General features: G+C 37.0%; 61 protein-coding genes and 1 other annotated feature (2 of these 62 cut by a window edge). Of the genes, 5 read left to right on the top strand and 56 right to left on the bottom strand.

The window, feature by feature from the left end:
* The 8 genes from dtd to MKX83_RS16870 all read right to left on the bottom strand — a co-directional run.
* Positions 1 to 200: the start of a D-aminoacyl-tRNA deacylase gene (gene dtd, locus MKX83_RS16835; RefSeq protein ID WP_095372445.1), read on the bottom strand. 241 nt of this gene lie to the left of the window's left edge; only the first 200 of its 441 coding nucleotides appear in the window; its start codon is at positions 198 to 200; the stop codon falls past the left edge of the window.
* 17 nt (positions 201 to 217) lie between these two features.
* The gene (locus tag MKX83_RS16840) at positions 218 to 2,413 is read right to left on the bottom strand and encodes a RelA/SpoT family protein (protein ID WP_095372444.1); all 2,196 of its coding nucleotides are present in this window, start codon (positions 2,411 to 2,413) and stop codon (positions 218 to 220) included.
* Positions 2,414 to 2,689: 276 nt separating this feature from the next.
* Complete coding sequence (locus MKX83_RS16845; RefSeq protein WP_095372443.1) at positions 2,690 to 3,202, bottom strand: adenine phosphoribosyltransferase; 513 nt, start codon at positions 3,200 to 3,202, stop codon at positions 2,690 to 2,692.
* 18 nt (positions 3,203 to 3,220) lie between these two features.
* Positions 3,221 to 5,560 carry a single-stranded-DNA-specific exonuclease RecJ gene (recJ, locus tag MKX83_RS16850; protein WP_341056600.1) on the bottom strand — a complete coding sequence of 780 codons (2,340 nt, stop codon included), beginning with the start codon at positions 5,558 to 5,560 and terminating at the stop codon, positions 3,221 to 3,223.
* Positions 5,561 to 5,611: 51 nt separating this feature from the next.
* On the bottom strand, positions 5,612 to 5,953 hold the full coding sequence (locus tag MKX83_RS16855; protein WP_095372441.1) for a LapA family protein: 342 nt from the start codon (positions 5,951 to 5,953) through the stop codon (positions 5,612 to 5,614).
* A gap of 11 nt (positions 5,954 to 5,964) precedes the next feature.
* Positions 5,965 to 6,864, bottom strand: a complete 900-nt coding sequence (locus tag MKX83_RS16860) for a cation diffusion facilitator family transporter (RefSeq protein WP_095372440.1) — start codon at positions 6,862 to 6,864, stop codon at positions 5,965 to 5,967.
* A 271-nt stretch (positions 6,865 to 7,135) separates the two neighbouring features.
* Entirely contained in the window at positions 7,136 to 9,403 is a 2,268-nt protein-coding gene (secDF, locus tag MKX83_RS16865; RefSeq protein WP_341056601.1) for a protein translocase subunit SecDF, read from the bottom strand.
* Between the two features lie 231 nt (positions 9,404 to 9,634).
* Entirely contained in the window at positions 9,635 to 9,922 is a 288-nt protein-coding gene (locus tag MKX83_RS16870) for a post-transcriptional regulator (protein WP_233435379.1), read from the bottom strand.
* Positions 9,923 to 10,053: 131 nt separating this feature from the next.
* Between MKX83_RS16870 and spoVB the strand changes: the two genes are divergently transcribed.
* Positions 10,054 to 11,610, top strand: a complete 1,557-nt coding sequence (gene spoVB, locus MKX83_RS16875) for a stage V sporulation protein B (protein ID WP_095372437.1) — start codon at positions 10,054 to 10,056, stop codon at positions 11,608 to 11,610.
* Between the two features lie 66 nt (positions 11,611 to 11,676).
* Here the strand turns inward: spoVB and MKX83_RS16880 are convergent, their stop codons facing one another.
* Entirely contained in the window at positions 11,677 to 12,339 is a 663-nt protein-coding gene (locus MKX83_RS16880) for a DUF421 domain-containing protein (protein ID WP_095372436.1), read from the bottom strand.
* An 88-nt stretch (positions 12,340 to 12,427) separates the two neighbouring features.
* Between MKX83_RS16880 and MKX83_RS16885 the strand changes: the two genes are divergently transcribed.
* Positions 12,428 to 12,874: a TIGR04086 family membrane protein gene (locus tag MKX83_RS16885; protein ID WP_307312773.1), complete on the top strand. Its 447-nt coding sequence runs from the start codon at positions 12,428 to 12,430 to the stop codon at positions 12,872 to 12,874.
* A 65-nt stretch (positions 12,875 to 12,939) separates the two neighbouring features.
* Here MKX83_RS16885 and yajC read toward each other — a convergent pair whose 3' ends face one another.
* The 13 genes from yajC to MKX83_RS16950 form a co-directional block, all read right to left on the bottom strand.
* A complete protein-coding gene (gene yajC / locus MKX83_RS16890; RefSeq protein ID WP_095372435.1) occupies positions 12,940 to 13,215 on the bottom strand; it encodes a preprotein translocase subunit YajC in 276 nt (91 codons plus the stop codon).
* A 26-nt stretch (positions 13,216 to 13,241) separates the two neighbouring features.
* Complete coding sequence (tgt, locus tag MKX83_RS16895) at positions 13,242 to 14,381, bottom strand: tRNA guanosine(34) transglycosylase Tgt (RefSeq protein WP_095372434.1); 1,140 nt, start codon at positions 14,379 to 14,381, stop codon at positions 13,242 to 13,244.
* Positions 14,382 to 14,411: 30 nt separating this feature from the next.
* Positions 14,412 to 15,440 carry a tRNA preQ1(34) S-adenosylmethionine ribosyltransferase-isomerase QueA gene (gene queA, locus MKX83_RS16900; RefSeq protein ID WP_307312771.1) on the bottom strand — a complete coding sequence of 343 codons (1,029 nt, stop codon included), beginning with the start codon at positions 15,438 to 15,440 and terminating at the stop codon, positions 14,412 to 14,414.
* A 28-nt stretch (positions 15,441 to 15,468) separates the two neighbouring features.
* The gene (locus tag MKX83_RS16905) at positions 15,469 to 15,651 is read right to left on the bottom strand and encodes a DUF2905 domain-containing protein (RefSeq protein WP_095373638.1); all 183 of its coding nucleotides are present in this window, start codon (positions 15,649 to 15,651) and stop codon (positions 15,469 to 15,471) included.
* Positions 15,648 to 16,664, bottom strand: a complete 1,017-nt coding sequence (ruvB, locus tag MKX83_RS16910; protein WP_095372433.1) for a Holliday junction branch migration DNA helicase RuvB — start codon at positions 16,662 to 16,664, stop codon at positions 15,648 to 15,650. Before ruvB ends, MKX83_RS16905 begins: the two co-directional genes overlap by 4 nt.
* Before the next feature lie 34 nt (positions 16,665 to 16,698).
* Positions 16,699 to 17,298 carry a Holliday junction branch migration protein RuvA gene (ruvA, locus tag MKX83_RS16915; protein WP_095372432.1) on the bottom strand — a complete coding sequence of 200 codons (600 nt, stop codon included), beginning with the start codon at positions 17,296 to 17,298 and terminating at the stop codon, positions 16,699 to 16,701.
* Positions 17,299 to 17,498: 200 nt separating this feature from the next.
* A complete protein-coding gene (gene mnhG, locus MKX83_RS16920; protein ID WP_095372431.1) occupies positions 17,499 to 17,873 on the bottom strand; it encodes a monovalent cation/H(+) antiporter subunit G in 375 nt (124 codons plus the stop codon).
* Entirely contained in the window at positions 17,851 to 18,135 is a 285-nt protein-coding gene (locus MKX83_RS16925; RefSeq protein ID WP_095372430.1) for a Na(+)/H(+) antiporter subunit F1, read from the bottom strand. The genes mnhG and MKX83_RS16925 overlap by 23 nt, the downstream gene beginning before the upstream one ends.
* Positions 18,132 to 18,611: a Na+/H+ antiporter subunit E gene (locus MKX83_RS16930; RefSeq protein WP_095372429.1), complete on the bottom strand. Its 480-nt coding sequence runs from the start codon at positions 18,609 to 18,611 to the stop codon at positions 18,132 to 18,134. Before MKX83_RS16930 ends, MKX83_RS16925 begins: the two co-directional genes overlap by 4 nt.
* A gap of 32 nt (positions 18,612 to 18,643) precedes the next feature.
* Positions 18,644 to 20,131, bottom strand: coding sequence for a Na+/H+ antiporter subunit D (locus tag MKX83_RS16935; RefSeq protein WP_095372428.1), 1,488 nt, complete (start codon positions 20,129 to 20,131; stop codon positions 18,644 to 18,646).
* On the bottom strand, positions 20,124 to 20,462 hold the full coding sequence (locus tag MKX83_RS16940) for a Na(+)/H(+) antiporter subunit C (RefSeq protein ID WP_095372427.1): 339 nt from the start codon (positions 20,460 to 20,462) through the stop codon (positions 20,124 to 20,126). Before MKX83_RS16940 ends, MKX83_RS16935 begins: the two co-directional genes overlap by 8 nt.
* Before the next feature lies 1 nt (position 20,463).
* Positions 20,464 to 20,889 (bottom strand): Na(+)/H(+) antiporter subunit B, encoded by a 426-nt coding sequence (locus MKX83_RS16945; protein WP_095372426.1) that lies wholly within the window; start codon positions 20,887 to 20,889, stop codon positions 20,464 to 20,466.
* On the bottom strand, positions 20,889 to 23,303 hold the full coding sequence (locus tag MKX83_RS16950) for a Na+/H+ antiporter subunit A (RefSeq protein WP_157733924.1): 2,415 nt from the start codon (positions 23,301 to 23,303) through the stop codon (positions 20,889 to 20,891). Before MKX83_RS16950 ends, MKX83_RS16945 begins: the two co-directional genes overlap by 1 nt.
* Before the next feature lie 294 nt (positions 23,304 to 23,597).
* On the opposite strand from MKX83_RS16950, the gene MKX83_RS16955 reads away from it, so the two are divergent.
* Complete coding sequence (locus MKX83_RS16955) at positions 23,598 to 24,287, top strand: universal stress protein (protein WP_095372425.1); 690 nt, start codon at positions 23,598 to 23,600, stop codon at positions 24,285 to 24,287.
* Between the two features lie 46 nt (positions 24,288 to 24,333).
* On the opposite strand, the gene MKX83_RS16960 is transcribed toward MKX83_RS16955, so the two are convergent.
* From MKX83_RS16960 to nadB, 8 genes are all read right to left on the bottom strand, one after another.
* The gene (locus MKX83_RS16960; protein WP_095372424.1) at positions 24,334 to 24,897 is read right to left on the bottom strand and encodes a tyrosine-type recombinase/integrase; all 564 of its coding nucleotides are present in this window, start codon (positions 24,895 to 24,897) and stop codon (positions 24,334 to 24,336) included.
* A 200-nt stretch (positions 24,898 to 25,097) separates the two neighbouring features.
* Positions 25,098 to 25,616, bottom strand: coding sequence for an intercompartmental signaling factor BofC (locus MKX83_RS16965; RefSeq protein ID WP_095372423.1), 519 nt, complete (start codon positions 25,614 to 25,616; stop codon positions 25,098 to 25,100).
* A gap of 202 nt (positions 25,617 to 25,818) precedes the next feature.
* On the bottom strand, positions 25,819 to 26,454 hold the full coding sequence (locus MKX83_RS16970; RefSeq protein ID WP_095372422.1) for a YhcN/YlaJ family sporulation lipoprotein: 636 nt from the start codon (positions 26,452 to 26,454) through the stop codon (positions 25,819 to 25,821).
* Between the two features lie 85 nt (positions 26,455 to 26,539).
* Positions 26,540 to 27,526 carry a phosphotransferase gene (locus MKX83_RS16975; RefSeq protein ID WP_095372421.1) on the bottom strand — a complete coding sequence of 329 codons (987 nt, stop codon included), beginning with the start codon at positions 27,524 to 27,526 and terminating at the stop codon, positions 26,540 to 26,542.
* A complete protein-coding gene (gene safA / locus MKX83_RS16980) occupies positions 27,501 to 29,216 on the bottom strand; it encodes a SafA/ExsA family spore coat assembly protein (protein ID WP_341056605.1) in 1,716 nt (571 codons plus the stop codon). The genes MKX83_RS16975 and safA overlap by 26 nt, the downstream gene beginning before the upstream one ends.
* A gap of 354 nt (positions 29,217 to 29,570) precedes the next feature.
* Positions 29,571 to 30,674: a quinolinate synthase NadA gene (gene nadA, locus MKX83_RS16985; RefSeq protein ID WP_322909631.1), complete on the bottom strand. Its 1,104-nt coding sequence runs from the start codon at positions 30,672 to 30,674 to the stop codon at positions 29,571 to 29,573.
* Positions 30,661 to 31,524 (bottom strand): carboxylating nicotinate-nucleotide diphosphorylase, encoded by an 864-nt coding sequence (gene nadC, locus MKX83_RS16990; RefSeq protein WP_322909632.1) that lies wholly within the window; start codon positions 31,522 to 31,524, stop codon positions 30,661 to 30,663. The genes nadA and nadC overlap by 14 nt, the downstream gene beginning before the upstream one ends.
* Positions 31,478 to 33,049 (bottom strand): L-aspartate oxidase, encoded by a 1,572-nt coding sequence (gene nadB, locus MKX83_RS16995; protein ID WP_341056606.1) that lies wholly within the window; start codon positions 33,047 to 33,049, stop codon positions 31,478 to 31,480. The genes nadC and nadB overlap by 47 nt, the downstream gene beginning before the upstream one ends.
* Before the next feature lie 213 nt (positions 33,050 to 33,262).
* On the opposite strand from nadB, the gene MKX83_RS17000 reads away from it, so the two are divergent.
* Both MKX83_RS17000 and MKX83_RS17005 read left to right on the top strand, forming a co-directional pair.
* Positions 33,263 to 34,387 (top strand): IscS subfamily cysteine desulfurase, encoded by a 1,125-nt coding sequence (locus MKX83_RS17000; RefSeq protein WP_341056608.1) that lies wholly within the window; start codon positions 33,263 to 33,265, stop codon positions 34,385 to 34,387.
* Positions 34,388 to 34,451: 64 nt separating this feature from the next.
* Complete coding sequence (locus MKX83_RS17005) at positions 34,452 to 34,997, top strand: transcription repressor NadR (protein ID WP_341056609.1); 546 nt, start codon at positions 34,452 to 34,454, stop codon at positions 34,995 to 34,997.
* A 63-nt stretch (positions 34,998 to 35,060) separates the two neighbouring features.
* On the opposite strand, the gene pheA is transcribed toward MKX83_RS17005, so the two are convergent.
* The 26 genes from pheA to MKX83_RS17135 form a co-directional block, all read right to left on the bottom strand.
* Positions 35,061 to 35,930 carry a prephenate dehydratase gene (gene pheA, locus MKX83_RS17010; protein WP_341056611.1) on the bottom strand — a complete coding sequence of 290 codons (870 nt, stop codon included), beginning with the start codon at positions 35,928 to 35,930 and terminating at the stop codon, positions 35,061 to 35,063.
* A gap of 341 nt (positions 35,931 to 36,271) precedes the next feature.
* Positions 36,272 to 36,727: an ACT domain-containing protein gene (locus tag MKX83_RS17015; protein WP_095372413.1), complete on the bottom strand. Its 456-nt coding sequence runs from the start codon at positions 36,725 to 36,727 to the stop codon at positions 36,272 to 36,274.
* Between the two features lie 25 nt (positions 36,728 to 36,752).
* Complete coding sequence (gene obgE / locus MKX83_RS17020; RefSeq protein ID WP_095372412.1) at positions 36,753 to 38,042, bottom strand: GTPase ObgE; 1,290 nt, start codon at positions 38,040 to 38,042, stop codon at positions 36,753 to 36,755.
* Between the two features lie 110 nt (positions 38,043 to 38,152).
* Positions 38,153 to 38,695 carry a sporulation initiation phosphotransferase B gene (locus MKX83_RS17025; RefSeq protein ID WP_095372411.1) on the bottom strand — a complete coding sequence of 181 codons (543 nt, stop codon included), beginning with the start codon at positions 38,693 to 38,695 and terminating at the stop codon, positions 38,153 to 38,155.
* Between the two features lie 266 nt (positions 38,696 to 38,961).
* Positions 38,962 to 39,255 carry a 50S ribosomal protein L27 gene (gene rpmA, locus MKX83_RS17030; protein WP_009333115.1) on the bottom strand — a complete coding sequence of 98 codons (294 nt, stop codon included), beginning with the start codon at positions 39,253 to 39,255 and terminating at the stop codon, positions 38,962 to 38,964.
* Between the two features lie 12 nt (positions 39,256 to 39,267).
* Positions 39,268 to 39,597: a ribosomal-processing cysteine protease Prp gene (locus MKX83_RS17035; protein ID WP_095372410.1), complete on the bottom strand. Its 330-nt coding sequence runs from the start codon at positions 39,595 to 39,597 to the stop codon at positions 39,268 to 39,270.
* Positions 39,598 to 39,609: 12 nt separating this feature from the next.
* Positions 39,610 to 39,918, bottom strand: a complete 309-nt coding sequence (rplU, locus tag MKX83_RS17040) for a 50S ribosomal protein L21 (RefSeq protein WP_095372409.1) — start codon at positions 39,916 to 39,918, stop codon at positions 39,610 to 39,612.
* Positions 39,919 to 39,931: 13 nt separating this feature from the next.
* Positions 39,932 to 40,011, bottom strand: a sequence feature (ribosomal protein L21 leader region).
* A gap of 55 nt (positions 40,012 to 40,066) precedes the next feature.
* On the bottom strand, positions 40,067 to 41,509 hold the full coding sequence (locus tag MKX83_RS17045) for an Rne/Rng family ribonuclease (protein WP_341056613.1): 1,443 nt from the start codon (positions 41,507 to 41,509) through the stop codon (positions 40,067 to 40,069).
* A gap of 17 nt (positions 41,510 to 41,526) precedes the next feature.
* On the bottom strand, positions 41,527 to 42,393 hold the full coding sequence (locus MKX83_RS17050) for a M50 family metallopeptidase (RefSeq protein ID WP_341056614.1): 867 nt from the start codon (positions 42,391 to 42,393) through the stop codon (positions 41,527 to 41,529).
* Positions 42,386 to 43,168, bottom strand: a complete 783-nt coding sequence (locus MKX83_RS17055) for a M23 family metallopeptidase (protein ID WP_307312739.1) — start codon at positions 43,166 to 43,168, stop codon at positions 42,386 to 42,388. The genes MKX83_RS17050 and MKX83_RS17055 overlap by 8 nt, the downstream gene beginning before the upstream one ends.
* Before the next feature lie 440 nt (positions 43,169 to 43,608).
* Positions 43,609 to 44,412, bottom strand: coding sequence for a septum site-determining protein MinD (gene minD, locus MKX83_RS17060; RefSeq protein ID WP_095372405.1), 804 nt, complete (start codon positions 44,410 to 44,412; stop codon positions 43,609 to 43,611).
* Between the two features lies 1 nt (position 44,413).
* Complete coding sequence (minC, locus tag MKX83_RS17065; RefSeq protein ID WP_095372404.1) at positions 44,414 to 45,091, bottom strand: septum site-determining protein MinC; 678 nt, start codon at positions 45,089 to 45,091, stop codon at positions 44,414 to 44,416.
* Between the two features lie 263 nt (positions 45,092 to 45,354).
* The gene (gene mreD / locus MKX83_RS17070; protein ID WP_095372403.1) at positions 45,355 to 45,873 is read right to left on the bottom strand and encodes a rod shape-determining protein MreD; all 519 of its coding nucleotides are present in this window, start codon (positions 45,871 to 45,873) and stop codon (positions 45,355 to 45,357) included.
* Positions 45,870 to 46,766 carry a rod shape-determining protein MreC gene (gene mreC, locus MKX83_RS17075; RefSeq protein WP_095372402.1) on the bottom strand — a complete coding sequence of 299 codons (897 nt, stop codon included), beginning with the start codon at positions 46,764 to 46,766 and terminating at the stop codon, positions 45,870 to 45,872. The genes mreD and mreC overlap by 4 nt, the downstream gene beginning before the upstream one ends.
* Positions 46,767 to 46,864: 98 nt before the next feature.
* The gene (locus MKX83_RS17080) at positions 46,865 to 47,887 is read right to left on the bottom strand and encodes a rod shape-determining protein (RefSeq protein WP_095372401.1); all 1,023 of its coding nucleotides are present in this window, start codon (positions 47,885 to 47,887) and stop codon (positions 46,865 to 46,867) included.
* A 163-nt stretch (positions 47,888 to 48,050) separates the two neighbouring features.
* Entirely contained in the window at positions 48,051 to 48,740 is a 690-nt protein-coding gene (radC, locus tag MKX83_RS17085; protein WP_341056615.1) for a RadC family protein, read from the bottom strand.
* 18 nt (positions 48,741 to 48,758) lie between these two features.
* Positions 48,759 to 49,349: a Maf family protein gene (locus MKX83_RS17090; protein ID WP_341056616.1), complete on the bottom strand. Its 591-nt coding sequence runs from the start codon at positions 49,347 to 49,349 to the stop codon at positions 48,759 to 48,761.
* Positions 49,350 to 49,596: 247 nt separating this feature from the next.
* Entirely contained in the window at positions 49,597 to 50,535 is a 939-nt protein-coding gene (locus MKX83_RS17095) for an SPOR domain-containing protein (protein ID WP_095372398.1), read from the bottom strand.
* Between the two features lie 149 nt (positions 50,536 to 50,684).
* A complete protein-coding gene (locus MKX83_RS17100) occupies positions 50,685 to 51,368 on the bottom strand; it encodes a hypothetical protein (RefSeq protein WP_095372397.1) in 684 nt (227 codons plus the stop codon).
* Positions 51,365 to 51,928, bottom strand: coding sequence for a hypothetical protein (locus MKX83_RS17105; protein ID WP_095372396.1), 564 nt, complete (start codon positions 51,926 to 51,928; stop codon positions 51,365 to 51,367). Before MKX83_RS17105 ends, MKX83_RS17100 begins: the two co-directional genes overlap by 4 nt.
* Positions 51,929 to 52,858 (bottom strand): type IV pilus biogenesis protein PilM, encoded by a 930-nt coding sequence (pilM, locus tag MKX83_RS17110; RefSeq protein ID WP_157733923.1) that lies wholly within the window; start codon positions 52,856 to 52,858, stop codon positions 51,929 to 51,931.
* Between the two features lie 22 nt (positions 52,859 to 52,880).
* Positions 52,881 to 53,624 (bottom strand): prepilin peptidase, encoded by a 744-nt coding sequence (locus tag MKX83_RS17115; protein ID WP_095372394.1) that lies wholly within the window; start codon positions 53,622 to 53,624, stop codon positions 52,881 to 52,883.
* Between the two features lie 18 nt (positions 53,625 to 53,642).
* Positions 53,643 to 54,116 carry a prepilin-type N-terminal cleavage/methylation domain-containing protein gene (locus MKX83_RS17120; RefSeq protein WP_095372393.1) on the bottom strand — a complete coding sequence of 158 codons (474 nt, stop codon included), beginning with the start codon at positions 54,114 to 54,116 and terminating at the stop codon, positions 53,643 to 53,645.
* A 108-nt stretch (positions 54,117 to 54,224) separates the two neighbouring features.
* Positions 54,225 to 55,427, bottom strand: a complete 1,203-nt coding sequence (locus MKX83_RS17125) for a type II secretion system F family protein (RefSeq protein WP_341056618.1) — start codon at positions 55,425 to 55,427, stop codon at positions 54,225 to 54,227.
* Positions 55,420 to 56,460, bottom strand: a complete 1,041-nt coding sequence (locus MKX83_RS17130) for a type IV pilus twitching motility protein PilT (RefSeq protein WP_095372391.1) — start codon at positions 56,458 to 56,460, stop codon at positions 55,420 to 55,422. Before MKX83_RS17130 ends, MKX83_RS17125 begins: the two co-directional genes overlap by 8 nt.
* Positions 56,426 to 57,671 carry the 3' portion of a GspE/PulE family protein gene (locus MKX83_RS17135; RefSeq protein ID WP_341056620.1) on the bottom strand. Its footprint extends 443 nt past the window's final position, so only the last 1,246 of its 1,689 coding nucleotides appear in the window; the start codon falls outside the window, past its right edge — the gene reads right to left on this strand; its stop codon occupies positions 56,426 to 56,428. The genes MKX83_RS17130 and MKX83_RS17135 overlap by 35 nt, the downstream gene beginning before the upstream one ends.

Genomic DNA, 57,671 nt, shown 5'->3' on the forward strand with positions numbered 1-57,671 from the left:
AGTAATGACCTATTCATTTTACCTTCTTCATCATCGAACACACGAAGATGAACGATTTTATCAGCTAAATAAGCAGCATCTTCAAACGTATCCTCATGGGTAATCCCAACAAGCAAAACAAAGCCATGCGTAATGCTACCAGTTATTTTTTCACCAACAGTCACTTTGGCTGCTTTACTTCTCTGAACAACAATTTTCAAAACTCTAGCCACTCCTTTTAATTCATAATTCGACGAACCGCATATACATCGGGTATCTGCTTAATACGCTCTACCACTTTATGCAGATGGTTTACATTATGAATAGAGATCGACATATTGATTGAAGCGGCTTTATTCTTGTCCGAACGACCTGTTACTGCAGATATATTTGTTTTCGCTTCATTTACTGCCTGAAGCACTTCATTCAATAATCCACGTCGATCATAGCCAGTAATTTCTATTTCTACATTATACTCTTTCTGATCATTTAAAGCGGTCTCCCACTCAACAGGTATAAGTCTTGCTTTCGCATCATCTGTATTAATATTCGTACAGTCCGCACGATGGACAGAGACACCTCTACCCTTCGTAATAAATCCGACAATTTCATCACCTGGTACCGGATTACAACAACGCGATAAACGAATAAGCAAGTTATCAATTCCTGATACGCGTACACCTGATTCACGTTTTTTCGCTTGAGGAAGCTGTTTCAATTCGCTTACAGCATTGGATATATCTTTTTTACCTTCAAGGTCTCTTTGCTTTCTTAACTTTTCAGTTAGGCGATTGGCTACCTGTAATGCCGTAATGCCATTGTATCCAACTGAAGCATACAAATCTTCTTCAGATGGGAAATTATATTTTTCCGATACACGATTTAGATTTTCTGCGGTCATAATCTCTTTTACTTCAAAATCCATATTACGAATCTCTTTTTCGATTAATTCGCGCCCTTTTTCAACATTTTCTTCTTTTCTTTGCTTTTTGAAGAATTGTCTAATCTTATTTTTTGCTTGTGAAGATTGAGCTAATTTAAGCCAGTCTTGACTTGGCCCATAAGAATGCTTAGAAGTTAATATTTCAACAATATCCCCTGTTTGCAACTTATAATCAAGTGTTACCATTTTACCGTTTACTTTCGCACCAATCGTTTTATTACCTATTTCTGAATGAATTCTATAGGCAAAATCTATTGGTACTGAGCCTGATGGTAGTTCAATGACATCTCCTTTAGGCGTAAAAACATAGACCATATCAGAAAACAGGTCCATCTTAAGCGATTCCATAAACTCCTCGGCACCAACCGAATCATCTTGGAAATCCAATATCTCTCTAAACCATTTTAATTTATCTTCAAATGAAGAATTTTCATCGACCTTTGTTCCTTCTTTATAAGCCCAATGAGCAGCGATACCAAATTCAGCTATTCTATGCATATCAAAGGTACGTATTTGCACCTCTAATGGATCTCCTTTAGGACCAATAACTGTTGTATGCAATGATTGATACATATTTTGCTTAGGCATCGCAATATAATCTTTAAACCTGCCTGGCATTGGTTTCCAATGCGTGTGGATAATACCGAGAACAGCATAACAATCCTTTATGCTATTTACCACAATCCTTACGGCTAGTAGATCATAAATTTCATTGAATTGTTTGTTTTGTAGAGCCATTTTTCGATAAATGCTATAAATATGTTTAGCTCTACCAGAAATCTCAGGTTCAATGGTTACGTCGTCCAGACGATCTCTCATCATCGCAATAACATCTACTAAATATTGTTCCCTCTCTGCTCTCTTCTTCTTCATCAAGTTAACAATTCGATAATATTGCTGCGGATTCAAGTATCTTAAAGCTGTATCTTCTAATTCCCACTTAATTTTAGAAATTCCTAGTCTATGAGCAAGCGGAGCAAAAATCTCTAAAGTTTCGTTCGAGATTCTTCTTTGCTTCTCAGCAGGTAAGTGTTTTAACGTCCGCATATTATGAAGTCTATCTGCAAGTTTTATTAAAATCACTCTAATATCTTGTGCCATGGCAACAAACATTTTACGATGATTTTCTGCTTGCTGTTCTTCTTTTGATTTATATTTAATCTTCCCCAGCTTTGTTACACCATCTACAAGCATAGCAACTTCTTCACTAAAATGTTCCGCGATATCCTCTAAAGTGGATTCAGTATCCTCAACAACATCATGAAGAAAGCCAGCTGCTACTGTAGCTGGGTCCATTTCCAGGTCCGCTAATATTCCCGCTACTTGAATAGGGTGAATAATGTACGGTTCACCTGATTTACGGTATTGTTCACTATGAGCAGACTTAGCGAATTCGTAAGCTCTTTTGACGAACTGGGCATGCTCTTCATTCAAATATTCTCTTGTCCTATCGATGACTTGTTCGGCGGTCAACACCTGATCGTTCGCCATGGAATCACCTTTATCCCAAATTATTTTTAATAACCATAACCATGTGTAATATCTTCTTTTCCTTATACAAAATAAATATATATCATTAAGAAAAAAGAAACGATTGTTACTATTATCGAAAAAAATAACATAGATGTAAAGAGCTAGCGTTTTATTTTTACAAAAAAACGTAGAATTTGTCGAAATTACTAATAATTAATTCCAATTTCTCCTTAATTATCCTAAAAATAACTATTAATAAAAAAAGAGAACACATATAGTGCTCTCTAGAATCTATTAATAAGTCATTAAAGTTAAAACATCATAATCCTTTAATTTCTCTTTACCATCTAAATAGCTTAACTCGATTAAGAAGGCAATACCTGCAACAACTCCACCTAGTTCTTCTACTAATTTTATTGTTGCCTCAATGGTTCCACCTGTAGCTAGAAGATCGTCCGTGATTAATACGCGTTGACCAGGCTTAATCGCATCTTTATGGATAGTTAAGACATCTTTACCATATTCCAGACCATAATCTACTTTTACCGTTTCTCTAGGTAGTTTACCTTCTTTACGAACAGGTGCAAATCCTACTCCTAAAGAATAAGCTACTGGACATCCAATTATAAATCCACGCGCTTCTGGCCCGACAACAAGGTCAATCTGTTTTTCTTTCGCATAAGTAACAATTTGGTCTGTTGCATATCTATAAGCATCACCATTATCCATTAATGTAGTAATATCTTTAAATGTGATACCTGGTTTTGGCCAATCCTCTACTATAGTAATATATTGTTTTAAATCCATCTTCTTTCCTTTGCCTCCTCAATTCACATAGGCATTCTGAAGCAGCCCATCAAACCAATCTTTTAATTGACCTGCTTTTGAATAAAGCAATTCATTTTCTAACTTCACTTGTTGTTGCTTTATGCAAAAAGCCTGTGATTCCGATAAATCTCTCTTTTGTTTTGCATCACTAAGAGAAATCATCCCATTATCTATTTTAACAAATTCTAGTTCAAAAAACACTTCAGTCATAAAATCAATATAAGAAACTTGCCAGCCTTTAAATTTAGCTACCTCTGCTTTTCTTTCTTCAAGGTTAAAAGGCCCTCTCTTAGCAATGAGCGCATAGTACCATTTAAAATGGTCACGGTTTGGAGTCGCCATAGAGAATATATCATTTGTTTGATAGAAATGACAATAAATTCTTTCTGGACTTTTCCCACGCAAAATAGCCTCTAGTCTTTCCTTTTGTGGTGGTAAATCACAAAAAACCACATGCTTACCATCTAATATAATATTTTCTGCCTCTTCGTCAGACAGAATCAACGATACATTGGGATTATAAGGTAAAAATTTTTCATGATTTTCCTTATTAAATACGATCCATTCAGAGGTTTCATGATGGACATGTGTGACAATTGTGTCTAAACGTTTAGCGCCTCTAATATCAAATAATTGCCATTCTTGTATACGTATATCTTGGATAAAGACTTGTGGCTTCTTTATATTATTCCATTCGTTAATAGAAAGTTCCCCTACAATAGCAAGACTAGCATCCATAGAAATTTGTTCTGCGTATTCTCCAAATCCAAATCCAATTCCATCCAATGTCACATCATTATCTTCTAATGTAATCTTCAGATGTGTTTTATTGGTCCCAATTCTCTTTAACAGACTGACATTCGCCTCTTTTAACATTACTTTCGGCTTAGGATTATCAATACCAAACGGTGCCAATTGTTGTATTTCAGCGATCATTTCTAAATTAACATCAGCTACCCTTAATTCAGCATCTAGATTAGTAATCGGTATAAAGTCATCTTCGTTTAACTGTTCCTTCGCAAGCTGGATAAGCCTTTGACGAAGTATGTCAACATCATCAAGTTTCAAGGTCATTCCTGCAGCCATTGGGTGACCACCAAAATGAGGAAGGATATCTCGAGATTGCGACAGATTATGAAACAGATCAAAGCCAGTTATACTCCTCGCAGATCCTTTAGCTATTCCTTGTTGTGAATCGAAACTTAGACATATAACAGGACGATAATATTTCTCTACTAGCCTTGAAGCCACAATTCCAACAACCCCAGGGTTCCAACCTTCTTTACCTACTACAATGACCGGATTTTCCTCAATTGGATATTCCGCCTCAACTTGTTGAATCGCTTCTTCAGCCATGGTATGAACAATTGATTGTCGCTCTTTATTCATTTGGTCGATTTCTTCAGCTAATGCTTCAGCCTCAAGCGCATCTTCAGTTAATAACAATTCCACTGCAGGGTCCGCAGAATCTAATCTACCTACAGCATTTAATCTTGGTGCAATCGTAAAGCCGATTGTCTCTTCTGTCATCTCTGCTAATTTGACATTAGCTAACGATATTAATGATCTGATACCAAGATTCTGTGTTGATTGCAGCTTTTTAAGACCTTTCTTCACAATTAACCGATTTTCATCCGTCAATGAAACAAGGTCTGCAACTGTACCAATTGCAACAAACTCTAATAAATCATTTGGCACATTACCTAATAGAGCATGAGCAAGCTTAAATGCTACACCAACTCCAGCAAGTTCTTTGAAAGGATAACGACTGTCAGGAAGTTTCGGATGAATGATTGCCAGACACTCTGGCAAGACAGGGCCTGGTTCATGATGATCCGTAATAATTAAATCGATTCCCATTTCTTTAACCGCTTGCGCAGGTTCGATAGCAGCAATTCCTGTATCAACAGTAATAATTAACGAAACACCGATATCACTAGCATATTGAAATGCCGGAACATTTGGCCCATAACCTTCCGTAAACCGGTTAGGTATGTAAAATTGCACATCTGCTCCTAGTGATGTTAATGTTCTCATCATGACAGTAGTACTCGTAACACCATCGGCATCATAGTCTCCAAAAATCATAATCGATTCGTTATTTTTAATCGCTCGTTGTATACGCGAAACAGCCAAATCCATATCATTTAATAAGAAAGGATCGTGAAATTCTTTTTTTTCATCAAATAAAAAATACCGTGCTGATTCGACGGTATTAAAGCCGCGATTAACAAGTAATGTAGCCAACGCAGATGAAATATTTAATCCGTTTATGAGTTCCTCTACAGAGGCTTCATCTGATTGACGAACATTCCAACGCGTTTTAGAATGTAACATACGTTCACCCCTCAACTTTTACATTATACTAGAGCGTCGCATTCGTTTCAATTATTCTTTGTTGTTGCTTACCTTTAATTGTTTAGCATCATGAAATTCACTTTTCACTTGATGAGTTTTATCTGCTTCTTTTTGTCCCTCATTTCCTTTAAGCGCTACTAACTGTTTTTTCAACGATTTAACTTCTCTTTGTAAATTAAAAATTTTTATTAAACCGACTGAACTAACAATGAGACCTCCCATTAATACAGAACTTAAAATAACGAGAATCAGCGGCCAACTACTTTCGCCGAATAGATAATTAACCGTAACAGGATCGACGTTAATAACAGCAAAAATAGCGACAATTAATGTAAAAACAATACTGAGTAATATAATCCATTGATTTTTCATTTATTCCCCTCCTATGTATGATCATATGGAATCATTTGAATAAAAACGTTTTGCACTTGATGAAAAGCCATTAGTTTTTCTTTTGCATTTTTTACAATGAGATGACCGTCTTCAACAGTGAGAGATGGGTCTACGGCTATCTTTAAATCAATAATTAAGTAATGCCCATGCTCTCTTGCATGCAGCTCTTCTATTCGTTTAATTCCTTCTACTTTATCGACAGCAGAAAATAGATAACTTGATGCCTCAGGGCTTAACACATGATCCATTGTATTATGAATGGCTTCCTTCCCTAGTTGAAAAGCCATATGGAGAATCATAAAAGCTACTACTAAACCAATGACAGGGTCCGCATATTCTAGCCAATTGAGCCCTAATTTTCCTCCTATAATCGCACTACCTATACCAATTAATGCAGCTAATGAGGAATAGACATCTGAGCGGTGTTCATAGGCATTTACAATAAGTGCATCACTATTTAACTCTTTTCCCAGTTTAAACTTATATCTAAACATTCCCTCTTTTACTAGGATGGAAACAATCACAGCAATAATCGCGTATACCTTCGGAGCTTCAACAGGTTGAAATAATGATTGAAATGATGATATGAAAATCTCAATACCAACAAAGAATAGAAATACAGCAACAATAATTGCAGCAATTAATTCAGCTTTACCGTGTCCATATGGATGGTCCTCATCTGGAGGCCTTTTAGCTGCAATTAAGCCAATATAAACAGCGAGTGAACCTGCTACATCAGATGCTGAATGGATCGCATCCGCTATTAAAGCTTTACTACCAGAGTGAACTCCAATTACCCATTTGAAAATAGCTAGGGCAATATTTGCCCCCATTCCTAAAATTGCTGCATTCTCGGCCCGTTTAAACCTCACTTCTTTCTCAACAAGCATTTAAAAATCCCCCTCTTGATCATTCATCTACCTATTATTTCCATAACAACTAAAATCATAACCATAACTAGAGCGTGCCTCCTACTTTAACTAATACTGACTCTAAATGGAGGGGATAAAAAACGAGAGCAAACAATAAAGACCTAGCAATACCACCTATATACCTTACTAAACCCATACTTGCGATTTAGCAATGAATATAGTGACATCTATGTTATAAAAGCGATAAAAAAAGCATCTGCCATTTTATGCAGATGCTTGATATCTTCTTTTAAACTTGTGGTTCGTCCGTTTTCTGTTTCTTTTCTTTATAAGTAATTAATACACCATGCTTTTTCAGTTGCATACCTTTCCATGATAGCCACATTTGTGTCGCAAGGAAGATAGATGAATAAGTACCGGCAATTAACCCTATTAATAAAGCAATATTAAAGTTACGTATCGCTTCACTACCAAATATCAACAGTCCGAGTACAGCTAGTACGACTGTAATAATGGTATTAATTGATCGACCCAGCGTTTGCCGCAAACTTTGATTAGCTATTTGCGCAAGCTCCTCAAAGGTTTTAATTTTCTTCTTCCTAACCATATTCTCACGTATGCGGTCAAATGTAACGATTGTATCATTGATTGAATAACCAACAATGGTTAAGACAGCAGCTATAAATGTAAGATCCGCTTCTAGCCTTGTCACACTAAATATAACAACAATAAAGAAGGCGTCATGCAATAAAGCTAGTACTGCGGCTAAAGCCATCCTCCATTCGAAACGGATGGTGACATACAGAATAATTCCTATGGCCGCTATGGCTAATGCTTTTATTGCATTCATCGCTATTTCTTTACCTACTGTTGGGGTAACAGTACTAATGTTAGGAATACTTCCATATTCATCTTCTAGTTGTGATTGATACTCAGCAATTTGTTCTTTATTGAATACCTCGTCTTTTATACGGGCGACACCAATTTCATTATTATTACCGGAAATAACGATATCGTCCGTTTCTATACCTATTTCTGCTAAAGATGCTTGATAACCGTCTTCCGTTAACGGCTCATTAGACATTTGCTCAATTCTTGTTCCTTGTGAAAAGTCAATGCTCAAGTTTAAGCCGAATATAAAGAGCATAATAATTCCTAGGACGATCATCAAGCCAGAAAAACTATAGTATTTTTTCCGATGTTTAACGAAGTCAAAGCGGTCAAATTTAGTTGTTAATTCTACTGTATCTAGGTTTTCATTTAATTGGTGTATATCTTTCTTATGAACACCGAACATGCCTGGCATGTTTTTAAACAGGTTACTATTTACACATAACCAGAGTAGTAATCTAGCTCCGTATACAGCCGTAATGAAACTCATCAAAATACTTAAAATTAAAGTCGTAGCAAACCCTTTTACAGAACTTGTCCCATAAATAAACAATACGCCAGCTGCTAACAATGTCGTTAAATTGGCATCAAAAATAGTTGATAAAGAGTTTTTACTACCTGCTTTAAATGCAGCTTTAATCGAACGGCCCACTCTTATTTCATCTTTTATTCTTTCATAAGTAATAATATTTGCATCTACTGCCATACCCACTCCAAGAATTAATGCCGCCACACCAGGTAATGTGAGTACCGCATTCATCAGATTAAATACGACTAATGTCAAATATAAGTAAACAGATAAAGTGATGACTGCAATGACTCCAGGAAGTCGGTAATAAGCAATCATAAAGATGAAAATCGCAGCAATACCTATTATTCCGCCAATAATGGTTTTATCTAATGCTGACTCACCAAATTGTGCACCAACAGAAGTCGAATAGACTTCATCTAACTTAACTGGTAATGAGCCTGCCGATAATAAATCAGATAAAGTTTTTGCTTCTTCTAAAGTAAAGTTACCTACAATTGAAACCGAATCTTGATTAAATACTTGACTCACTTGTGGGGCTGATAAGTATTTAGGATCTTCTTTTGTCGCTTCTTCGGCGAATGAATCTCCTTCTTCAAAATCTAACCAAATGACCAGTAGATTCTCCCCTGCTGGTTTGTTTACAATTTCTTGAGTAACTTCTCTAAACTTATCCGCACTCTTTAACTTAATAGAGACGCTCGGACGACCATTTTCATCGAATGTTTGTGATGCTCCCCCTTCAACAAGGTCACTCCCATCCATCAACACATTATCATCCACGTCTCTAAACGTTAGATTGGCCTCAGTTGAAAGCATTTCCCTAGCTTGCTCTTGATCTGTTACTCCAGCCAGTTGCACCCTAATGCGGTTGTCCCCTTCAATTTGAATATTGGGTTCACTTACACCAAGGACATTAATTCGGCGATCTAGGGATTGTGCTGTTGCTGACATTGCAGCTTGGTCAATTTCTTGGCCTTCTTTTGCAGGCGACACCTCATAAAGCACTTCAAACCCACCTTGCAAATCAAGACCAAGCTTTACATCTCCTAAAATATCTTTCGAAGTGAATCCCATCAAACTTGCAAATAAAATAATGATTAGAAAAAATGATAGAATTCTGCTACGCTTTACCATTATGTATATTTCCTCCTCACTTTCCAAACAAGCCCAAATATTGAGCTTTTTACCGTGACTTTTCTAACAGGATAAACGAAGTAAATATGATTATAACCGTTTAATGAAAACCTTTCTCAAGCGCAATATTATTATTATGAAACAAGAGGAAGGGACTGTCAATTTTATCAACATAGTTGTTGAGATAAACGTTTATGACTAGAGTACTAAGTGATGGATAACTAACTCGTTCTATTTTAGTAATTCCTTCATTTCCTCAGCATTTTCCAGAGAAAATTCTGTGTCCATATAAGCTTCAACAGTTGTATAGTTAATAAATTCTCCAACTTTTATCCCTAAAACATCTTCCACAATTTCAAATAATCGTATCGTTGATTTAGGTGTTTTCCACTTTTTCTTCTTTAAGTATTCCCATAATTGCGCTCTTGTCACATGTTCATATCCAAGAAAGCGAAACTCATCGATTTTTACATCAATTGCAGGTTCTACCTCTTCGAAAAAAATATCATAGGCATGCATTTTCAAATTCAACTCTCCTTTTTTTAAATATAACTCACTTTAATTACGAAAGCTTGTCATGCTTTGTCCATCTTCTTGCATATAGATTAATTGTATATGAATACCTTTCATTTGAGAAGGCAGGGTGTACAATGTCGAAATTTATTCAAGGAACGATTATTCTCTTATTTGCTGGACTTGTAACTAGAGTACTCGGGTTTATTAATCGGATTGTCATCGCAAGGTTCATTGGAGCTGAAGGTGTCGGTCTTTATATGATGGCTTTTCCTACATTTATTCTAGTCGTAACAATTACACAGCTTGGTTTACCCGTAGCAATTTCAAAAAATGTGGCGGAAGCGGAAGCAAGAGGAGATACGGAAAAAACAAAAAAAATCCTCATTGTTTCATTAGCTAGTACATTATCATTATCGATCTTATTTACACCAGCTTTAATTTTATTAACTCCCTATCTTTCAGAGCATTTATTAACAGATAACAGGACGCTATATCCATTATTAGCTATCGCACCTGTTGTGCCGATTATTGCCGTCTCTTCTGTCATACGCGGATATTTCCAAGGTAAGCAAAATATGAAGCCGGCCGCTTATTCACAACTTATTGAACAAGTTGTAAGAATCACATTAATTGCTGCACTAACTAAAGCATTTTTGCCATACGGGATTGAATATGCTGCAGCGGGAGCTATGCTTGCATCCGTAATTGGCGAATTAGCGTCACTCATTTATTTACTAGCATCATTTAAATTAAAAAAGAAGTTTAAGGTACGAAGACAATTTTTCCAACATATCCGTAAGGGCAAGGATACGTTTAAACAACTTATGGAAGTGGCATTACCTACGACTGGAAGTAGAATGATCGGTTCTGTCGCTTGGTTTTTAGAGCCAATTGTTGTAACTTATAGTCTTGCTATAGCTGGTGTTTCTACTATTGCTGCTACAGAAGGATATGGTGCCTTAACCGGATTTGCTCTTCCTTTGTTAATGCTACCATCATTCATTAATATGGCGCTCTCCACCTCACTCGTACCTGCCATTAGCGAAGCGAAAGCAGTAAATAACTTTCATTTAATTGAATATCGTCTGCAGCAAGCATTAAGGATTTCTTTAACCACAGGTGGTCTTTCAGTTGTAGTTATTTATATTCTGGCTGAACCATTAATGACTGTCATGTATGGTTCGACAACAGGTACCGACTTCCTAAAATTAATGGCGCCTCTTTTCCTATTCTACTATTTCCAACAGCCACTGCAGTCTGCGCTACAAGCCCTAGATTTAGCACGTGCTGCCATGATCAATAGCCTGATTGGTGCGGTTGCTAAAATTGCGGTTATCTTTATTCTTGGAAGCCAGCCTGCCTTTGGTATTACAGGAGTAGCGCTCGGGTTAATTGTCGGCTTTGTATTAGTTACTCTACTGCATTTCGCCACTTTGTTAAAAGCCATTTCTTATACCATTCATATGCGTGAATACTTAATCACATCGGGCGCTATGCTCCTAACCGGTTATATCGGATATATTACAATTAAGTACCTAAATTTCACCATCGTACCTACTATCCTATGTGGGGCAATGATTATGAGTTTACTCTATCTAATCATCATGATTTTCACAAAGCTCATTAGAAAAGGTGATGTACAAGGACTTCCGGGAGTCGGTCAGTTTTTAGCGAAATTTATGTTTAGATAGCCTTCATATAAAAAACTGAGTGACTAGATTTACACACTCAGTTTTTTCTACCCATGAACATCTTTTCTATTTCTCATCAATTAAATCAATATAAAATGTATTATTTTCAAAACTACATAAGGACACCCTTGAAATATCATGAACCCCTTTTTCCTTTAATTCTTTCTTCAACCATTCTTCATCCTTATTGATTAATGCTAAGTTTTCACTATTTATTCTCCCGTCCATGACAAGAGGAAGGGTAAATGTTGGGGTAAGGTCCGCTTGTGATGACTGATTGCTCTTTTCAATCACAGACAAGCTCCCGGATACCTCTAGTATTGCATATTCGACATCAGATATAAGTGAAATATCTTTTTCACGTAGTTGCATAAGGAGATCATCTAAATTGTAGCGCAGTTTTTTCATCGCTTTCTCATCAATCTTCCCTTTATTAATTAAAATGACTGGTTTTCCATCAACAAGATCCCTCATTTTCTTACTTTTTAAGGACCAATAGGCGGAAATAATCTGTACAACCATCAGAATAAGCATAGGAAGAATATTCCTAAATAATTTCTCGTCACTCTTCTCAATCGCAACAACTGCCAACTCAGCAATCATTATCGAAATGACTAAATCAAGTATACTAAGCTCACCAATTTCCCTTTTCCCCATGATACGATAGATGATAGTCATTAAAACATATAGTAAAATCGTTCGAAATATAACAATAAAATATTCTTCCAACATAGCCACCTCTTTAAAGATTAGCTTGTACAGGACTTCTCAATTTAATCAAATAGAGTAAGAAATATTTTATGATTTTGCTTCTATTTTGCCATCCGAAGAATATGCTTGTACAAAGGAATTTTATCAAAAGAGAAAGGGGAGGTTTCCAATCGAAGAATCGAAGGCATTAGGGACTTCCGTTTTACATGGCCTTATAGCCATTTTCACATTGGCAATTGTTAGTAGTTTTATTTTCGCTCTTATATTGAGGTTTACTTCCTTACAAGAGTCTTCTGTTCAATATGTAATGACAGCCATTTCTTTTATTGCCCTCTTTACTGGAGGTTTCATTTCAGGTGGGAAAGGAAAACAAAGGGGATGGATGCTCGGCGGGATAACTGGTGCGATTTATACAATCATTATTTTTTTATTCCAATATCTCGGTTTTGATAAACTATTTAATCCTCAACAAATCGTATACTTTATTTGCTATATTCTCATTGCAATGATGGGTGGTATTTTAGGTGTAAACATGAGTTCAAAATCAAAATAGGAGTTAAGTGAAAATGAAAAAAGCTGTTTGAAGTAGAGAAACTACTTCAAACAGCTTTTTCATTCTTAAACGGTACCGGGAGCTGATTCAGTTACTTCACGAATAGCTTGACGGTCGTATGTAAGACGGCTTCCATCGCCACACTTGATAACGACTTTGTCCTCATCGATTGCATCTACAAAACCATGTAAACCACCGATTGTAACTACTTTATCGCCTTTTTTCAGACTATTCTGCATTTGATTAACCGCTTTTTGACGTTTTTGTTGTGGTCTGATTAAAAGGAAATAAAACAGCACAAACATAATGACTAACGGCCCAATAGTAGCTAAAATATCCATATTCTCTTTTCCCCTCCTTTCAAGTATTAGAAGTTTTTCGCGTTCGGCTTATTAAAACCATATTTCTCGAAAAATTCTTCTCTAAAGTCACCTAGACGATCCTCTCTGATTGCCTCTCTGACCTTTTCCATTAATTTTAACAGAAAATAAAGGTTATGATAAGTTGTAAGCCTTATTCCGAAAGTTTCGTCACATTTTATTAAGTGTCTTATATAGGCACGACTATAATTTCGACAAGTATAGCAATCGCAATTCTCATCTAGTGGACCAAAGTCACGTGCATACTTCGCATTTTTAACAACTAATCTTCCTTCGCTAGTCATTAACGTGCCATTTCTTGCAATCCTTGTTGGTAATACACAATCAAACATATCTACCCCACGAATCGCACCATCAATTAAGGAATCCGGTGAACCGACACCCATTAAATAACGAGGCTTATGATTGGGCAGAAGTGGTGTTGTTTCTTCCAACACTCTATTCATTATATCCTTTGGTTCCCCAACTGATAACCCCCCTATTGCATAGCCAGGAAAATCAAGTGAAACAAGGTCTTTCGCACTTTGAGCACGTAAATCATTATATTCGCCACCTTGAACAATACCAAATAAACCTTGGTCGTTTGGTCGTTCATGTGCTTCTAAACATCTCTCGGCCCACCTAGATGTTCGCTCAACAGATTTTTTCATATATTCATGTGTAGCTGGGAAAGGTGGACATTCATCAAATGCCATCATAATATCTGAGCCCAGTGCGTTTTGTATTTGCATGGCCTTTTCAGGTGAAAGAAATAGTTTATCTCCATTCAAATGATTACGGAAATGGACACCCTCTTCTTCAATCTTTCTAAAATCACTGAGACTAAATACTTGGAATCCACCGGAATCAGTTAAAATAGCACGATCCCAATTCATGAATTCATGTAAGCCTCCCGCTTCCTTTATCAACTCATGTCCAGGTCGTAACCATAGATGATACGTATTACTTAAAATTATTCCTGCCCCCATATTCACTAGATCTTCCGGTGACATTGTTTTCACCGTCGCTAGCGTACCTACTGGCATGAAAACAGGTGTTTCAAATGAGCCGTGAGGTGTGTGAACACGTCCAAGTCTCGCACCTGTTTGTTTACATGTTTTTATCAATTCATAACGTATAGCTGTCATGACGTAACTCCTTTTCCATATCAAACTCTTTTATTTAATAAACATTGCATCTCCAAAACTAAAGAAACGATACCTTTCTTCTACTGCTTGCTTATATGCTTCAAGCACATGCTCACGACCAGCCAATGCACTAATAAGCATAATCAACGTTGATTTTGGTAAGTGAAAATTCGTGATCATGCCATCAATCGCCTTAAATTCATACCCAGGGAAGATAAAGATATCAGTCCAACCACTTGACTCTTCAAAACGTCCGTTAAAAGCAGTAGCAATTGTTTCAAGTGTTCTTGTTGAAGTTGTACCAACACTGATGATTTTATGACCACTTTCCCGAATTCGGTTCAACGTTTGAGCTGTTTCTTTTGTCATTTGATAGAACTCGGCGTGCATTTCATGATGATCGATGTCATCTACATTTACTGGTCTGAACGTACCTAAACCCACATGAAGGGTAATGAAAAGAATCTCAATTCCACGCGCTTTTATTTCTTCTAATAGTTCTTCAGTAAAATGTAAACCAGCTGTAGGTGCTGCAGCAGAGCCATTCTCCTTTGCATAAACCGTTTGATAACGATCTCGATCCTCTAGTTGTTCTTTAATATAGGGTGGCAATGGCATTTCACCTAATTGCTCTAATACCTCGTAAAAAATCCCTTCATATTTGAACTTGAGAACACGTCCACCATGGTCACTCTCTTCAAGGCATACCGCTTTCAGCTGACCATCGCCAAAGATAATTTCTGTCCCTACTTTCACCCGTTTCGCTGGCTTTACAAGTGTTTCCCATTGATCATTTTCAAGCTGTTTCAACAGTAACACTTCTAATTTTGCTCCCGTTTCTTCTTTCATTCCAAAAAGTCGTGCTGGCAATACTCTTGTATCATTCAATACTAGTGCATCACCTGGCTGTAAATATTCTAAAATATGTTTAAACACGTCATGACGGACCGCTCCCGTCTCCTTATCTAATACCATTAATCGGCTACTTGTTCTGTCTTTAAGCGGTGTTTGCGCAATTAACTCTTCTGGTAAATTAAAATCAAATAAATCTACTTTCATTTTGTCTCGTCTCCAACTTTTGAATAATTTAACGTGACTTCCCAATAAAATAGACAATTAAGGAAAGTATCACACTAATAATAATTGACGTTACAATTGGGAAATAAACAGTTGTATTCCCTTTTCTAAATACAATATCTCCAGGGAGCTTTCCTAAATTGAAAAAATGCATAAGAAAACCAATAACAAATAGAAGACCACCAATAATCATGAACCATTTTGGCAATTGGATGGCACCTCCATTTGAAAATGTTGATAAACAAGCTGTGTCGCAATTCTGCCCCTTGGTGTCCTTTGTAAAAAACCAATTTGTAATAAATAGGGTTCGTACACATCTTCTATCGTATGTGCTTCTTCTCCAATGGTTGCAGCAATTGTATCTAATCCTACTGGACCACCGCGAAAGCGCTCAATCATGCCCCTAAGTAACTTATGATCAATATGATCTAAGCCTAATCTATCGACCTGTAACATCTCTAATGCCTCGTTTGCAAACTGTTGGTTTACTGCACCATCCCCTCGCACTTGAGCATAATCCCTAACTCTACGAAGCAATCGGTTTGCAATACGAGGGGTTCCTCTTGAGCGTCGAGCAATCTCATCTGCCGCTTCTTCGTCTATTTCTGTATCGAGAATCGCCGCTGTTCTTACAACGATTTCCTTTAGTTGTCCCTCATTATAATATTCCAGTCTACTCATAACCCCGAACCTATCCCTTAAAGGTGCAGATAAAGAGCCTGCTCTCGTTGTAGCACCAACTAAAGTAAAAGGGGGAAGATCCAGTCTGACAGAACGAGCACTTGGGCCTTTTCCAATCACGATATCAAGACAAAAATCCTCCATTGCCGGGTATAATACTTCTTCTATTGCCCTTGGCAAACGATGAATCTCATCTATAAATAATACATCACCAGGCTCAAGTGAAGTCAAGACAGCCGCTAAATCACCAGGCCGTTCAATGGCTGGCCCTGCTGTTGTCCGAATATTAACGCCCATCTCATTACTAATAATCGTTGCTAAAGTAGTTTTTCCTAGGCCTGGTGGTCCGTAAAGAAGAACATGATCCAAGGTTTCATTACGCATTTTCGCTGCTTCTATGAAGATGCGCAAATTCTCCTTTACCTGATCTTGGCCGATATACTGTGCTAAGGTTTGTGGACGTAAGCTATATTCAAATGAGGTATCCTGATGATCCGCTTCTCCTGATATAATACGCTCATCCATTTGTTAACCATCCTTCCATGCCTTGCCTTCTTTCTTACTTAAGCAGCTTTTGCAAAGCCAATTTAATATACTGATCGGTAGTTAATGTTTCAGCACTTAAATCTTTCGTTATTTTCTTTAATTCTTTATCAGAATAGCCTAGTGCTTTTAACGCCAGAAGAGCTTCATCTAATTCATGGTTTCGATTACTTTTTATTTGTTTCTCTTCTGTAAATAAGTTCGGTAACAAGTCTGGTACAATATCAACTAGTTTCCCTTTTAAATCAAGAATCATCTGCCTAGCCGTTTTTTTACCTACACCTGGGAACTTCACAAGAAATGCCTCATCTTCATGCTCAATTGCATGAACAACCGCTTCTGGCTGACCTGTAGCAAGAACTGCCAGTGCTCCTTTTGGACCAATACCAGTTACATTGAGCAATTTCATGAATAAAGCTTTTTCCTGTCGTGATGTAAAACCATATAGTGATTCAATATCTTCTCTGACATGATGATATGTATAAATTTTCACTTCTTGATCGGTCGTATATCTAAATGGGTTTGGTGTAATTACTTGGTACCCAATCCCATTATTCTCAACTACAATGTATTCTGGCCCGATGAAGTCAACACGACCAATAATATATTCAAACAAAATTTATTCTCTCCCTCTTTTGCATACCTCCCACCATTATACTACAAAATCGCCTTGAAGAAAAAAGGATATCTATTTACGCTACGACTATCATTCCTTTCACCTGCAGACCACTGAGAATAGTGGACTAACCATTGCAAATTAATTGCACACGTTTGCAAGATTATCGCCGCTTAGGGAATAAAAGAAAAAACCAGCCATTAAGACTGGTCTCCTTCCCGATCTTTCCCTACCAATACTTTCTTTAACTCATCTTGAACAGTGACATCAGCCATTGGAACTTTTGAGCGATAAGCGGAGCGTGAGATGAGATGCGCTGATACAGGTGCAGTTAAAAAAACAAAGAAAATGACTAATATTAATCGAATACTAAAGACACCTTCATGAACAAGAAAAAAGATTAAAGTACCTACAAGCGTAAATAACACACCAATCGTCGAACTCTTTGAAGCTGCATGAGACCTTGTATATACATCTGGTAAACGCAAAATACCGATTGCACTAAGAAAACTAAACAATGTCCCTATAATAATGAGAATCCCTGCTCCTAACTCACTTGTTACGGTCAGATTCAATGACTTTCCCCCTCTCTAGAAAACGCGCAAAGGCTATCGTACCAATAAACGATAAAATTCCCAGTAATAACATGACTGAAAAGAACGCACTCGTCCGCATGAATATAGAAATGATCGCTATCGCCGCAATAATATTTACTCCTATATTATCAAGTGCCTGCACGCGATCCGGAATAGACGGACCCTTAATAAGCCGATATACTGCTGCTAAAATAGATAGGACAAGAAAACATAATGCAACTACTAATAAACTCTCAATCATCTTCCTGTCACCCTCTTAATAGACTTTTCGAATCGAACCTTGGACTTTAATAGCGATTCACTCGAAGTTGGGATATCAAGTCCATGAACATAAAACGTTTTGTTATCATTTCCTACCTCAACCACTACCGAACCTGGTGTTAAACAAAGGAGAAAAGAAAGCAATGCTAATTCGATATCACCTTCTAATTCTGTCTCCAATGTAAAAATGCCTGGCCTAATATCTAGTTTTGGTTTAATTACTTGTTTCACAACTTCCATACTAGATGTAAATAGCTCATGAATAAACACTAACAAAAGACTAAGGATGTTCATAAAAGTAACGATATAAAAATTATCATCAAAAAATCTTCTTATTAAAAATAAAATAAATATCCCTACAATATAACCACTAAAAAAAGATAAAAAACTCCATTCATCCTGCAAAAACATCCATAACGCAGCAATGAATAAATTGACTAGTACTTGCATAGCCATGCTCGCTCACCGCCCTTTCTATTAGAATGATATTAATCGCTATACCCTAGTAAAACGGCTTCAATATAAGAAGAAGGATTCATTAAAGATTCAACAGCTATATTCACGTAATCATATAATCCCTCTGCGCCTAATCCAAGTCCAACTGTTAACAAAACGAGTGTTACTATTGGAAACATGACACCTTTCGTGCTGCTCTTTTCCATATCTTCTGATAGAATCGTTTCTCCCCAAAAGCTGTTCATAAATATCTTCATGACAGAAAAGAGCACCATTAAACTCGTTATTAACCCAATTGCCCCTAGCCAGTAATAGCCAACTGCAAAGGTTCCTTCTGTTATATATACTTTGCCGATAAAACCGCTTAATGGAGGAATACCCGCTATTGAAAGAGCAACAATAAAGAACATCCATCCTAGGTAAGGGTGTGTCTTAATTAGACCACTAATATCATTCAGTTTGCTTGTACCTACAAGAGCAATAATCACACCGCCGATAAGGAAAATAACTGCTTTAATCACCATATCGTGTATTAAATAATAGATTGAACCAGTTAATCCTTCATGTGTATACGTAGCTAAGCCTGCTAATATAAATCCAACACCAACTATGACATTATATGTTAAAATCTTTTTAATATCATTAAAGGCAATGGCACCAATTGCACCGAGCAGCATAGTAATAGCAGCCATAATACCAATAATTAAATGTGTAACCTCAGGTTGATGATAAAAAATCAAAGTAAAGAATCTAAAGATCGCGTATATTCCTACTTTCGTAAGTAGCGCTGCAAAGATTGCCGCTACAGCTGTTGGAGGTGCACTATAAGATCCCGGTAACCAAAAGAATAAGAATAAACCCGCCTTTAAACTAAAGACAAATAAAAACATCATTGCCACTGCAGTAATAATCCCACTCTGCCCTACTTCTCCTACACGTTCTGCTAAATGTGCCATATTAATCGTCCCTGTTACTGAATATAAATACGCAACAGCTGCTAAAAATAGGAAAGATGCTAGTAGGTTGATTAACACATATTTGATTGACTCTCTTAATTGCTTCTTCTCTCCACCTAACGTGATTAATGCATAGGAGGAGATTAACATTACTTCAAAACACACGAATAAGTTAAAAACATCACCTGTGAGAAAAGAACCATTTACTCCTGTAATTAAGAATAGGAACAGGGGATAAAAGTAATGCCTTTCTCGATCCTCACCAATGGAACCAAAAGCAAAGATAAGACAAAGTAGACCAACAATACTTGTTGTCAATAAAAGTAGTCCCGAAAACATATCCGCTACCATACTGACACCAAAAGGCGCTTCCCAACCACCTAATTGTAATGTTTGAATACCATTATATTTCACCTGGTAAATCAAAAATCCTGAAATAACTCCCGTAGCTATTAGCGTAAACACACTTAAAATCTTATGGAAAAGTATTTTCTGTCTAAATATGACCATCACTAAACCAATAATAAGAGGTACAATGATCGGCATAATGACTAAGTTATTCATTCTCGTCACCTCTCATTTCTGCAGTGTTATCCGTCCCCAGCTCTTGATAGGCTCGGTAACTTAACACGAGAAACAAGGCTGTCGTTGCGAAATTGATAACTATAGCAGTTAAAATAAGAGCTTGAGGAAGCGCATCCGTAAAGGTTGTTGTATCTATCCCCAATAAAGGCGGACCTCCACTTTTTAAGCCCCCCATCGTAAGAATAAGCAAATGAACACCATGACTAATAATTGAAGTTCCTAAAATAATTCTTATCAAGCTCTTCGTTAATATTAAATACGTACCGATTGTAAATAAAACACCAATTAAGATCGACATTAAAGTTTCCATATTATCGATCCTCACTAATTGTCATAATAATAACCATTGCTGTTCCAATAACAGCTAAAGCTACACCTACATCAAAGAGCACAGCAGTCGCTAATTCGGTTTTCCCGAATATTGGTAAGTCGAAATAATCAAAAGCTTGGAATAGGAACGGCTGATCAAATAAGATTCCTCCCACTCCAGTAAATACCGCTATAAGCACACCAACAGCTGTTAAAACTTTAAAGTCAAACGGAAAGTTAACTCTAATTGAATCAATATCATATGTTAAAAACAAGAGCGTGAGAGCTGCTGCGAAAGCTAGCCCTCCAATAAATCCGCCTCCTGGATTGTGATGTCCAGCAAAAAACAAGTAAACAGCAAAGGTAAGAATAATGACTACTGCTACATTCGTTACAGCCCTTAAAATAATATCATTAGGCTTTTTCATTATTTCTCCCTCCTTGAAAATCGTAATTTAATCAGTGTATATACACTTAATGCTGTAATACATAGCACAAAGATTTCTAACATCGTATCAATACCCCTGAAATCAACTAATATCGCATTTACGATATTCTTCGCTCCTGCTAATTCATATGAATCCTCATAATAACTTGCTATCGGTTCAAATATTTGTGTACCATTTGCCGAAAACGCGAACACTGTTACCACTGCACCAACCGCAATCGATATAATTAAATTCAATGGCTTAAATGGAACACCTTTTTTATGCTTTTGCGTTTGCTCTTTGAATTTTGGTAAATGAAAAAAGCAAAGCAAGAATAAGGCTGTAGTGACCGTTTCTACTACTAGTTGAGTTAAAGCTAAATCTGGTGCTCTAAAAATGACGAAGAACAAGGATACTAAATAACCTAAAACACCTAGTGAGATAATAGCAGTCAACCTTGATTTCGCTAATAGTATTGTAAATGCAGCTACTAGCATGGAGAACATAATGGCTAACTCAAAAATGTTCACAGGGGCATCATTGGTCAAATCAATCGTAATAGAATTAGTAATGATTAATGTACCACCAATTAATAACACGAAGAATGTAAATATATAAGCAAGATAATCACGCGTGTACCCCGTCATATATTTATTTGTCACACTTGCTGCTATTCTTTGCGATGTTTCCAAACTATTATTGTATAGTGCATTAATGGTTAAATTTTGTGGATATAGACGATAAACTTTGGTCCACTTTTTCAACATTAGATACATGATTGTTCCTACAACAACGACGCCAATTGTCATATATAATTCGGCTGAAAATCCATGCCAAGCTGAAATATGGATATTCAGTACACCTTCTTCTATTAAAGAAGGAAGAATCGCTGATACGGCAGGAACTAATAATAAATCAGCAATCACATTAGGAAAGAAGAAAATAACAATAACCAATGACGCAAGGATAATAGGTGAAATAAGCATGCCTATTGGTGCTTCATGCGCCTTCTTCTCTAATCGATCTGGTTTATATTTCCCTCTAAATGTCTTAAAGACAAGAATCATACTGTATATAAAGGTAAAAACACTCGCAACCCAAGCGATAATTGGAAACAGTATACCTAATGTTTCCATATTAAATACATCCATTTCCGTTACTTTAACAACAGATGCAAAAAACATTTCCTTACTTAAAAACCCATTAAATGGTGGTAGACCTGCCATTGCAAATGAACCAATTAAGGCAACTGTAAATGTGATAGGCATAACAGTCATTAAACCACCTAGACGTCTAATATCACGCGTACCAGTTTCATGGTCAACGATGCCCACTACCATAAATAAGGCACCTTTAAATGTAGAGTGATTAATCATATGAAAAATAGCTGCTGTAATCGCCGCTGCATACACAGCAGCTTCATTTCCGTAACCGAAATAAAGGGCAGCTGATCCAATTCCAAGCAAGCTCATAATCATTCCCAATTGACTGATGGTGGAATATGCCAGTAATCCTTTTAAATCAATTTGTTTCACAGCGTTGAATGAACCATACAATAGCGTAATTAATCCAACAATTGATATAATCCAAAACCATTCTGCTGTACCACCAAATATGGGGGTTAATCTTGCAACTAAATAAATTCCTGCTTTAACCATTGTTGCTGAATGCAAATAAGCACTAATTGGTGTAGGCGCCTCCATTGCATCAGGTAACCAAATACTAAAAGGAAACTGTGCTGATTTTGTAAAAGCACCTAGTAAAATTAATATCATTGCTGGTAAGAATAAATCATGAGCAATGATTGTCTCACTCATAGCAAACATTTCTCTAATGCTATACGTGTCCGTTATCATCGATAGCATAATAAAACCAGACAACATCGCTAAGCCGCCAAAAATCGTAATTAACATTGATTTTTGCGCACCATATCTGGATTTTTCTCTCTCATACCAATAGGCAATTAATAAAAAGGATGAGATACTCGTTAATTCCCAGAAAACATATAGAACAAGTATATTATCTGAGAATACAAGTCCTAGCATCGCTCCCATAAAAAGAAGGAGATACACATAAAAATTGTGAAGTGCTTCCTTTTCTTTTGATAAATAATAAATCGAATATAAAATAACGAGTGCACCAATACCCGTGATTAGTAATCCAAAGATCAAACTTAATCCATCTACATACATATCTAAATTAATACCAAACGAGGGGATCCATGGTATCGTTTCGTATATTGTTGCTCCTGAGGATATTTTAGGAATTAATTGAAGCAAATAAACGAATATAATAATAGGAATTAGAATAACAAACCAACCTGTATGCAATCTTTTATTGAAGTATTTATATAACAGCGGGACAAAAATCGCAAAAACAAATGGAATTAAAATCATGATGTGCAATATCGTCAACCGTAGTCCCTCCTCCTGAAATGACTGTGAATAGGTGAATATTAATAAAAAAAGCTTTTTAAAAATGGGGTGACATACTTATTCTGTCTTATGTTAATTTATCCATTACATTAATGTTTTAATTAGGGGAAAATAATGTTTCTAACTATCTTGCCACATTTCAAAAATGGCAGAATTCATTAAATTTCATTTTTTAATTGACTGTTTCATTCGCATAGGATATAGTCATACATAGTTTATTGATATTAAATGTAAATTTTTATGAATTTCACATCTATTTCGAGGTGACAAAACATGAAAAAAATTAAAGGACGTATGGACGAAAGCATTTTAGTATGCGTCTATTATGGACCAAATGGTGAAAGACTTATTCAGCGTGGATGCAAGATTGCAAACATGATGGATTGCCCTCTATATATTTTAACGATTGACCCTAAGCCTTTTGATGATATGGATGCAGAGAAGTCTCATTATATTACGAAATGGCAGCAATTAGCTGAAATGCACAGTGCTGATGCTTTCATTTTAAAAGATAATGAAAGAAGACCTGTTTCTAAAGTTATTGCTGATGTCGCTCGCGAAAAAAATATAACACAAATCATTCTTGGGCAAACGGCTCAAAGCCGCTGGGAGCAAATTGCAAAAGGGTCTATTATTAACTCTCTATTAAGAGAAGTACCTTTTGTCGACCTGCATATTATCTCAGTATCACGATCATTAAAAGATGAAGAAGGTCATTTTGAAAAAGGTGTTCGCGCTTATCTAATTAAGGACGGGGACCATTATCGACTCACTTTCAAATATTCTAATGATGTAGAATATGAAGGTATATTCTTCAAAGATCTCGGTACCGATTTTAATAATGGTGTGTTTAAGTTCATGAAAGATAAAAAAACACTGCAGGTTGAATGTACAGATGATGTCATAAAAGATTTCAAAAACGTTGATATGGCTCCTGAATTTGACGAGGAAGATGAAAAATAATACTTTCTTTCCTCTTAACGCCTCCAATTATATGGAGGTGTTTTTTTTATAAATTGACATCTACTTTTATTAGCTTTTTATCGAATTTATCAATCCCAATATACCTTAACGTTTCAGCTGGCGTATTGTGATTGTATATGTTCATTAGAATGGAAATGGCAATTCCTTTTCGATAGGCATGGTAACCAAAAGTTTTTCTTAATGTATGCGTACCAATTTTCCCTTGTACACCAACCTTTTTTGCCGCTTGGTTAATGATACGGTAAGCTTGTTGCCTTGTAATAGGTTGTTTGTTCTTTTTAGATTTAAATAAATAATCGTTGTCATTTAATTTAAATAACTTCATATAAGAAGCTAGTTCTTTCAAAATGCTGTTATTTAAATAAAATGCACGAGAATCACCATTCTTTTCATCCTTAATATATAAAAATTCTTTTAAGCCCTCTTCCTCCCATAAATCTTTAACCTTTAAAAATAATAAATCACTCACTCTTATCCCTGTATTAATCCCTAAGACAAACAGGAGTACATCCCTTTGTGAATGCAATCTTAATTCTGATTTAATTTTGTTAATGTCTTCTATATCCTTAATCGGATCCACAAACTCCACAGGATTTCCTCCTAGAAATTTTAATGTAACTTAATTGTATGTTATCAAAAATTAAGTTACATTACAACTTGTAAGTATACGGTTTAGCCCATTTATTTATATTTTTAAAATTGCTACCATTCTTGATTTTCCTCACTCCAAGACAAAATAAACTTTTACTCATTTAAAATAGCGACCTTTAAAAGGTCGCTACAGTTCATTTATAAAGAATAGCCGCTAAAAGATTTTAAAACTTCCATGTAATCATTCTTTGACTTAATTGGAATCCCTTGTTTCAACTGCTCGCATTTTTTACTTTCAAGCTTTCCTAAATCAATAGAAAAGAATGATTGAATAATTTGTGCCTTTCTAGGTTCTCCATTAAAAATGGTGAGTACACCATCTTCAGTAATGCCAAAATAACCATTTGCCTTTAATAATGGCGAAATATCATTTACTTGTTGACGAAAAACCATTTCTCCTTTTTTCATATCCATTAATTGCCACTCATCGTATTTTGCCCATAAATCTTCAAATGACCATATCGTTTCGCGCACTCGTTCCTGACTAATTTCCCCATCAATATATTCTCTTTCTAAAATAATATCTATTTGTTCTGGTTTAATTTCTTTTATTGTTTGGTTTTCATTCCCACGACTTACAGCTTGGACGCTATTATGAATACTAAAGGGAAAAGTGATGAGTAAGATAATTAAGGTTATCGCACTTAATTTCTTCATTATTGCCCCTCCTTCACCAAGTATATCCACCTCTTAATACTATATATTTTCTCCACTTTTTTTTTCCTTATACGCATACTCCCGATTGAGCCTATTCATAGGACTAAAATCAAATAACAAACATTAGGTAAATCATCTAACTCCAAAAAAAATGCACGAACAAATTTAATTTCCAAACTTGTTCGTGCTTCATTTATATTGATTACTTTGAATAAAAGATTTCATCAATATTCTCATTTATTTTTTCCATTGGGAGACCTGCTTTTACATCATTATCAATTGTATTTAGGCGAAAGAATTGACTTTCGTTCGTAACAATTCTCACTTTTCTCTCTCCAACAAAGGATTTTACCTTTGAAAAAACCTCTTGTTCAACTTGCTTTTCATCCGCATCTTTATTTAGTCTTAAAGCAATTACTATCTTCCCGTCATGCTCAGCCGCTCTCGCTTCTTTTACTTGCTCTACTTCTTCTGCATCATGGATAACTTTTTCAATTAATTCTCCTTCATAAGATTGATAATAGTTAGACCGCGGTACATGATTATACTCAATATGGCCATTATAATTGACATCTGTTTTGCTGAATTTCCCATCTCTTGTTGTATCCGTTTCATCTCCTAGAGAATGATCCATCCACTCTGTTACTGCACCATCATCATCATTTAATAGCTTAAATTTCGATTTTTGATTATGCTGTTCATTCGTATAATAACCCATAGGTACCGTCCGATTCCGGTTCTCATCTGTCGTCTCACTCGCATCGTTATTCGTACCACAGGCAGCTAAACTCATCGACATCACAACAGCAAAAGGGACAAATAGAATCTTCTTTTGCATTTAACATACCCCCACTGGTAATATTGGAGATTTTTCATCTCTTTACTATTTTGCAAAAAACAAGGGGCAGTCATACAAATTAGATTTATCCATCTATTCTTTTTTTCAGCTCTTCCACAAATAATTTCCTTTTCTGAAATTGATCAATGGTTAAGGATAATAATGGTCGCATTTTCTTTGGATAAATATAGGTTCGTTCTCGAATACACCTGTTCCACTCCCGAAAGACATCAGTTGGATAAGAGAGAGCGTACAAAGATTGGTTACTAGTAGTGAGTTCCTTTAATTGAGGGAACTTCTCCATTTCATTTAACTCCCAATCAAGCGTTGGCAAAATTCTGTTTGCGTACTGTAAATAATCATATTCCTTTTGGCCAATGGATATTAAGTCAAAATCAATTAAAAATAATTGGTTACTATCATCGCGAATAAAATTATGATGAGCCACATCACCGTGAAGTATCACTTCATTCGCTTCAATTGTCTGTTCTTTTCCCCCCATACCAGATAAAGACCAATCTGCCCATGCTAAATATTCAGCCATTATCTCTTTTGGTATAAAATACTTTAAAATACTTTCATTTTTTTTGAATTGCACAGTCCGAATTCTCCATTTATCTCGCTGGTGGTGGGGGGACAATAATGTAACATAACGATCCTTTAATTTTTTTGAGACATGATGAAATTTGTCAATGAGATCTAACCCTTCTTTACGGTTGGTTTCGTTTTGGTAAGTAAAAGGCTGTTCAGAAGGGAGGATATAAAATAAGCATCCAAAATAAATTCCATCGAAAAATAACGGTGGATCCTTTGCTAAAGGAAGAAAGGAATAAGTATGAACAAACCCCTCCTTTATTAATGAAGAGGTAAATGTTTCTTGAAGTTTAAACTTATGATAAGAACGAAACCCTTTTAATATAAATGGTGTGTGGTTTGTTTCTACTTTAAAAACATTTTGCCTGATTTGATTAATTTCTAATATGGTCCATGGTATTTGCTTTTGTAAATAGGAGAGGAGACGATTATGATGATCGTCTCCTTTAACATTATCCTTCGAAGTCACTGCTTTCATCATAGCCTCTTGGCATTCCAAACGGTTGTGCGCCACCCATTGGTGCATAGCCATATGGGGAACCATGGTGCGGCATCGGACTATAAGGATAGCCAAAACCCTGATTCATCGGTGCTTGATATTGAGGGCCACCACACCCACAATCTTGTGTTCCTGCTACAGTTGGAGGCATTGGCATTTGACTGTGGCTAGGACTTAACGGCATCTGGCTTTGACTTGGACTTAACGGTAATTGTTCTCCTGACTCACTCACACCTTGCACCTGTGGATAGAACGGCATTACACCATGATGATGCATCATATGATGTGGCGGGCATGGTGGCGGGCATGGATAGCAAGGCTGCTGCATCGCCGGCATCATATAAGTCGGTTGTAGCGGTAATTGCTGATCAAACGCTCCTCCTACTTGTGGTGGAAGCTGTGCTTGTTGATCATAGGCACCACTCACTTGCGGCGGGAGCTGTGCTTGTTGATCATAAGCACCGCCCACTTGTGGAGGGAGCTGCGCTTGTTGATCGTACATACCTCCTACTTGCGGCGGGAGCTGTGCTTGCTGATCATACATACCTCCTACTTGTGGCGGGAGCTGTGCTTGCTGATCGTACATACCTCCTACTTGCGGCGGGAGTTGCGCTTGCTGATCGTACATACCTCCTACTTGTGGCGGAAGTTGTGCTTGCTGGTCGTACATACCTCCTACTTGTGGCGACAGTTGTGCCTGTTGTTGATTTTGATATGGTGACATATATGAAGAACTTTCTTCATGATAATTCGGACTCTCTACACCCGCTACCATACCTTGTTGCTGATAGGGGTTGTAAGCACCTTGATTTTGAGGATAGTAAGGCTGTTGCATGCCAGGTTGGAACATATTAGGGTTATAAGGATACATAAGTTGATCATAACCTCCTTGGATTTGCTCCTTCCCTTTAATAGAAGGAGATTGTGATGCCTCAGTCGACTTAGGTAAGATATTGGTTGGTTTTGGTGGTAATTGCGGCATAGGTTTTAATGGCTTTTGTTCTTGAACAGGTTTTAATGGCTTTTGCTCTTGAACAGGCTTTAACGGCTTTTGCTCTTGAACAGGTTTTAACGGCTTTTGCTCTTGAACAGGCTTTAACGGCTTTTGTTCTTGAACAGGCTTTAACGGCTTTTGTTCTTGAACAGGCTTTAAAGGTTTTTGCTCTTGAACAGGTTTTAAAGGTTTTTGCTCTTGAACAGGTTTTAACGGCTTTTGTTCTTGAACAGGCTTTAACGGCTTTTGTTCTTGAACAGGTTTTAAAGGTTTTTGCTCTTGAACAGGTTTTAACGGCTTTTGTGTTTCGAAATTCATCATATAGTAGTTGTTTATATCGATATCCGGCAGGATTTGTTTAGGCATTTTAGGTTTATACGGTTTTTTCACTTCTTTTTTTACTGCTTCTTTCTTTACTTCTTCCTTCTTTACCTGTTCTTTCGGCATCTCTTTTGGCATTTCTTTTTTAGAGCCTACGTTAATCTTTGTTCCTGATAGGGGTGCTTCCTTCTTAATCATCCCACCTGCTCCTGGTACTTTAATTTTCATACCCGGCATAATCATATCAGGGTTACTTAACTGAGTATTCATCTTTTTAAGCTCTTCGAAATTCACGCCGTACTTCTTCGCAATCTTCCATAGGGTATCACCCTTTTGAACGATATGGATTTTCACGCTGGTTCCCTCCTATACAAAACAAACTTTCATTGATGAGAGCTTTATACCATCAATGATTATAACGAATCGGGATAAAAAGTAGCTGCCTAACACCTATAAATACGTGCGGGCTCATACCTACTTCTCGACGAGTCCATATATTCTATGAAGGAATGGGCAAATTGCTAATAATCTTCAAAAAAACTTATGCAGAAATCATGAAAATTATGATAAACATTAAAGGAAAGCACAAAAAAAGGATTTTTTTAATGAAAATTCTGAACAGACTTATGAAATGATTTTTTGTCCACAGCAACATTTTTTGATTCACCCATAAAAAAACTACCTAATGAAAGGTAGCCTTATTTCAATTTATTTTATTACCAACATGCGTGCTAAAGCTTGTTTTGCTCCTGCAGCGATTTGATCATCAACCTTGATTTGATTTATGGGCTCACCTTTCTCCAACATTTCTAAATTCCATGCCAAATGCATTAAATCAATGCGATTCATTGTCATACATGGACACATATGTGGATTTAATGAAACAATCTGTTTATCTGGATGTGATTGAATGAGACGATTTACTAAGTTCATTTCAGTGCCAATTGCCCACTGAGAACCTGGCTTACTCTTTTCGATTGCCTGAATAATATCATTCGTAGAACCATCCATATCAGACCGCTCAACAACTTCTCTTCTACACTCAGGATGAACAATGATTTTCATTTCTGGTCTGTTTTTTCGTATATCTTCGATGTTCCTCACTGTAAAATTCTCATGCACTGAGCAATGACCTTTCCATAAAATCACTTTGATCTGCTCATTTCCTCCATCAAATTCTAATCTATGTTGAATCGGATCCCAGACTGCCATTTCATCTAAAGCAATACCTAACTTATAGGCTGTATTTCTGCCAAGATGCTGATCCGGCAAGAACAAAATCCTTTCCTTTTGTTGGAGCGCCCATTTTACCACTTCTACTGCATTGGAAGAAGTAACGGTCGCTCCACCATGTTCACCCACAAATGATTTAATGGCAGCTGTTGAATTTACATAAGTAAGCGGTAAAATGGTCTCCCCAAATCGCTCGGTTAATAGCTCCCATCCTCTTTCTGTTTGATGGATATTAGCCATATCAGCCATTGAACAGCCCGCTCTCATATCTGGTAAATAGACTTTTTGATTTTTAGTTGTTAAGATATCGGCTGTTTCTGCCATAAAATGTACACCGCAAAACACGATAAACTCAGCTCGGGTATTCTGCGCACAAAATTGTGCTAATTTTAATGAATCACCTGTACTATCAGCAAATTGTATCACTTCATCTTTTTGATAATGGTGGCCTGGAATATACAACTTGTCTCCAAAGGTACCCTTCACGCGACGCACAATATTTTCTAACTGCCCATTAGATAAAGAACGATATTTTTCTGGTAGTATCGTTTGTTTTTCAATCGTGTCAAATAGATTCATTTCGCTTCTCCTTCTCTATCATAGACATTCTCACACTAATATCAAGTGCGGCAACTGAATGTGTTAAAGCACCAATCGAAATATAGTCAACACCTGTTTGTCCATACTTATGAAGTTCCTCTAAACGGATACCTCCTGATGCCTCGGTTATAACACCTTTCGGCACATAAGTTAACCAATCTTTTATTTCATTAGGTGTACGATTATCAAACATAATGACATCTGCGCCAGCAGTAATCGCTTCATTCAATTGCGCTATACTCTCAATTTCGACCTCTATCTTAACCATATGTCCAATCTTTGACTTCACACTTTCTACTGCTTTACTTATCGAGCCTGCAAAGCTTATATGATTATCTTTAATCATGACCGCATCATATAATCCGTAGCGGTGATTATAACCACCACCTGTTCGAACTGCATATTTCTCAAGCATTCTTAATCCAGGTGTTGTTTTTCTTGTATCGACAATACGTGTATGTGTGCTATTTAATAAATCAACCGCTTTCTTTGTTTTCGTTGCGATTGCACACATTCGTTGCACTAAATTCAAAATTACACGCTCTCCTTTTAAAAGTGCTGAGATTGGCCCATATACTTTAAGTAAGACTTCCCCTTGATTAAACCACTCACCTTCCTGTTTGAAGAATTCAAAATGGCATTCATTAGATAACAAAGGAAAGCCTGTCGTTATGATCTCTCTACCGCAAAACACACCTGTATCCTTCGCTAGAAAAGTAATTGCACCTCTTTCGTGTTCTCCAAAGATCAATTCTGTCGTTACATCTCTTTCACCAATATCTTCAATGAAGTAATGCTCTAATTGTTTGCGAAGTTTCAATGTATTCATCATGATCACCTTTCTTTTCATGCTTAATTTCTTTTTTCATCCATTCTTCCATTTCAATTGGAAAGTCCTCACGAAAATGTCCCCCTCTACTTTCATTCCGTTTAAGGGCTGATTTCGTAATGCATTTTGATATTTCCATCATAAAAACGATTTCAATCTCCTCTTGTGATAGATAATCTAATGATTGTGGGAGATGAAAATGATTGAGATAACGTAACTGATCTTGTAAGTTGGCCTTATCCCTTACTATGCCAACATATTCCATCATTCGGTTTTGAATATCTTCTTTTGCAGGTAATCTTCCTTGGATATTCTCTTTCTTAATTTCAAAACGATAATCGCTTCTTTTACCTACGTCATGATCCTTACTCTTATTTATTTGCTGAGCTACTTTTTTACCAAAATACAAACCTTCTAAAAGAGAGTTACTAGCTAAACGATTTGCTCCATGCACGCCCGTCCTTGCCACTTCCCCCATTGCATAAAGATGAGCAATACTTGTTTCGCCACTATCATTCGTCTTGACCCCACCCATAAGAAAGTGGGCACCAGGCGAAACTGGTATTAATTGATCTTCAAGATTAACACCATTAGCTTCACATAATTTACTAATAGTCGGAAATCGAGTAGTGAATCGTGCAACCTTCTGGATATTTAAATAAACTTTTCTACCTTGCTTCATAGTTTGATAAATTTCTTGAGCGACAATATGCCTCGGAGCCAAATCCTCAAGTGGGTGAACTCCCTTCATTATCGAAATTCCTTGTTCATCAACTAAAACGCCACCTTCCCCACGAACAGCTTCAGAAATAAGACCTTTCGTTTCACCACCCACGTATAATAAAGTCGGATGGAATTGAATAAATTCAAGATCCGTTAATATAGCCCCTGCCCGATGTGCAAGAGCTAAACCATCACCGGTAACAACAGGGCTATTAGATGTATATTGAAACAACTGACCACACCCACCAGTTGCTAAAACCACATGTTTGGCGAAAATGATATGGGTTTCGTCTTTTTTTTTCACTTTTACGCCATAGCAAATTTTTCGTTTAACGAGAAGCTCATAAACAAATGCATTTGTTATTACTTCAATATGTTTAGGTAATTGACTGATCATAAAATCAACAAGATGCTTCCCCGTCGCATCGCCGCCACTATGCACAATTCTTTTTTTACAATGCGCTCCTTCTAACCCAAGTGATAATTCCCCGTTTGTATTCTCATCAAATGGAAAGCCTAGTGCACTTAACTCATGAATTAAATCAGGTGCCTCCTTTGTTAAAGCTTCCACAACTCGTTCCTCATTGTGATAGCGTCCAGCATTCAAAGTATCTTGTAAATGGAGGGCCCAATCATCCTCTTTACTGAGCGAAGCAGCAACCCCTCCTTGTGCTAAATAAGAATTACTACTTCTCATATCTGACTTTGTGATAATTATCACATGCAAATCATTACGAATTTTTTGTGCTAATTGAAGAGCAGCTACACCACTCCCAATAATAACCACATCTAAACTTTTCATTGTGATCCTCCTGACAGTAAACTATACAGGTGAAATTAACATATGTCTTGACACTTATATTTACACAGATTTAAACTGATGACAAGAGTTTTTAACAATATTTATTTCCCTACTTGTAATAATTAGGTTAAAGCCTAGAAATGAATACAGATGATGATGGATAAGACCTTCATACATCCCCTTCTATTCAAAAACAAAGGAATGAAGCCATTTATGATTTACTTAGACTATGCCGCCACTTGCCCCTTATCAAAAGAAGCGGCTGATGCATATGTAAGAACTGCTACTGAATTTTATGGAAACACAGAAAGCTTTCATGATATAGGCAGTCGGGCACATGATTTACTGGAACAATGCCGTTTGACGCTAGCTTCTTTTCTACATGTACCGAGTAGTGGAATTTATTTTACGAGTGGAGGGACGGAAAGTAACCTTATTTGTATCCGATCTCTTTTAACCTTAACGAATACAAAAGGACATATTATTACCACATTAGCTGAGCATTCTTCTATTTCTAACTTTTTATCTATACTTGAAGATAATGGTTATGAGGTGACTTATCTACCATTTGATCATAATGGTCAAATTGATTCTAAACAATTCGCGGCCGCTATTAGGCCAGATACCATTCTTGCTATTATTCAACATGCCAATAGTGAACTTGGTTCAATCCAACCAATCGAGGAAATAAGCGCATTATGTAAAATTCATCAAATCTACCTTCATTGTGACTGTGTCCATTCCTTTACGAAAGTAGATATCACTCCTGTGAGCCAAGTCGTTGATAGTCTTGCAATATCTGCCCATAAATTTTACGGACCAAAAGGAGCCGGTTTAGCCTATATACATCCTGCACATCCCATTCGTGGCTTACTACCAAATACTTCACATGAAAAGGGATTGAGGCCAGGTACAGTCAATCTACCAGCTATAGTCGCTATGACAATAGCTGCAGATGAAAGTATGAGAACATGGAAACAAACAAGAACGCACGCACAAATCCTTCGCCAAGCTTTCATCACTCATTGTGTCCATTTTGACTCTATTATTTATGAGGCACCAAAAGAAAGACAAATCCCATCTACTATAGGGATGCGAATACCTGGAATTGAGGGACAGTATGTGATGTTAGAAGCGAACCGAAAAGGCTTTTGCATTGCTACTGGTAGTGCTTGTGCGACCAATGCGCAATTGCCATCCTCAGCTATGTCTGCCATCGGTGTTAATGGAAAAGCGGCGAAAGAATTTTTCAGAATATCTACTGGAACAGAAACCTCGAAAGAACAATTAATCGCACTTGCCGAATTGCTAGCAACAATAAAGGAAAGGATGGGATAACTTTATTTATACTGGTTTCCTATGGTAAAATTATTGATTATGGTTATAGTAGAGGGGATTAAGAATGAGCGAACAAAAAAAGGTGCTTGGAGAAGACAGACGGATGAAACTACTACAATTATTGAAGGAAAGTGAAGAGCCTATTACAGGTAGTGAACTAGCAGCAAAGTACCATGTAAGCAGACAAGTAATCGTTGGTGATATTACACTGTTAAAAGCAAGAAGCGAACCAATTATTGCCACAAGTCAAGGATACTTGAGATTAAATCATACTTCACCACATCCGGTAGCTACAAGAACAATAGCTAGTAACCATTCACCTGAACAAACTGAAGAAGAGTTAAACTTACTTGTTGATCATGGGGTCACCGTAAAAGATGTCACAATCGAGCATCCAGTATATGGTGATTTGACAGCATCTATTATGGTTTCTGACCGCAAAGAAGTAAAACAGTTTATGAAGAAAATTCATTCTACTCAATCTAGTTATTTATCAGAATTAACAGGTGGGATTCATTTACACACGATTACGAGCAGCAGTGAAGCAAAGCTTGACGAAGCAGAAGAGGCATTGAAAAAATCAGGATTTCTTATCGAAATAGATATATAATACTTGCTAGGAAATGGTACTTTATAAAAAGAAAGTAGAGCATGTACTCTACTTTCTTTTTTGTTATTTATGAGTCGATTCTTCTATTTTCCCGAGTTGATATGAAGGATAACTACCTAAAATTTGCACTTTGCAACCTAATGCCTCTAATTCCGCCTTTACGCCCGGAATAAGGACATCATCTATTTTCTTGTCGATATCAATAATAAAGAAATAATTCCCTAATCCTGTTTTCATTGGTCTTGACTCGATTTTTGATAAATTTAAATTTCTCCATGAAAAGGCGGATAGCACTTGGTGAAGCGCTCCAGCACGATCATCAGGTAACGAGACCATAACAGTTGTCTTATATCCTTTTGACTTCTGCGCTGTCTTGAGGTGACAATCTTGCTTTGCCACTACAATAAACCGTGTATGATTATGTGAATAATCATGAATATCTTGGTGAGCAATGGTTAATTGATATTCTTCTGCTGCTAAAGCATTGGCTATTGCAGCAACCTTTTCGTCAGGATGGTCACTTACATATTTTGCAGCTGCAGCCGTTGATGTCATATTAACAAGTTCAACAGCTTTTAAAGTCGAATGTAGGAAGCGATGGCATTGAGCAATCGCATGAGAATGGCTATATACCGTTTGAATATCTTCTAGTTTTTGGCTAGGATGAATAAGTAAATGTTGTCTAATAGGGATGGTCATTTCACCCACAATTGGGTAAAGTGCCTCATGAACTAAATAATCTAAAGTAATATTAACTGATCCTTCTAATGCATTTTCAATTGGTACAACAGCTAAATCAATTTCATCATTTGCTAAAGAATCTAAACAAGCAGGAATGGTTGCTTGTGGAATTGCTCTATCTTCTGGAAATAAGCCGCGAACGGCTATATCTGTAAAAGTAGCAACTGGTCCTAAGAAGCCTATTTTTTTCATTGTGAACACCTTTCATCAGTAGCTTCATTCTATGTAGCCACAACAAATTTGAATTATGAAAAAACTCATTATACTATACTTTAACACTTTAGTATATGGATGTAAAAGAGGTTTTTATCTTTTTTTATAAGATATCTTTCTTATTAAAATCGAGATAGTTTATATGAGCTGTCGATGAGTAAACAAATACGGTTTGACTTGCCTATTATTTCATTGCCTCTGACTCGTTTCTACATGTATGTTTGAAACTTCACCATTTTATTTTACTAAGCTGTTTGAGTGATTCATTTTAGGTATAATAACCCTCTTTCTTAAAATGAATAAGACGCAAGAGTTTTAACTCATGCGCCTGAACTTAATACTTCTACTTTATCTACAAATTCTAGTTTCCTTAAATCGGATAATAAATGATCGATTCCTACCGCCATATCAGCAACATTTAGTGACAAGGTGACATTGGCACGACCTAAAATCGGAATGGTTTGATGGATGGTTAATACGTTACAACCTGATCCAGCCACAATACTTAATAATTGTGACAATGTGCCCGAACGATCCTCCAAATGAAAAAACAATGTAATAATTCTTTCCTTCACGATTGTATGAAAAGGAAAAACAGTATCGCGATATTTATAAAATGCGCTGCGACTCAAATCTACTTTATGGACAGCGTCCCAGACAGATTCTGCTTTTCCCCTTTCAATCATTTCTTTTGCATCCAAAGTCTTTTTCATAGCCTCAGGCAATACATCTTCTCGGACAAGGAAGAATTTTTTATCTAATTTATCCTGTTTCATCTTTCACCTCATTGATATTTTAAGGTTAGTCAATAAATTCAAATTCATAATCTAATAACTTGACGATATCCCCGTCTTTTGCACCTTTTTCGCGTAATGCTTCATCTACACCCATCCCTCTTAATTGACGGGCGAAACGTCTAACCGATTCATCTCTGCTAAAATCAGTCATCTTAAATAATTTCTCAACTGCATCACCAGACACAATAAAGTCACCAGCTGAATCTCTTGTAATCGTAAATTCTACTTGATCTGCTTCATGTTTATAAAGTACACGGTGAACTCCTGTATCCTCTTCTTCATGTTCAAGTGGGAATTCTGGTGTTTCTTCTACCTTATCTGCAATCGCAAATAGTAGCTCACGTAATCCAGACCTTGTAACTGCAGAGATCGGGAAAATTGGATACTCTTCTTCAAGCTGCTCCTTAAATGCCGCTAAGTGTTCTTCTGCATCAGGCATGTCCATCTTGTTAGCTACAATAATTTGTGGACGTTCTGTTAAACGTAAATTATATTCCTGTAATTCATTATTGATCGTCACATAATCTTCGTAAGGATCTCTGCCTTCCATTCCTGACATATCAATCACATGAACAATTACTCGTGTACGTTCAATATGTCTTAAAAATTGATGTCCCAGGCCCACTCCAGAATGAGCACCTTCAATTAACCCAGGTAAATCAGCCATGACAAAACTACGATTATCTTCTGTTTCTACCATACCCAAATTAGGAACGATTGTCGTAAAATGATACGCGCCAATTTTCGGCCTAGCAGCAGAAACGACAGAAAGTAAAGTCGACTTACCAACACTTGGGAATCCAACTAGCCCTACATCTGCAAGCAATTTCAACTCAAGCATAACTTCTCTCTCTTGACCTGGCTCTCCATGTTCTGATAATTCCGGTGCAGGATTGGCAGGTGTAGCGAACCGTGAATTTCCACGACCTCCACGGCCACCTTTTGCTATAATTGCCTGTTGGCCATGCTCAGTTAAATCCGCAATTACTTCACCAGTCTCAGCATCTGTAACCACAGTTCCCGGCGGTACTTTTATAATCATGTCCTTCGAATTTCTGCCATGCTGATTTTTAGACATTCCATGCTCACCACGTTCCGCTTTGAAATGTCGTTTATATCTAAAATCCATTAACGTTCTTAAACCTTCTTCAACAATAAAGACAACATTCGCGCCCTTACCACCGTCCCCACCAGCTGGACCGCCTTTAGGAACATATTTTTCACGACGAAAGGCTACCATTCCGTTCCCACCGTCGCCACCTTTTACATACACCTTGACCTGATCGACAAACATAAGATCTACTTCCTCCTATTCAAAAGATGCACATGAATATGAACACCCTTGACTCTCGCTGTTTATAATATCTTTTACTGACTAGCTTTTTACTATTAAATAAATCCATTTTACTTCTCTTCAAAAAGAACAAAGAAATCAAATGATATTTCATCTTCTGTTAAGCGTCTCACTGTAAGCCCCATACTTGTTGATTGCTCTAGTAAAAATAAGCGAATCTGCTGCATATAAGTAATTGTTCCACTAAAATCAAAAAAGAAACGGACACCCTGCTTTTCTGGATTAATTGATATAGATAAATGATTATCAGCAAATGGCTGTACAGCATCATTTAAGCAAGAGAAAAAAGATCTTGTCCAATCAGTTAAACTTTTATCATCCAGTTGATCACATTTGAATACTTCATAAACGTCATACTCTAATTGAAATTTTGGATTTCGCCAATTGTACGTAAATAAAAGTGAAGCAAATTGAGGCATTTGTAGGTTTGATAACTTTGCCTCTTGTTGCGCCTCCACAACAATTTCATCAATAATTTCTTTTGCCCGTTCCACCTTATTTAAGCTTAAATTGCCTTTAATTAGTTGTATTTTATTTAACCAATCATGCCTTGCATGACGTAGCACTTCAACAATATCCCAATCTTTTTCCATAATTGACTCCTACATCTTCTTTTATGGTCCTCAGCCATTACATTGATATGGTGTTAGTATAACAAAAAAAAACCATAGCCGTATGTATCTTAGCAAAAAGAAAGGTAAGAATTTTTAAATCTGCCCCTATATTTAAGGTTCCATCAATAGAAATGCATAAAAAGTAGCGGACTTTTATCAAAAGAGGACAGTTTGAGGAGATATATGTGGGATGAATGACATGAAGAGAACTCTAACCATTAATGGTTAGAGTTCTCCACTCAATCTTATGCTTCTTGAGCTGCAGGGTATACGCTAACTTGCTTACGGTCACGTCCAAGACGCTCAAATTTTACAACTCCGTCCACTTTCGCGAAAAGAGTATCGTCTCCACCTTTACCCACGTTTACACCTGGGTAAATTTTCGTACCGCGTTGACGGTAAAGAATAGAACCACCAGTAACGAATTGACCATCTGCACGCTTAGCGCCTAAGCGTTTAGAGATTGAGTCACGTCCGTTCTTTGTAGAACCTACTCCTTTTTTAGATGCGAATAACTGAAGATCTAATTTTAATAGCATGAAATCCACCTCCTACTGTTTGAAGGTTATTTTTATATTTTCCGGATAGTTCTCAACGATCGTTTGCAATGAGACAACCATACCCTCAAGCAATAATTGGACTTTTTCTTCTATATCTTGAGCAAGATTGCTCGGAAGAATACAGGATAATAGTCCAGATTCCATTTGAATATGCGGAGTAACTCCCGCTAACTGATGGATGCTATTAACGCACCCAACTGAAACAGCTGATGCACCTGCACAGACAATGTCCTCACCATTATTAGCAAACAGGGCATGACCACTTATTTCAAATGATTGTATGAGTCCAGAACGATTACGATGAATGCTTACATCAATCATCAATCATCAACCTTATGCGTTGATTTTATCAATCACGACTTTAGTGTACGGTTGACGGTGACCTTGTTTCTTATGATAGTTTTTCTTTGCTTTGTATTTGAATACAGTGATTTTCTTCGCACGACCTTGTTTTTCAACTTTAGCCGTAACTGAAGCACCATCAACAACTGGGCTTCCAACTTTCACACTGTCTCCACCTACGAAAAGAACCTTTTCAAAAGTAACTGTTTCGCCTGCTTCTGCGTTAAGCTTTTCGATGTAGATTGTTTGACCTTCTTCTACACGGATTTGCTTACCACCAGTTTCAATAATTGCGTACATAACTGCACCTCCTCTTAAGACTAAGACTCGCCATCCCAGGTGTTCTGCCAAAGCAGAAGCTTAATGACCTTTTCTGCGCGGTTGTAGCATGGGCGCTACAAACATAACATCAAAATGTTATCATACACATACTGTACTGTCAATACGATTACACTTGCATTTCTTTCAATGGACCAAATCTTTTTATTTGATAGCTTGGTTTTGGGCGATCGATGAAATCGAAAACAAGGTGTTTCGCACAGCTCTCTTCTAATTGCTGTAACTCCTCTTTAGTGTATACAGCAACGACATCCCTTGTCACTTCTATAAGAACCGCTTCCTCATCACGGGTGCGATACGACCACAATTCTCTCTCTAAGCGAAAGGCAACCGTTTCTGCGCGCAATACCTTACCCGTCCCATGACAAACTGTACAATTCTCCTGTAAAGCTTCAGAAAGAGACACCTTCGTTTTCTTTCTCGTCAATTGTAAAATACCAAGAGGTGTAAATCCAATTACTTTTATTTGTCTTTCATCGGTAGCTAGCGCCTCTTTTATCACAGATAAAATATGTATTCTATCCTGCTCTTTTTCCATACTAATAAAATCAATTAGTATCATTCCTGCTAGGTCCCTGATACGTATTTGTCTCGCTACCTCCCTTGCCGCTAATTCATTTGTTTTTAAGACCGTATCTTGCAATTGGTGTTTTCCAGAAAATTTACCTGTGTTCACATCAATAATAGCTAACGCTTCTGTTTCATCAAAAATCAGATAAGAACCATTATCTAACCATACAATTCTTTTTAATGCTTTTTCAATTTCACGTTCAAGACCATAGGAAGTAAAGATAGCTTCTTGATCCGTATGAAGGTGAAATGTGACATTGTCTTTAGGCTGTAACTGCTTTTTGACAGTAGTATCATCCACAATTACTTCCCCACTCTTCATTTTTTGTATGACTTGACGTACTTTATGTAAAAATTGATCTTCCGTTTGAATAACACCGGGTCTTTTTATTAAGAGAGAGGCGGCATAGAGTTGCTGATATTTTACACGCAATTGCATTAATTCTTTTTCAAGTACAGCCATATCAACATCTTTCGCAGCAGTCCTAATTACTAGCCCTTCCTTGGCTTCGAGCAACCTCGCACAGTTTTGCTTTAACTGTTCTCTGACACTCTGATTAGTAATTTTCTTCGATACAGCAAGATAGTTCCCATACGGCAAATAGACCATATAATTGCCTTGCAATTCTACGATCCCCGTTAACCTTGGTCCTTTCGTTCCCGTTTGATCCTTTTCTACTTGTACAAGTAACCTTTCCCCTTGATGGACAAAAGAAGAAAGGTTACGTTTTTCCTTCTTATCATTATCTTCAAGTGCATAACTTTGTAATTTATCCTTATGCAAAAAGCCACTCTTTTCTTCACCAATATTGACAAAGAGTGCATTTAACCCTGGCATAACCTTTTCAACTATGCCTAGATAGATATTCCCTACTTTTGTTTCGAGTTGTAATGGTTCAATATACAATTCTTCAACTTCATTTTGATCGAGCAAGGCATACCTTTTTTCTCTATTTATTGTATTGATCACTAATCTTTTCAATTCTACTTTCCTCGCTTCTAATAAACATACACTAAGTCACTTATTTGAGCTGACACATTCTTTTCCGCAAAGTACGCATGTAATAACTCATTTTCATCTAGCACACTCTTTTCTTTATTCCCCGTCTCAACGATAATCGAGTGTTTACAACCTCGTTGAAATTTCTCGAGCACTTTCATGATTGGTTCAGATTCTTGAACGACTAACGGTTTTAATTTACGTAGTTCACTATGCTTTCCATAGTATCGTTCCAATAAGAACCGCATAAATATATATCTGCGCTGTTTCCATTCATAGTATAAGGAAAAAAGTAAGAATGCAAGGATGATGCAAATATTAATATTAAAAGGGAGAATCCAAAGAGAAGCAATTAAAAACAATATGAGCATAAAAATAGACAGCTGCAACGCCTTCCTATGTGCATCACCAAATGCATAAAAATAAGACAGATACAAAAAGACTAATTTCCCACCATCCAATGGCCAAATCGGAAGCAAATTAAAAAGTAAGATCATCAAGTTATACTGGACAAACAAAGAAAAGTACTCAGGTGTGACTAGCTGCCATTCAAAACATAGGAAGGCAGCAGCAATCATCCAAACATGCTGTATAGGTCCTGCTAAAATTACCATTAACTCTTCTTTTAATGGGCGATTACCATGTTCGTCCATCTCTGCCACACCGCCAAATGGAAGTAACACAATGCTTTTTATTCTCCAAGAAAAAAACTGTGCGGCCACAGCATGTCCTATTTCATGAACAAAAATAATCAATAGTAAAAGAAAAAGCTCGTTGAAATGAGAAGTGATAACAGCTAATCCGACTACCAACCAGAGTAAAGGATGGATACGTATCTGCTTAAAAAGTAAGATCCATTTATTCAAAAGGAATCACCTGTGAAGGATCAACAAAGTCATCCCCTTTTTTAATGGCAAAATAAAACAAACCTTTCCCATCCTCTTTAGTAGCCGCTTCTCCTACTTCTGCACTTTTTTCAACATAGTCATATGCTTTTACATCAATTTCAGCTAAATTGCCATACCAAGATTGACTTTGATCGGCATGCTGAATGATAACGGTTTGTCCAAACCCAGGTTTTTCGCCAATAAATTCAACGACTCCTCCATTTGCAGCCTCTACTTTTTCACCCATGTTTGTTTCAATCGAAATTTTTTGTCCATCTTGCTCAAACGCTTGTAATACCTTGCCTGTTGCTGGTAAGCTTGGTTGCGCTTCCTCAACAGATTCTTCTGTCTGTTTCTGCTTTGGCAAAAGGGCAAAGGTTTGTCCGAATTGCTCTTCATACCAATTAATAACAGTAGCAAACTGAAAATTCTTATCCATTGCCTCTACAACAAAGGCTTTCGGCTTTTCAAAAATTGCTCCATCATTTTTAAACATAATGGCTACTATGAGGAATAAGCAGGCTGATACGAGCACTTTAAATAGAAAAACCTCCTTTTTAAATAAGGGGTGATTCGTATTTGAATCTTTAGGAGGTGGACTATCATATGAGGGAAGTTGGTCAAATCCATGCCTCTCCTCATCTTGCAACCAATTCATTTTTTTCGATTTTTTTTGAACAGGCTTATTCTTCTCCATCTCTTTTTTTCTTTTAGCCATTCGTTTTCTTATATCATCAGCTCTTGAGCTCATCATAACTTCCCACCTATTCATCAGCATTTGTACAAGTCTATGATGTGAGGTTTTTAAGTATGACAGATAGATAAGGGAGAAATATTTTTTGTGTTGTCAAACACCTAGATGCAGTTGGAAAGCTACCTACTTATAAATGATCACTATATCTGTGTTTACTCTTAGACTATTGATAGTGAAACCTTTTATTATGAATGATCGTGCTCTTAGAGTGCTTTCTATAGAAGAAGATAGGGGTACTAACAGGGGTAATTGACTATACGTCGCTTTTTGATGAAAAGCTTACATTTCTGCAATTGAATGGCTTATTCATGGATGGTGCATTTGGACCGTTTGCTGTACTACTTATTACTATCAGCAGAATATTCCATAGTCCTATTTCTTTTCCCATGTCAAATATTAAGAAATCCTTAGTGACAACAGTTCACTAAGGATTTCTTTTGTTATTTTACTTTGAAGAAGTTCTTTATCTTTGTAAAAACACCGGTATTCTCTTCTTGAAGTTGTTGAAGTGGTACAGATTCGCCAAGAATTCTGCGGGCAATATTTCGATAAGCAATAGATGCGATATTATTTGGATCCATTGCGATGGGTTCTCCTTGATTTGTCGCCCGAATCACTTGATCATCATCCGCTACAATGCCTAATAATTCTAAATCGAGATGTCTCGTAATATCATCAATATCCATCGTATCACGGTTTTTCATGAGTTGTGGTCGGATACGATTAATAACTAACCTTGGACGTTCGATATGATCTTCTTGCTCTAACAACCCGATAATGCGATCGGCATCGCGTACCGCTGTTGCCTCTGGTGTAGTTACAACAATCGCTTTTGTTGCTCCTGAAACGGCATTACGATAGCCTTGTTCAATTCCCGCAGGACAATCAATAATAATATAATCAAAATCCTGCTTTAAATCGTCTATTAATATTTTCATTTCGTCCGGGTCAACCGCGTTCTTATCACTTGTTTGTGCCGCAGGCAGGAGATAAAGAAGATCATCAAAGCGTTTATCTTTCACAAGGGCTTGCTGCATCTTACAACGCCCCTTAACTACATCCACTAAATCATAAATAATACGGTTTTCAAGGCCCATAACAACATCAAGATTTCTTAGTCCAATATCTGTATCCACAAGGCACACTCTTTTTCCTTGCAGGGCTAATGCTGTACCAATATTTGCAGATGTTGTTGTTTTACCAACGCCGCCTTTTCCGGATGTAATGACTATCGCTTCTCCCACTCTAGAATCCCCCTTGCAAATTCGATATATTTGGTCTTACATGTACCAATACTTGTAGTCTGTCGATAATGATCTGCTGCTCTTCATTCATATAAGCACATTCCATTTCGCGACTGTTCTCATCTTGTTTTTCATCAGGCGCACGAGTGATACTATCACAAATTCGAAGCTGTGTCGGTCTCATAATAGAAGCTGATATCACAGCCTCCTGGTTACCATAGTAACCCGCATGTGCAATTCCTTTTAGCTCGCCCATAATAAAAATATTGCCACCAGCTCTTACTGTTCCTCCAGGGTTTACATCTCCAATGAGCAATAAATCCCCCGGGACTTCAATCACTTGACCTGACCGAACAATTTTTGTTATAGAGACGATTTCATTTGCTTGCTTTTGCTTTTCAGCCTCATCCTTTGTCAGTACATTAGAAAGCACAGACTCCACAACAAGATTTTTCTTTTGCCTGATTAACTCTTTTATCTCTTCCTCTTGAGAGGAGGTTAAATAGCGATTACCTGTATGTACAAGGACAGATATCAATTTATCTTCTTGACTTTTACTACTCTCTATTAATTTATGATTTAACTCTTTTTTAAGTTCCTCATAAGAACAGGCATCATCAAGATGGAGTGTAATCCCATCCTTTGTGCCCTTCATCGTTACATTTTGTCTTTTATTCATTTCAAGATGTTCACCTCAAGAAAGACAAGAACAGATCCATTCTGTTATCTCGCCTCATTCTGATTCTCAATACATATTGTAGGAATAAATTCGACATCAGTTTGCAAAATCCTTTTTTCTTGCAAACTCAATCTTCACTCTGGTTGAAAAGAATAATTATATGGCAAAAGAAACCGGATAACCGGTTTCTAAAGTTGCCTGCAAACAGTCATTCAACTTTATTTCTTCGTTTTCCTTCATTATTGACTAGAACAGACTTAACATTATAACGATAGTCGTTCAACATATCTTTCAAAATATTTCTTCAATGGAAAAATGACTATGACGATAAAAATGAGGTTCAATATAAGTGTTGGAATGAATCTCATAAAGATGAAATCCGAGAATCCCATTGTTGTAATACTAATAATATAGTTGACCCCGAAAGATCCTAGCTCCATTAATGCTACACCAAAAAGAGTAATGATTGTCGTCACAATAAGGTTATTCTGTAAGATCTTCATTAGTTGATACACAATATAAGTGACAACTGGAAATAAAAATAGGTTAATACCGATAATTTCAGTATAAACAATGTCAAACAGCAATCCAAAAATAAAAGCATAAAGTAAACCTAGCTTCCTCGAGCCAAAAATAACTAAAAGCATAATCGCTCCAAGTAAAAAATGCGGGATAAGCCATCTCTCATTTGCAAACATCTCTGTTGGAGCGACCATAAGGGCAAATGTACTTTCAATGACGAATAAGAAAATAAATAAGAGAGGGAGAAGATATTTTCTCAACTTTCTTCCTCCTCATTTAATTCTTCAAGCTCTTCTTGAATCTCTGGATTAATGCTGTTAAGTTTTGTTACCATCACATGTTGAATGTCATATAGGTCCGCATTCGGCTCAATATAAGCAGTTTGTGTAAGGCCATATTCCGCAGGTGTAACCTCAACAACTTTTCCAATTGGCAAGCCTTTAGGGAATACTCCACCATAACCAGATGTCACTACCATTTGCCCTTTTTCTACTTTTGCATCATAAGGTATCTTCGTCATAAGCAAACGTTTTGTTTTTTCATCGTAGCCTTCAATTAAACCAAAAGTTTCTTCTTTTTTCTCACCATCTTGAACAACAGCTGAAATACGGTTCGTTGGATCTTTAGAACTCACCAGCTGAATCGTGGACGTGAAGGTTTGTGCACTTTTCACCTTACCAATCAGTCCATTGGCTGTAATAACCGCCATATTTGCCTCGATGCCGTCTCTGGTTCCTTTATTTATGGTAAGCTTTTCTTCCCACCTTAAAGGATTTCTACCGATTACTGTAGCCTGTATAGGTTCATAGTCGGTTAAACTATCTTCTTTTTCTAGTATTTCACGAAGCTCAGCATTATCCTTTTCTAACAATTGTACCTCTGCCTCTAAAAATGCTAGTTTATCTAATCTAGATTTCAGTTCTTTATTTTCTTCATATGTATTTTGCAAGTCTTGAACATTTTCAAAGAAACCAGCAATGTACTGTGTTGGACCAGCAACAATGTTCTGCGCCCATCCTGTCATATCTTTCAAAAACTGTTCTGGCCATGTAACACTATCTCTCTCTCTTAAAGAAAAGCCTATCAACGATACGAGAATAATGATACTTACAAGCAAAATAATCAGGCGTTTATTCAGAAAGAACTGTGGCATGCTAAACACCTCGATTGTTATATTTTATGCAAAAAAACTTGAAAAACAGGGCATTAATGACAGCCACTAATGCCTAATTTTTCTGTAGGTCACTATTCTTAACGAGAGTCTTTAGATTTATTTTTAAATAAATGAATATGATCTAATGCTTTACCGGTACCAATCGCCACACAATCCAGTGGATTTTCAGCAATAAGAACAGGCATTTTTGTTTCTTCACTAATCACTTTGTCCAAATTGCGTAACAACGCTCCTCCACCTGTTAAAACAATGCCACGATCCATAATATCAGCTGCTAACTCCGGCGGTGTTTTTTCTAATGTTACTTTTACAGCATCAACAATAGAGTATACCGTATCTTTTAATGCTTTTGAAATTTCATCACCTGTAATCTCAATTGTTTTTGGTAATCCAGTTAAAAGATCACGCCCACGGATTTCAAGGTTTTCTACACCTTCCGCTTCACTAGCAGAACCAATTTCTAATTTAATCATTTCAGCAGTTCGGTCACCAATCATTAAATTATAAGTTTTACGGATATAATTAATGACTGCATCATCCATTTCATCCCCAGCAATGCGGATTGATTGGCTTGTAACTATTCCCCCTAAAGAAATAATAGCCACTTCAGTTGTACCACCACCAATATCCACAACCATACTTCCTGTCGGCTCCCATACAGGTAAATTCGCACCAATTGCTGCTGCAAATGGTTCTTCAATGGTAAATGCATCCTTTGCACCAGCTTGTCTAGTTGCATCTACTACAGCTCTTTCTTCTACTGCAGTAATGCCAGATGGTACACAGACCATAACATTCGGTTTACCTGAAAAAATGCCCTTATTTTTATTCGCTTGTTTCATATAATATTTCATCATTGTTGCTGTCGTATCATAATCAGCAATTACGCCATCTTTCATTGGTCTTAATGCCACGATATTTCCCGGTGTACGACCAATCATATTTTTAGCGTCATTCCCAACGGCAACAATATGTTTCGTATCAGTTTGAAGTGCCACGACCGATGGCTCTCTAACAACGATTCCTTTACCTTTTACATACACAAGTGTATTTGCTGTTCCTAAATCTATCCCAAGGTCTTTTGTACCAAATCCAAACATTCCTGTATCTCCCTTTCTGATACTATACGATTTTTAAAATAAGGTTTATTTAATAGGGCATCTGACAGTCCCTCATTCTTAAAAAGATGATAGGTAAAATACTATACTTCCCCTAAAAAATCATAAACAATATTATATCGTATCGTCAAATAAAAACATAGTGCTAGATATAACCTTTTTCCTTTAAACTGACAAATTTCTTTTCACCAATGATAATATGATCGAGAATATCTATCCCAATTATTTTACCACATTCAGTTAGCCTTTTCGTCACATCAATATCTTCTCTACTTGGAGTCGGATCGCCAGAGGGGTGATTATGCAGACAAATAATCGAGGCGGCAGACTGTCTGAAAGCTTCTTTATACACTTCTCGTGGGTGAACAATAGAGGCATTTAAGCTACCAATAAAAATGGTTTGCTTGCTTAAAACTTGGTTCTTAGTGTTTAAATAAAGACAAACAAAATGTTCCTGAGATAGAAAACGCATTTCGTTCATCACATAATTAGCAGCATCTTCTGGTGAACGAATGCTGTATCTTTCATCGAAGGTTAAATTAGCCATTCTTCTGCCGATTTCTACAGCTGCCTTGATTTGAATGGCTTTTGCCTGGCCAATACCTTTCACTTCGGTAATTTCGCTAAGGGAAGCATCCTTTAATAAACGCAATCCATCAAACTTTGTTAGCAAGCGATTGGACAGCTGCAAAACAGATTCATTTTTTGTCCCTGTCCGCAATAAAATAGCTATTAGTTCATGATTGGATAAGCTCTCTGGTCCACTCTGCATTAACCTTTCCCTCGGCTTTTCATCTTGAGGGAAGTCTTTAATCATTAAGCTTTCCGTATGCATCCCTTTCCTCCTTTTTCATTATCCAAACAAATGGTTAGGAAGTGAATAGCCCATTTTGCGCAACTCTCTAATCGTTTGTGAAATAGGCAATCCCATCACAGCAAAATAGTCTCCGTGTATTTGTTTAACAAGTGTTGCACCAATTCCTTGGATCCCATAGCCCCCCGCTTTGTCAAAAGGCTCACCCGTTTGGATATAGGCATAGATTTCTTCTTCTGAAAGCGGCCAAAATTCAACTTTTGTAACAACAGAAAAACGAGTTATTTTATTAGCTGTTAGTATCGCTACACCTGTGTACACTTCATGTGTACCGTTCGATAGGTTCTTAAGCATAAGATACGCTTCATCTTCATCAATCGGTTTGCCTAAAACCTCGCCTTTTTGGACAACAACCGTATCTGAGCCAATAACAAAAGTATCACTTTCGTTATTGTAGACTGCTCTCGCTTTTCGTTCCGCCAATTCTTGCACAATTTCATCCGGCTTTAAATTGGCTTCAAACTGCTCATCAACATGACTGCCTTTTACTTTGAAAGATAAATTTATTTGTTCAAGTAGCTGTTTTCTACGAGGAGAAGTGGAAGCGAGTATGAGGGTTTGTGTTTGCATGTGGTTCACCTTACTTTCATCGTATTTCAAATTGGGAGATACTTCTCTATCGTATCAAACAATCCACCTATTAACAATTTTAAATCATCTAATAATATGAATTTCCCACAAAAAATAGCCCGAAGAAAATCGAGCTAAAGAGAGGTAATCTGCTAAAAATAAATATAGACAGTGAAATCAGTGTTTCATAGATTCAATTAGAAATAAAATTAAATTATTCCCCAGAAAATAATATACTAAGAAACTTTTAAGTTTGAACGATGACCGTATATGATTGTAGGAAATTTAAGGCTGCCTGTTGAGCGTCCTTTCCGTTATTAGCTTTTAGAGCAGTAAGCATTTTATCCTTTAATGCTATTAGGTCTTCATGGTTCAGTCCTTGATTAATCTCATTTAACGTACTTGAATATGCATTAATTTGTTCAGGGGACGCTTCACCTGTCAATAATTGATACACTTGGGGTGAGAGCTCTAAGATTTTCTTTTCTTCTGCAGTTAAACCTTCTACCTTAGCACCATCAATCGTATACTCTTTAGCAAACACTTCTGCACCTTGACCTTCTAATTGGGTACTCATAGTCTTAGCCGCTTCACTTGTAGCTGCTACTCCGATGATAAGTGTATATTGTTCTTGATTCTGGTGGATAAATGTAGGAATGCCTTTTTCCTTATACGAAGCAGCGATACCCTCTGCACTATCCTTGGTAGTAAAAACACCTCCTTGGACGATAAACGTATCTAAAGCAGGTAATTCTGCCGTCTCACTACCCGCAGTTACTGCTCCTGATGCACCTACTTGGGAACTTGCTGCGCCTCCTTCTGCCGTTTCCCCTTTATCGAGAACATTTAACATTACCAACCCAAATCCCGTTCCGATAACAACAGCAAACAGAATGGTAAAAAACATCGACGGGTTTAATTGATATTTCATTTGTTTAAAACTACTTTTCTTAGCTGTGCTTTTACTGTATTTGTTTTTCTTTTTCGTCACTTTTTCTCTATCTGCAAGTTCTTTCTCCCAATCTACTTCTTCTTCTCCACTTGGTAAAATCCAATCAAATTGATCCTCCGCTTCATTTTCCTTTGTGGCCGCTTGCTCCTTTACACCTTCTTCTTTATGCTTCGGTTGCCCGTCCTGATTTAATTTTATTGTGATTGTTCTCGCCTTTCCATTATGCTTGTCCATCTTTGTCCACTTCCCTCCCTCTTACCTTTTACTATTATTTTCATCACTTTATCATAGGAGAAAAAAAAAATAACAAGACTTTTGTCGTCTTGTTACAGAATGATTTCGTCAAATTCCATCATGGATAAAAACTTTGTCAAAGAAAGGCATCAGTCTCTATCTTCAAAAGGATAGGACTTGCCAGCAGCTTGATCATTGACGATTTTAGGATCATTTTCTTTTAAATCAATAGCGGTAGGAAAATGATAAACTGATACAACCATAGTGTAATCTCTTATACCATCTTTCACCTGGGTGATTTCGATTGATTCAATGGTTGTATACCGCTCTAGATGCTGTAATTCCTCTGTGAATGAAAGCCAATCCTCATAGCTTTGAGATTGCAAGTGCATGCTAATGACGGTCTTTTCTAATCCATTGGGCAACTTTACTTCAACAATACCTTCTTCTGATGTTGTCGAAATATCATTGATTGTTTCACTATTTGCCGTCTCATCCGAATGAACTCTTTCAACATTAATGGCCATTTGTGTAAGCTGAATCTTATTGACCGTTGCCGCTTCATCTAATAATAATAAAAACTGTTCTTCTAATGGCTCGATAGGTAGATGTAGTTGAGCATCTTCCCATTGTTCTGTCTGTGATACCGTTGCGGAAGAGCCTTGTTCCTTTAAGCTATTTAACCGTGCTTCTTCTGTAATGACCCTTTTTTTTATGGCCGATTCCTCTAACTTGAGTGGGTATAAGTAAAGAACGTAGGTTAATACAACTGTTATAAGCATGGATAAAACAATTACCAACAACCAATATTTACTTCCTTTGAACACAGTCAACGTTTTTCCTCCTCTACAATTGAGAAATAAGAGGGATCAAACGTGAAGGAGTAACTTGCTTCAAAACGAGACCGTTCCATTTCAGCTGCCTGTTGTTCATTAATCGTTGCTAAAGACGCATCTATAGACCAATCAGCTTGTTTAATACTGTGCAATAAATAAGCTGCTTCTCTTTGTGTATCAAATTGAACAAGCATCTCAACCTCATTTTTGTTCGATAGCTGCAGCGAAAGAATATAGCCTCTTGTTGGCAAAAGAGCTGTTAATTCAGATAAAAACCCGGTGATATTCACGCGTTCTTGTTCTAGCCAAGTTGTTGCATTCATTAACTCTTCTAGCGATTGTGATTGCTCTCTCTCATTCGACATTTCTGTTTGCTCTATTATTTCAACTTGTATATACGCTAATTCTTCCTCACTTGATTGGATACTTCTTTTTATTTTGTAGGCTCCTACGAAAATCGAAGCTAAGAGTAGCAGCAGGATGACCAACAAGATAACTATAAAAGTTGGGTTAACTAAAGGCTTTTGCTTTTGCAACAAATTTATATTGACCGTCATTTAAAGCACATCCTTTAACGCTAACCCCAGCACCTTATTCATCGAAGGTACAATCGTTTCATCATCCATTATTTTCCTAGCGTCAACAATAGCTATACGGCTTGTCATTCTACTACTTAAAAACAACTGAAAACTATGTATAATATTTTCACCACTTAATAAAACACTTGTAGTTGCATGATTGGTTTGTTGAAGGGTGAAAAAATGAAAATCTTGTAATCGATCCACTTCACGATACACTTCGGTAAATAAATAATCATCATTGGTTAATTCTATATTGTCATCATAGGGTAAATAATGAACAAGCATAGGAATGCCATGATGAATGATAGAGATATGAACACCTTGTTTTTCAAAATGAATGATAACAACACTCTCATTATCCTCTGCTAATCCTAAATAGGCGCTCAACCTCCATAAAGATAATGCTGTGATCTCTGCTTCTTCTGGGTAAACATTAGCTTGAGCGATTACTTGTTCAAACTGATGAACGAGCGTCTCCTCCGCAGCAACTAACAACACACGTTTCTCTTCATTCACCTCTTTATTAGGCATGAGGTGATAATCAAATACTGGTTGTTGAAATGGTAAATGAATGCTAGCCCCTATTTCCATATCCAAATATCCATGAATATGCTTTGCAGGCACTTCATCAGGAATAACTACTGACCTTACAACACTTTGTCCATCCGGAACTATAAATCTAACTTTTTTCCGATGAAGCTGCCAGTCTTCCACACAGCTTTGGAGGATTAAGGATAACCCCGTTTCATCTATTATTTTTCCTTCTTCAATGATTCCTTTTGCAATAGGTTTCACTGCTAGCTTTGTACCATAGGGAAACTGCCGCTTGTTCACTTGGCAATAGCGAATGCAATCATCCTCTATGACTATATTACAAAAGCTTTTTCTTAAGAAAGATAAAGCCATCATTTAAACTCCTTTGTCTAAACTAGAAGATTTGTAAATAATACAGCCATATTTCTTTGCCGAAAAAGTAAGCAGAAAGCGCTCCAGCTGCAATAAAGGGGCCAAAGGGGATGGGGTTGCCTCGTTTAACTTTGCCTACTAGCATAGCTAGTAAACCGAATACAGCGCCGTAAATCGTCGCAAGGAAAAAGGTTAACAAGACAAGCTTTGCACCAAGAGCAAACCCTAATAACGCAAACAGTTTAATATCACCACCGCCCATCCCACCATTACTCACAACTGCAATGGCAAGAAGCAAAAAGAAGCCAATAGCGCAACCTACTAAACTATCCCACCAAGGTGAAAGTGGCCAAATCAATCGTTCTATTATAAAAATGACTGCAAAACTTAGCAAAATACGATCCGGTATTAACATATATTGAATATCCGAAACGAAAATAATCATAAATAAAGATATCAACGTTAGAGCAAACAAAAGCTCTGGCGTCCAACCTAACGTGACAAGCGCAAGCACGAATAACAGCCCTGTTAACAGTTCAACAATAGGATATAAGGGCGAGATCCTCACACCACAGTGACGGCATTTCCCGCGCTGAAATAAATAAGATAACACTGGCACCAATTCATACGCTTGTAAGTTATGGCCGCAGTCAGTACAAGCTGACCGCGGTTTTACAATCGATTTTTTCACAGGTACCCTCAAACCGACAACATTGTAAAAGGAGCCGAGGATGAGGCCTATGATAAATAAGTAGATTAGTAGTATGTGATTGACCTCCTAACTTTATTCCTTAACACTTTCTCTAGATAAGTCAGATTCTAGAACGGCTTCATTATTTCCATCAGAAACTGATCTTTCTCCGTTTGTTAAGAAAACTTTGTATGTGATATTGCTTTTATCTTTTTCAACTTCAACATAGGAACCATTTTTATTTTTATTTCTTTTATATCCATTTTTAACTTTATCTGGATCATCCATCTTTTCCAAATAACCAGATTCCTCTATATCAGCTAAGTATATTATTTTATTTCCATTGTTCTCTTGAATAACATCCTCTGAAGCTACCATTAATTTAGCTGAACTAATCATCTGCCTTGCATTGGCGACGTGAGCATCCTTTTTACTATTATCAATCAATCCTCCGATACTAGGCACAGCAATGGCAGCTAGTATACCAAGGATGACAACAACTGCTAATAATTCAACAAGCGTTAGCCCTCGCTCATTTTTACACTGTTTTTTCCATTTTTTCAACATGTTCATCTACCTTTCTATCTTTTTATTTAAAATAGGTATAATTACCTAAGCATATTATACTATTTTTCTGTGAAATAAATAGATATTTTTTCCTCTAAATGGTAGATATTATTCAACATGATTAAAAATATCAAACATAGGCACAACGATACTGATAACGATTGTACCGACGATAAGTGCTAAGATGATAATCATAAGCGGTTCAAGCAGCGCTTTCATCCGTTCGGTTGTCTGATCGATTTCACTATCATATAAATCAGCTACTTTTTCAAGCATCTCATCTAAGGAACCACTTCTTTCACCAACGGCAATCATATGTGAAAGCAATGGAGGTAGCAGACGATTCTTCATCGGCTTCGCTAATGATTTTCCTGTCTCAATACTGAGACTTGCATCTTGTAGAATAGTTTTTATTACCGTTAAGGAAGCCATTCTTTCCACTATTTTAAGTGCTTCTACAATCGATACAGAACTGATTAACAAGCTTGATAATGTTCTCGTAAATAAAGCGACCTCTTTAATAATAAGCATTCTTCCGATAAATGGGGTACGTAACAATAACCAGTCTCTACAACCTCTAAGGAGTTTATGATCACGAAATAGTAAAATCGTGAGTACAAGCACGAATAAGAAAAAGAGAATCATATACCAGTTCATCGTAAGGTAGTCACTAATACGAAGGACAAATATCGTAATGGCTGGAAGTTCTGCATTGAAGCCTGCGAACATTTGAACGAATGTCGGCACCACTTGTAGCATTAAAAATAGAACAACAAAAATAGCAATGATGCTGACAACAATAGGATAGGCTAGGGCAGATAAAACCTTGTTTTTTAGCTGATTTTGTTTTTCGTAATAATCGGCCAGACGGCGTACGACATCATCTAGCATCCCCCCGGCTTCTCCAGCATGTATCATATGAATCATATAAGGCTGAAACAAATCAGGGTGTTCTTTTACTGCTTCCGATAGAGGCTTTCCTTCATCCAAAGTGTCTCTCATACTTAATAATGCTTGCTTTAAACGTTTATTTTCCGTCTGCTCTGCTAACATATCTGTTGCCTCAATTACTGTAATTCCAGCTTGTAAAAGGGCAGCGAATTGCCTCAAATACACTACAAGCACACTTGTCTTTAATCCCTTTTTTATGGCAATATCTTTTGTCCAGAATGTTTCTCTCACTTCATTTAATTCGATAACCCGAAATCCTTTTTGCTCTAATTTAGTGACCGCCTCTTTTTTTGTCCAGCCATGAATGATTCCTGTCCGCTTTCCTTTTAAGCTTTTAGCGACATAGGAGAATCTAGCCATGACGTCTCCTTTCTTTTATAAAGGGAGAAGCCACCTCCGGAGAGATGAGCTGTTTTTGTAATAATTTCGTTACGCTTGTCTCTAGTGTATGCATGCCAATCTCTCTTGATGTTTGCATCACATTGATGAGCTGATGGATTTTCTCGTTACGAATAAGGTTAGCTACTGCTGCTGTATTCACTAATAATTCAGTAGCTACCGTTCGACCGGTACCCGTTTTTAAAGGCAAGAGTCGCTGTGAAAAAACCCCTACTAAGACGGATGAAAGTTGAAAGCGAATTTGCGTTTGTTGGTCAGCCGGAAAAACATCAATCATACGATTAATTGTTGAAGGAGCACTAGATGTATGCAATGTGCCTAGAACGAGATGACCCGTTTCAGCAGCTGTAATCGCTGTTTGAATCGTTTCAAGGTCACGCATTTCACCCACCAATATGACGTCAGGGTCTTGTCTTAATGCAGCCCGCAACCCGTTGGCAAAGTTTTGTGTATCAAAACCGACTTCTCTCTGATTAATAATTGACCGATGATGTTTATGTAAATACTCAATCGGATCTTCTAAAGTGATAATATGCTTAGAAAAAGTTTCATTCATTTGTTGAATAATAGCTGCTAATGTTGTTGATTTGCCGCTACCTGTTGGTCCCGTCACTAAGAAAAGCCCTTGTGGTTGCTCAACTAATTTAGCTAACACCGGCGGTAAAGAAAGCTGATTCAATGTTGGAATGCTGACTGGAACAACACGAATTGCGAGGCTTATACATGACCTTTGATGATAAGCATTGACTCTAAAACGGGATAAACCAGGAATGCCATACGAGAAATCTAATTCCCCTTTTTCTTTAAACTTTTGCCAAAGGTGAATAGGAATGATCTCTTTAGCCATCTCCTCTGTCGCCTGTGGTGTTAATATTTCCTCTGTGATTCTTTCTAGCACACCATTGATACGAATAATCGGTTGAGTCCCTACACTAATATGTAAGTCAGATGCCTGTTTGTTATACGCGCTCGTTAACAAATCTATCATTTTCATTTCCCAAACTCCCCCCTTCCTCTAACATCGTTACTTTTAACACTTCCTCTAAAGTCGTCAGTCCTTGAGAGATTTTATGCAATCCGTCTTCTAATAAGCTTCTCATCCCAGCTTTCTTGGCTGCGATTTTTAATGTAGTAGTATCATGATCAGTAGTAATAATTTTTCGCAAAACGTCGTTTAATGTAAAAACTTCATGTAAAGCGATTCTCCCTTTATACCCTGTCATCTGGCAATGACTGCACCCTCTCCCTCTTTGTAAGTTTTCAGGTTCAATTCCTTTGCTAGCAAATACCGTTTGCTCATACGAAGTAGGTGTAACGGTTTCCCTACATTCAAGGCAGACTTTGCGTACCAATCTTTGAGCAACCACACCATTTAATGCTGAGCTCACTAGGAAAGGTTCAATTCCCATATCGATTAACCTCATCACCGTTGACACACTATCATTTGTATGGAGAGTACTTAAAACGAGATGCCCTGTTAAAGCTGCCCTTATAGCGACTTGAGCTGTTTCTTGATCTCTTATTTCACCGATCATGATGATATTTGGGTCTTGCCTTAATATAGATCTCAATCCACTAGCAAAGGTCATCCCCACTTGCTTATGAACTTGTAGCTGATTGATTCCTTTTAGAATTTGTTCAACAGGGTCTTCAATCGTAATAATATTGACTTCTTCTTTATTCATTTCATGCAAGGCGGCATATAAGGTAGATGTTTTTCCGGCACCAGTTGGTCCTGTAATTAGTACAATACCTGCCGGTTGCTGAATCATCTGCCTTATTTGCATTAAATATTCTTTTTGAAAGCCAAGATGTTCAAACTTCATAAGCCGCTCTTGCCGATCTAATATTCTTAATACCGCTTTTTCCCCATGAACCGTCGGAATAATAGACACCCTTATATCGACCGTGCGATAATCAATTGGTATTTTGACACGTCCGTCTTGTGCTATTCTTTGCTCGGTTGTATCCATCTCTGCCATGATTTTAATTCTTGAAAATAGTTCATTTTGGATTGATTTCGCTAATTCCCTCTCTCGACGTAATAACCCATCAACGCGAAAGCGAATAACAACACTGCTTTCTTGTGCATCTATATGAATATCACTAGCCTTCATGGCAATGGCACTACTTAATAATTGATCTATTAACTGGATAATCGGTGCATTCCTTCTACTTCTTTGCTTTCCTTGCCTTTCATTCCCA

This window comes from Cytobacillus sp. FSL M8-0252, assembly GCF_038007345.1.
In the GTDB taxonomy this organism is placed as follows: domain Bacteria; phylum Bacillota; class Bacilli; order Bacillales; family Cytobacillaceae; genus Cytobacillus; species Cytobacillus kochii.

Excerpts from the sequence above, each read along its gene's own strand:
- MKX83_RS16840 (WP_095372444.1), bottom strand. The coding sequence starts at position 2,413 with ATGGCGAACGATCAGGTGTTGACCGCCGAACAAGTCATCGATAGGACA.
- MKX83_RS16845 (WP_095372443.1), bottom strand. The coding sequence starts at position 3,202 with ATGGATTTAAAACAATATATTACTATAGTAGAGGATTGGCCAAAACCA.
- recJ (WP_341056600.1), bottom strand. The coding sequence starts at position 5,560 with ATGTTACATTCTAAAACGCGTTGGAATGTTCGTCAATCAGATGAAGCC.
- MKX83_RS16855 (WP_095372441.1), bottom strand. The coding sequence starts at position 5,953 with ATGAAAAATCAATGGATTATATTACTCAGTATTGTTTTTACATTAATT.
- MKX83_RS16860 (WP_095372440.1), bottom strand. The coding sequence starts at position 6,864 with ATGCTTGTTGAGAAAGAAGTGAGGTTTAAACGGGCCGAGAATGCAGCA.
- secDF (WP_341056601.1), bottom strand. The coding sequence starts at position 9,403 with ATGGTAAAGCGTAGCAGAATTCTATCATTTTTTCTAATCATTATTTTA.
- MKX83_RS16870 (WP_233435379.1), bottom strand. The coding sequence starts at position 9,922 with ATGCATGCCTATGATATTTTTTTCGAAGAGGTAGAACCTGCAATTGAT.
- spoVB (WP_095372437.1), top strand. The coding sequence starts at position 10,054 with ATGTCGAAATTTATTCAAGGAACGATTATTCTCTTATTTGCTGGACTT.
- yajC (WP_095372435.1), bottom strand. The coding sequence starts at position 13,215 with ATGGATATTTTAGCTACTATTGGGCCGTTAGTCATTATGTTTGTGCTG.
- tgt (WP_095372434.1), bottom strand. The coding sequence starts at position 14,381 with ATGACAGCTATACGTTATGAATTGATAAAAACATGTAAACAAACAGGT.
- queA (WP_307312771.1), bottom strand. The coding sequence starts at position 15,440 with ATGAAAGTAGATTTATTTGATTTTAATTTACCAGAAGAGTTAATTGCG.
- MKX83_RS16905 (WP_095373638.1), bottom strand. The coding sequence starts at position 15,651 with ATGATTATTGGTGGTCTTCTATTTGTTATTGGTTTTCTTATGCATTTT.
- ruvB (WP_095372433.1), bottom strand. The coding sequence starts at position 16,664 with ATGGATGAGCGTATTATATCAGGAGAAGCGGATCATCAGGATACCTCA.
- MKX83_RS16925 (WP_095372430.1), bottom strand. The coding sequence starts at position 18,135 with ATGATTGAGAGTTTATTAGTAGTTGCATTATGTTTTCTTGTCCTATCT.
- MKX83_RS16930 (WP_095372429.1), bottom strand. The coding sequence starts at position 18,611 with ATGGCTATGCAAGTACTAGTCAATTTATTCATTGCTGCGTTATGGATG.
- MKX83_RS16935 (WP_095372428.1), bottom strand. The coding sequence starts at position 20,131 with ATGAATAACTTAGTCATTATGCCGATCATTGTACCTCTTATTATTGGT.
- MKX83_RS16940 (WP_095372427.1), bottom strand. The coding sequence starts at position 20,462 with ATGGAAACTTTAATGTCGATCTTAATTGGTGTTTTATTTACAATCGGT.
- MKX83_RS16945 (WP_095372426.1), bottom strand. The coding sequence starts at position 20,889 with ATGAAAAAGCCTAATGATATTATTTTAAGGGCTGTAACGAATGTAGCA.
- MKX83_RS16955 (WP_095372425.1), top strand. The coding sequence starts at position 23,598 with ATGAAAAAAATTAAAGGACGTATGGACGAAAGCATTTTAGTATGCGTC.
- MKX83_RS16965 (WP_095372423.1), bottom strand. The coding sequence starts at position 25,616 with ATGAAGAAATTAAGTGCGATAACCTTAATTATCTTACTCATCACTTTT.
- MKX83_RS16970 (WP_095372422.1), bottom strand. The coding sequence starts at position 26,454 with ATGCAAAAGAAGATTCTATTTGTCCCTTTTGCTGTTGTGATGTCGATG.
- MKX83_RS16975 (WP_095372421.1), bottom strand. The coding sequence starts at position 27,526 with ATGAAAGCAGTGACTTCGAAGGATAATGTTAAAGGAGACGATCATCAT.
- nadA (WP_322909631.1), bottom strand. The coding sequence starts at position 30,674 with ATGAATCTATTTGACACGATTGAAAAACAAACGATACTACCAGAAAAA.
- nadC (WP_322909632.1), bottom strand. The coding sequence starts at position 31,524 with ATGAATACATTGAAACTTCGCAAACAATTAGAGCATTACTTCATTGAA.
- nadB (WP_341056606.1), bottom strand. The coding sequence starts at position 33,049 with ATGAAAAGTTTAGATGTGGTTATTATTGGGAGTGGTGTAGCTGCTCTT.
- MKX83_RS17000 (WP_341056608.1), top strand. The coding sequence starts at position 33,263 with ATGATTTACTTAGACTATGCCGCCACTTGCCCCTTATCAAAAGAAGCG.
- MKX83_RS17005 (WP_341056609.1), top strand. The coding sequence starts at position 34,452 with ATGAGCGAACAAAAAAAGGTGCTTGGAGAAGACAGACGGATGAAACTA.
- pheA (WP_341056611.1), bottom strand. The coding sequence starts at position 35,930 with ATGAAAAAAATAGGCTTCTTAGGACCAGTTGCTACTTTTACAGATATA.
- MKX83_RS17015 (WP_095372413.1), bottom strand. The coding sequence starts at position 36,727 with ATGAAACAGGATAAATTAGATAAAAAATTCTTCCTTGTCCGAGAAGAT.
- obgE (WP_095372412.1), bottom strand. The coding sequence starts at position 38,042 with ATGTTTGTCGATCAGGTCAAGGTGTATGTAAAAGGTGGCGACGGTGGG.
- MKX83_RS17025 (WP_095372411.1), bottom strand. The coding sequence starts at position 38,695 with ATGGAAAAAGATTGGGATATTGTTGAAGTGCTACGTCATGCAAGGCAT.
- rpmA (WP_009333115.1), bottom strand. The coding sequence starts at position 39,255 with ATGCTATTAAAATTAGATCTTCAGTTATTCGCATCTAAAAAAGGAGTA.
- MKX83_RS17035 (WP_095372410.1), bottom strand. The coding sequence starts at position 39,597 with ATGATTGATGTAAGCATTCATCGTAATCGTTCTGGACTCATACAATCA.
- rplU (WP_095372409.1), bottom strand. The coding sequence starts at position 39,918 with ATGTACGCAATTATTGAAACTGGTGGTAAGCAAATCCGTGTAGAAGAA.
- MKX83_RS17055 (WP_307312739.1), bottom strand. The coding sequence starts at position 43,168 with ATGATGAGCTCAAGAGCTGATGATATAAGAAAACGAATGGCTAAAAGA.
- minC (WP_095372404.1), bottom strand. The coding sequence starts at position 45,091 with ATGAATAAAAGACAAAATGTAACGATGAAGGGCACAAAGGATGGGATT.
- mreC (WP_095372402.1), bottom strand. The coding sequence starts at position 46,766 with ATGCCACAGTTCTTTCTGAATAAACGCCTGATTATTTTGCTTGTAAGT.
- MKX83_RS17080 (WP_095372401.1), bottom strand. The coding sequence starts at position 47,887 with ATGTTTGGATTTGGTACAAAAGACCTTGGGATAGATTTAGGAACAGCA.
- radC (WP_341056615.1), bottom strand. The coding sequence starts at position 48,740 with ATGCATACGGAAAGCTTAATGATTAAAGACTTCCCTCAAGATGAAAAG.
- MKX83_RS17090 (WP_341056616.1), bottom strand. The coding sequence starts at position 49,349 with ATGCAAACACAAACCCTCATACTCGCTTCCACTTCTCCTCGTAGAAAA.
- MKX83_RS17095 (WP_095372398.1), bottom strand. The coding sequence starts at position 50,535 with ATGGACAAGCATAATGGAAAGGCGAGAACAATCACAATAAAATTAAAT.
- MKX83_RS17105 (WP_095372396.1), bottom strand. The coding sequence starts at position 51,928 with ATGACGGTCAATATAAATTTGTTGCAAAAGCAAAAGCCTTTAGTTAAC.
- pilM (WP_157733923.1), bottom strand. The coding sequence starts at position 52,858 with ATGGCTTTATCTTTCTTAAGAAAAAGCTTTTGTAATATAGTCATAGAG.
- MKX83_RS17120 (WP_095372393.1), bottom strand. The coding sequence starts at position 54,116 with ATGTTGAAAAAATGGAAAAAACAGTGTAAAAATGAGCGAGGGCTAACG.
- MKX83_RS17125 (WP_341056618.1), bottom strand. The coding sequence starts at position 55,427 with ATGGCTAGATTCTCCTATGTCGCTAAAAGCTTAAAAGGAAAGCGGACA.
- MKX83_RS17130 (WP_095372391.1), bottom strand. The coding sequence starts at position 56,460 with ATGAAAATGATAGATTTGTTAACGAGCGCGTATAACAAACAGGCATCT.